The organism is Nocardioides sp. NPDC127514 (assembly GCF_040302125.1).
GTDB lineage: Bacteria > Actinomycetota > Actinomycetes > Propionibacteriales > Nocardioidaceae > Nocardioides.
Genome location: NZ_JBEORF010000012.1, coordinates 1 through 56232, shown reverse-complemented (window position 1 = coordinate 56232; position 56232 = coordinate 1). Strand labels below are relative to the sequence as shown.

Sequence of the window (56232 nt, the reverse complement as noted above, 5' to 3'; positions counted from 1 at the left end):
GCCTCCGTCGAGGCCGCCGTCGCCGAGCTGGAGCGCTCCGCCGCACCCATCGGTGCTCTGGTCAACAACGCCGGCATCACCTCCCCGGTCCCGTTCCTCGAGGTCAGCGCCGCCGAGTGGGACCGCGTCTTCGCGGTCAACGTACGCGGTGCCTTCAACATCACGCAGCGGGTCGCCCCCGGCATGGTCGAGCGCGGCTTCGGCCGCGTCGTGTTCCTCTCCTCCGTCTCCGCCGAGCGTGGCGGCGGGGTCTTCGGCGGGGTGGCGTACTCCGCCGCGAAGGCCGGCCAGCTCGGCTTCGCCAAGGCGCTCGCTCGTGAGGTCGGCCCGCACGGGATCACCGTCAACTCGGTCGCTCCCGGCCTGATCGACACCGACATCACCGGCGGCGCCCTGAAGGGCGAGCGCAAGGCGAAACTGATCGAGGGGATCCCTGTCGGACGCAACGGCCGCGTCGAGGACGTCGCCGACCTGATCACCTTCCTGTGCCGACCGGAGTCGGGCTACATCACGGGCGTGACGTACGACGTCAACGGCGGGTCGCACATGCACTGACCGTGCCCGGCGCCGCCGGTCTCAGGAGGTCAGTCCTTCTGCAGGCGGCGCCAGCCACCGGCCCGGTTGTTGGCCACGATGGCGAGCAGCAGCTCGGTCAGCGCCGGACGGTCGATCGGGTCATCCCGGTAGATCTGGATGGCCCGCCCGGTGGCGTTGCCGAGACCCTGGTTGACGATCCCGGCCGGATCGGGAACGGTCGGGTCATAGACAAACACGTCGATGTGGTCCTTGGTGGCCAGCAACGCGACGTTGCCCTGCAGCACGAAGTAGGGCTGGCATGAAGACGAAGATGACGGTGGCATAGCAGACGGGCATGTCTTCCTGACGGATCCACCTACGCAGCGTCTCAGGCGACCCGATCCCCAACTTGCCCGCGATCGTGCGGATCGCCTCGAACTCCCTGGACTACTCACCCTGCTCCACCGGCTCCGTAACTGCCTAGACCGCGCGCTCACGTAGCTCCCGGGGGCGTTCAGTTGGTCGGATCGAGTTTACGGAAGTGGGCAATTGCCTACCCTCTACAGGCCAAGCTTCGGGATACGAAGCTGGCGGAACACGTTCGCCATCGGACTCTTGACGTGGATGAGCGGCCACACCGCGGAGGGGACTACGAAATCAAGCCCGGGGAGGTCCCGGCCGGTGTTTACTGCAACATCACAGGCAGCACCGAACTGCCCTAGAGATTGATCGCCGCGGACAGTTGTCAGGGCTGCGTCTTCGACTCGGGCACCGAGAGGTGGCGTTCGTGCGCTACGGCGGAATCAGGTTCGGGTCTAACCATCGATTCCGCAGAGATTCCGCAGGAGAGCCATCGACGCCCAACGGCCACCGCCATTCACCATAGGGCACATCGCCTCTGACCTGCACTTTCATGAGGAACCGGCATCAACCGCTTATCGCTCGGGCGTTCGAGCTCTACTACGACATCTGAGCCGGCGCTTTCCAGCGCCTTTCAGTAGTCAGCGAAAGCGCCGACTGAACTGCGGAGACTCATTTCAGTGTCTTCGAGCTTCGGTCGGCGCTTTCGGCATTTCGTGCCCATGGCGCGCACATGGTCGAGTACTCAGTCACTGTGGCCAAACCAGGGTCGGAATGAAGGTCGCCCTCGCGTCGCCTGAGCAGCAGAACCAAGGAAGGCACCATGTCTTTCGCATACGGCCCGGCAGGCCTGCGTACCCACGCGGCGCATAAGCCCTATGCAGGTCTGGTCTTGGACGCTGCTGCGTAACGGGCATCAGGGTGGATGGCAATCGGGCTGCGTTGGATGGCCTGCGGCGCTCTGGAGGAGTTCCATGATGTCTACCCGTTTCGGTGCACCAGGCTTGTGCGCGGCCCTCGTCGCAGCCTGCATCACGCTCGTGCCGTCGAGCTCCCTGGCCGCCGTGGCGGGAACGCCTGTGCCCGGCGACCCCTTGACCGGCGACGGCGCGGTGGTGCGCTCCGTGCTGACCGTCGGCGATCTCGCCTCTGCGGCACCGACGGCAACAGTGGCCGATAGCGCCTTCGCCCTCCCCGCAAAGGCGGCGCCTCCGTCTCACGAGTTCCAAGGATCGCTGACGCTCAACGGCCTCGCCACCGCTGGAGGCATCTCGGTGATCCGCGACCCGTACCGATACAGGTCGATCGCGACCGCGCGGCACCTGCCGGAGATGACACTGTCCTTCGTCCAGAACGGCAGTCACTTGATCCCAGCGAAGCGCGGCCTTCAGATAACCGGCAATCCGAGCTGGAACTACATCGTGAGCCCCGGACGAGCCTGGGACGAGAATGGTGACGGCGGTAAGACGCGAGCCGCATTCCCGTTCGCCCTGGTGGAGCGGAACGCGAACTGCGTGCACAACGGGGTGATGACCTTCCTCTTCGACGGCTCGACGAACTCGCAGGTCCGCTATCAGATCACGCAGGAGACCTGCGAGTACTTCAAGTTCGACATGTGGGGCCAGGTGGGCGCAACCTACGACCGTACGCCGGTCGCCGACGCGGCTGGCATCGCCGGCCGTTACGCGACCGAGGTCGGCGACCGCATCCCGGTCAAGCCGATCGCCGCGCTTGCGACCGACTACCCGAACGCCGGCATCGATGTCAGCAAGTTCGGCTCCGGCGTCACTGCGGCGCACATGAGCACGTACGGGTTCTACTTCGGCGGCACCAACTACGTCGCATCCTGCGGCACCCGAAAAGGCACGTATCCGTTCTGCGGTCAGATGGTTCTGCCGTCGTACTCGACCGCGAAGACGATGCTCGGGACTGTGGCGATGGCACGGCTCGCACAGCGCTATGGGACCGGAGTCCCGAACGAGAGAATCTCGAGCCACGTCGCGGAAGCAGCAGGGCAGTCCTGGAGGGGCGTCACGTTCGACAATGCCGCCGACATGGCGACCGGCAACTACATCCGGGCCGGCTACGAGCTCGACGAGGGCAGCGCGACGATGGCGGACTTCTTCGCGGCCGAGCAGTACTCCGAGAAGATGGACATCGCCGCGAACGGATACCTGCGCAAGGCCACGCCGGGGACCAAGTGGGTCTACCACACGTCTGACACCTTCCTGCTCGGGCGCGCGCAACAGCAGTACCTGAATGCTCAGGACGGGGCCACGGCCGACATCTTCAACATGGTCCGCGACGATGTCCTCAAGCCGATCAAGACCTCGCCGGAGACATGGACAAGCGTCCGAACGGACAACTCTTCGACGGGCCAAGCGTTCGGCGGATACGGGATGTTCTGGACACAGGACAACATCGCCAAGGTGGCGCGTCTGCTCAACAACGACGGCGGAAAGTCGCCGGCAGGTACTCAGCTGCTGGCATCGTCAGTCCTGGCCTCGAGCATGCAGCAGGACTCTTCGGATCGTGGGCTCCCGACCGGAACCGGACTCACGTACAACAACAACGTCTGGGCCAAGCAGTTCACCGCCTCGGACGACCCGAGCTACATCTCGCCGTTCTACGTGCCGTTCATGTCCGGGTTCGGCGGCATCACCGTCGCGATGATGCCGAACGGTGGGACGTACTACTACTTCAGCGACGGCAACGAGTTCGCATGGAGCGCGGCCGTGAAGGAATCCAGCAAACTGGCGCCCATGGCCGACTAGCCCGAGAGACGGTGACCGTCGCTCTGCGCCACTGTTCGTCACCTCAGGTATCTGATGCGAGCGGGGCTCGGTCCTCATCCGAGCCCCGTCCGTACCGGCGGGCAGCGAACTGCCGAAGGGAGCGGACGGTCGCGTCGATCTCGCTGGCCGCATAGTGATCCTGATCCCACACGGCATACAGGGTGACGGTCAGCGGATCGCCGTTGACCAAGACCTGGGCTCCGGACAGACCGTAACGTGGGTCGTCCGAGGTCACACACACGCCCCGGCCGGCCGCTGCCAATGCCTGGCCCAGCCGTGGGATGTGGGTCTGGGAGACCGCGTTATAGCTCAGTCCGAGCCGTGCGGCCGCCGCGTCGAAGGTGCGACGGACCGCGTGCCCCACGTGCAGGTGGACCAGAGGCATCTCGACCAGATCGACGATGTCGATCGCGGACTCGTCGAAGAGTTCATGGCCGGCCGGCACCTGTGCCCAGACGTCGACCTCGATCAAGACGTCGGCGTGGAGCCGGTGTGTAGGCACCGAACTACCCAGGCCGAAGTCGGCGTCGCCACGCATGACCGCGTCGTAGACGTCTGCCGGTGCGCTCTCGACAACGTCTGCGACCGAGACATGGCCCCCTGATGCGATGAACGGCGCGACGATGTCGTTGATCGTCGTCGCCGGAGCAGCCACGACGAGATCTGGGTCGGTGCCCGTCGCGATGGCACCGGCCATCGTCTCTGCCTGTGCTGCCCGAGCGACCAGATCGCGGGCGATCGGCACGAACTCACGCCCAGCCGCGGTGAGCGCGAGCCGTCGATCGATCCGGCTGAACAGGGTCAGGTTCAGATCGGTCTCGAGACGACGTAACTGTCGCGACAGCGCCGGTTGCGCAACGAACAGGACCTTTGACGCCGCGGTGACAGACCCCATGTCCACGATCGCGAGGAAGTACCTCAGCAGTCGAAGATCCATCATGCCTCCCAGGCATATCAAATGAGCTTTTCAAGTATTGGACTGTATGTGACGAGGCTCTCAGAATGGCGGTTACCAAAGTCCTGCACAAGTGCACAAGGGAGTTAACGTGAAACACCGTCGAATCGCCGCCTCTGTGATGGCCGCGGCGAGCTTGATCTTTGTGGCCGCATGCTCTGGCGGAGGGTCGGCCGCCAACGGTGGCGACGCAAGCACGGATGTCCTCACCGTCGCCTCGTCGGCCTCCGTCACGACTTGGGACCCGGTCAAGTCCTTCTCGACCGAGGCCACCTACATGGGCAACATGTACGAGCCGCTGATCTGGAAGAACCCGGCCGGAAGCGACGAGGAGTACACCCCGGCACTCGCGACCGAGTGGAGCTCGTCCGAAGACGGGCTCACCTGGACCTTCAAGATCCGCGACGGTGTCAAGTTCCACACCGGCGAGGCCGTCGACGCCGCGGCGGTGAAGGCGAGCCTCGATGCTGCCCGTGATCACGCTGGGGCGTCGTTCATCTGGACCCCGGTCAAGCAGATCCTGGCTCCGAGCGAGGACGAGGTCGTCATCAAGCTCAGCTACGCCGCGCCTGTGGACCTGATCGTGTCGTCTACCTACGGTGCCTGGATCGTCGCCCCGTCAGCACTCGATGCCGTCGAGAAGGACGAGAAGTACTACGAGTCCGGGGTCGACGCCGGCACGGGCCCGTACACCCTGGACTCCTACAAGCCGGGTGAGAGGGTCGTCCTCAAGAGGTTTGAGGACTACTGGAACACCCAGGACGCTGCCACCTACGAGACCGTCGACGTCGCGATCACGTCCGATGCGGTGACAGCCCAGCAGATGCTCACCGCCGGCGAGGTGCAGTACTCCACGCAGATCCCGCTGGAGAACGTCGACACGTTCGAGAACGATCCGGCCTTCAACGTCGAGGTGTCGAAGTCGCCGTTCAACTTCTTGGCGTTCTTCAACACCACCCGGCCGCCGCTCGATGACCCGAAGGTCCGCCAGGCCCTGTCCTACGCGATCCCCTACGACGACATCATCGAGGTCGGCGCCAAGGGATACGGGTCGCAGAGCCGTGGCCCGGTCCCGGACGGCATCTTCCCCTTCTCCAGCGACGTACCGCAGTACAAGCAGGACATCGCCAAGGCACAGGCCCTGCTGGCCGAGGCCGGCCACCCCGACGGGTTCGACCTCACTTTGACCTTTGCCTCCGAGAACGCCGCCGAGAAGAGGTTCGTCCCACTGATCAAGGACGCGTTCGCGAAGGTCGGCGTCGAACTCGAGGTCAAGAGCCAGCTCTTCAACCAGCAATGGGAGGACGCCAAGGCGAACCCCGCCGAAGCGCAGGACATCTTCGTTCTCTATTACTGGCCGACTTACAGCGACGCGGGCTCGGACAACCTCTACTCGCTGTTCCGCTCGTCGAAGGATCCGTACTTCAACCTGAGCTACTGGAAGAACACCGAGTACGACAAGCTGATCGACGACGCCGCGAAGCTCACCGCAACGGATCGCGAGAAGGCACAGGCGATGTACGAGGACGCGATGGGCGTGCTCTACGAACAGGCGCCAGGCGTGTTCCTCTACGACGCTCAGACCGTGTCGGTCGTTCCCAAGGGCCTGGATGCCCCGGTCGCGAACGAGAACTACCCGTTCACGACCTTCTTCGCGAAGTTCAAGCCGGCGAGCTGAGCGCGAGACACACACCATGCCACTCTTCATCGCGAAACGGCTGCTTGCCGCCGGCGCTGTGATGCTCACCATCACGTGCCTCACCTTCGTTCTCGCTCGCGTCGTGCCGTCCAACCCGGCCGTCGTGTACGCGGGGCCGAAGGCCACGTCCGAGACCCTCGATCAGATCAGGACACGGCTCGGGCTCGACGATCCGCTGCCCGTGCAGTTCATCGACTTTCTCGGGCGCGTCATCACCGGTGACTTCGGCAACTCACTGGCGACCAAGCAGCCGGTCCTGCCCGACCTCGCCTCACGACTCCCAGCGACGCTCGAACTGATCGCCGCAGCAATGTCCATCGCAACGGTCCTAGGGATCGCGCTCGGCGTCCTGGCCGCCCGTCGTCAGAGCGGGGTGCTTGACGGGATCATCCGCTTCCTGTCGATCGGCGGCGTGTCGATGCCGGCGTTCTGGCTGGGCCTGTTGCTGCAGGTCGTCTTCGTCGGACGACTGGGGATCCTTCCGGCCACCGGCCAGTTCAGTACGACGATGGCGTACTCGAACCCCGTTGATCCGATCACCCACTTCGCGCTGATCGACTGTGTGCTCACCGGCAACTGGGCGGCCCTCCAAGACGGCCTTGCCCACCTGATCCTCCCGGCGATCACCCTCGCCGCGTACCCGCTCGGCCTGATCGCGCGGATGACGCGGGCATCGATGCTGGAAGCGCTTGACCAGGACTACACGCTGACCGCTCGGGCTTACGGGCTGAGTCGACGCAGCATCGTCTGGAAGCTCACGTTGAAGAACGCACTGTCCTCCCCACTGACGGTCATCGGACTCTCGATCGCCTACATGCTGACAGGCACCTTCTTCGTCGAGGTGGTCTTCAACTGGCCCGGCATCGGTCAGTACGCCACACAGGCGATGTTGGCCGTCGACTACCCGGTGATCATGGCGGTCACGCTCCTCGGAGCCGCCGGCTATCTGATCTCCAACCTCGTCGTCGACCTGTTACAGGCCGAGATCGACCCCAGAACGCGGAGCTGACCATGACAGAGATCCTCATCGAACCGGCGACCGCCCTGGCCGAACCGCCACCCACCAGGCAGTCCCTTGTACGCACCCTCACCCGCGATCGCCTCGCGCTGGTCGGCCTGATCTTGGTCGTCGGCCTCATCCTGATCGCCATCCTCGCGCCATGGCTCGCGCCCTACCCGGACCAAGGACGGGGTGCTGCCAACGTCGTGGACGCGAACCTCGCTCCCAGCCTGACCCACCCGTTCGGCACCGACGACCTCGGGCGCGACATGCTCAGCCGCATCCTGATGGGGGCACGACCGGCACTGCTCATCTCGGTCTCCGTCGTCGCCGCCGCGGCTGCGATCGGAGTGCCGCTCGGCGCCATCGCCGGATACCGCGGAGGATGGCTCGACAGCGTACTCATGCGCGTCACCGAGATCTTCCAGTCCTTTCCTCCGCTGCTGCTGGCAATGGTCGTCGTCGCCCTTCTGGGACCGGACCTCAAGAACGCCGCCCTGGCGCTGGTGGTGTCGTGGTGGCCTTGGTACGCACGACTGGTGCGGGCAGAGGCGAAGTCTCTACGTGAACGTCCTTTCGTCGCGGCGGCAGAGGCGATCGGAGTGCCGACCTGGACCATCCTGCGACGGCACATCATGAAGAACTCCCTGACACCGGTGCTGGTCCAAGCCACGGTCGACGTCGGGACGGTTGTCCTCGCAGCCGGCTCATTGGCGTTCATCGGCCTCGGAGCGCAACCACCGGCGCCCGACTGGGGCCTGATGGTCGCCGAGGGACGTAGCCAGATCTTCACGTCGTGGTGGGTCTCCACCTTCGCCGGACTGGCGATCTTCGTGACCGTGCTCGCGTTCAACCTCCTCGGGGACTCGCTGCGTGACATTCTCGACCCACGGAGGCACAGCCGATGAGCACCGCCCTGCTTCATGTCCGAGACCTGTCGATCGAGTTCGTCGAACGCAGACGCGTCACCAATCGCCCCGTCCGCGGCGCCGAGTTCGAGATCGGACGCGGAGAGGTGCTCGGCATCGTTGGCGAGACCGGCTGCGGGAAGTCGATCACGGCCCATGCCATTCTCGGAACCCTGCCACCCCAGGCCCGTACGTCGGGTCAGGTGTTCTTCGACGGGGAAGACCAGCTCACCCTGACGGAGAAGAAGCGCGCGCTCGCGCGTGGCGACGTCATCTCCATCGTGTTCCAGAACCCCGGGACCGCGTTCAATCCCGTGTTCAAACTGGGCCACCAGCTCCGCATGGTGCTGAAGAGGCACCGAGGGATCACGGGTGAGGAGGCGGCGGAGGCAATCATCGAACGACTCCGCGATGTGGGCCTGACTGACACCGACCGGGTGATGAAGTCCTACCCGCACGAGCTCTCCGGCGGGATGCTCCAGCGGGTCATGATCGCGATGGCGCTGTTGTGCGAACCCAAGCTACTGATCTTGGACGAACCTACGACGGCGCTGGATGTCACAGTCGCCCGGCAGATCCTGCTGCTGATCCTCGAGCTGCAGCGAAGCATCGGATTCAGCGTCCTGCTGATCACGCACGACCTTGGCGTCGTCAAGGCCACCTGCGACCGCATCGCCGTCTTCTACGCCGGGCGCGTGGCCGAGACTGGGCCGACCGACATCGTGCTCAAGGAGCCGAAGCATCCCTACACCCAGGGCCTTATCGGAGCGCTTCCACGTCGCTCGGAGCATCGGCTCGTGTCGATTCCCGGACAGGTTCCGGCGAACCTTCTGAGCGTTCAAGGTTGCGCGTTCGCCGACCGATGCTTCGCCGTCATCGACGAGTGCCGCGCCTGCGATCCCGACCTGCGTCCGATCTCGCCAGAGCACGAGGTGGCCTGCCACCGTGGAGGTGAACTATGAGTCCGCTCGTCTCAACCGATGACCTCGTCTGTCGGTTCACGTCCCGACGCTCATCATTTCTTGCACTGGACCACGTCTCGGTGACCGTCGAACAGGGGACGTCGTTGGGCGTGGTCGGAGAGTCCGGCGCCGGCAAGACCACGCTGATCAGGTGTCTGCTCGGGCTCCAGCAACCAAGCGAGGGCACGGTCACCTTCGATGGATCCGACATCGGCGCGATGACGGCCAAGCAACGACGCGCAATGCGGCGCCGCGTCGGCATGGTGTTCCAGAACCCGGTGATGGCGTTGAACCCGCGTATGACCGTCGAGGAGTCAGTGGCCGAACCCCTGCGGCTGCACACCAGGCTTCGCGGCGTCGACCTGCGCAAGCGCGTCGGGACCGCGTTGGAATCCGTCGGACTCGCTGAGGCGCACCGCTCCCGGTTGCCGCACCAGATCTCCGGCGGACAGTGCCAGCGCGTCGGGATAGCCCGGGCACTCGTCACCGATCCGGAACTGGTGATTCTCGATGAACCGACCTCCGCGCTGGACGTCTCGGTACAGGCGCAGATCCTCAACCTGCTCACCGACCTGAAGGCCGAGCACGACCTGACCTTCGTCATGGTCTCGCACTCGATCGACGTGGTGCGCTACCTGTCCGATCGAGTGGTCGTCATGCTTCAGGGCCGCGTCGTCGAGGAGGGCCTCGCCGGCGAGGTCCTCACGGAGCCCCGGCACGAGTACACCCGCAACCTGGTCGCAGCCAGCCCAACCATCGAGAGCGACAGCCTTCGCATCGCGCTCTCGAGCCGAGAGGAAGTAGTCAGTTGAGCACCCCATCCGGATCCGATCTGGACCGTACGCCAGGCCCCGGCGAGGTCAACCTCAGCAATTGGCAGGACCCGCCGTGGAACAGGTGGGGCTTCGGCCATCTCAGCGAGATCGTCCCAACTGCGGTGGTCTCGCGGGTGGCGCCGGCCGACCAGGTACCCGCGAGGCCCCTCGCAGCCGCCAGCGAGGCGGCATTCCAGGAGGCTGTGAGGACGACGGCCGCCCAGTCCGTAGTCGTGCTTCACCGCGGAGCCCTCGTCGGGGAGTGGTATGGCCCCGGTATGGCGCCGACATCGCGGCACGCACTGATGTCAGTGTCGAAGAGCCTGTGCGGACTGGTGGTCGGCCAGCTGATCGACGAAGGTCTTGTCGAAGAGCAGTCGGAGATCGGACGGGTGGTGCCGCGCCTGAAGCGATCCGCGTACGGTAGCGCAACCATCAGGGAGGCCTTGGACATGCAGGTCGCCGTCGAGTACGACGAGACGTACCACGACCCGACCGCGCATGTCGCCCAACAGGACCGCGTCGCCGGGTGGCGCCCCGCGCGCCCAGACGACCCGGCCGACACCTACGAGTTCCTGACGTCGCTACGGTCGGCAGGTCACCACGGCGAGCGCCTCCAGTACTGCTCGGCGACGACCGACGTCCTGGCATGGGTGGCCGAGGCGGTCACCGGCGAGCGCTACCACGACGTGCTCTCCACCCGACTGTGGTCGCGGTTGCCGACCCAGGACGACGCAGGGATCACCGTCGACCGTGGAGGCTTCGCGTTCGCCAACGGAGGATTCGTATGCACGACTCGCGACCTGGCACGGCTCGGCCAACTCGTCCTCGACCGGGGAGCCGTGAACGGCCAACAGGTCGTACCACGTTCATTCGTCGAGGACATCCTGGCCGGCGGGGACACCAAGGCCGCCAATGGCTCGCATTTCCATACCGTGTACCCCCGCGGCAGCTACCGCAGCCAGTGGTGGATCACAGGCGACGACCACGGCACCATCTACGGTGCCGGGATCCACGGACAGTACCTCTGGATCGACCCCACGGACGAGGTCGTCGTCGCCAAGTTCGGCGCCCACCCGCGGGCTCTTTCGGCCGACGCCCTATCCGCCAACAGCGCCTTCATGCGCTGGCTGGTCGCCCGGCACCGATAACAGAGCACGCGAGGTCGTTGCACCCGCGGCGGGCACGGCATGCGATTGATCGGGCGCTTCCAGCGTCTGTCAGCGTCTGCTGAAAGCGGTGGCTGACCTGAGAGAACGCCTTTCGACGTCCTTTCAGCTTCAGCCACCGCTTTCGTTGTCCTGTGGGTCTGGACCGCCCGGCCGCACCACCCGCGTCCGCGTCGTCTGGTCAACAACCGGGCAACAGCGCCCGCCTGGAGGGCGGATCTCGCGTAATCTCGCCCGGTGCCAATCTTCGCGAACCTGGCCGGCGCATCTCGGGCACGCCGCTCCGCCCTCGTCCTCGTTCTCCCTCTCGTCGCCGCTGTTGCGCTGGCGGCGGCCGCCGTGGTGGTGGTCAGCCCCGGCAACGCCGCCACCGCCACGACGATCAAGCGGTGGGAGACCCGGCTGGCCGGCCTCGGCTGCAACGTCGGCCGCGTCGACGGCCGCGTCGACGCCCACACCCGCACGGCCGTCGTACGATTCCAGACCCGCCACCGCCTGAGCCCGAGCGGTCAGTTCACGACCACCACGCGGACACGGCTGATGGCGGCGACGGCGAAGCGGTGCGACGTACGGCCGGTGCCGGCGAGCACTGGGTCCGGACGCCGCATCGTGATCAGCCAGCGACAGGACTGGGTCTGGCTGGTGCGCGCCGACGGGTCCATCCGCGCGCAGGGCGGGATGATCGACGCGGAATGGCTGGACAAGCAGTGGTACACCACCGGCTCCTACTGCGGCCGACCGGCGCGCGGCAACCCACGTACGAACTACAGCGGCACGCAGTGGCTCTACCACTTCGTCCGGTTCGCGCCCTGCGGCGTCGCCTTCCACCGGGTGCCGGTGAGCATGCGAACGGGTCGTCAGATCCACCCGAACTGGTATCTCGGCACCGACGAGAAGACCTCCGACGGCTGCATCCGCCTCAGCGCCACGATGGCGGCTGAGGTCTGGGACTTCACCAAGGTCAAGACCCGCGTACGCGTGGTGTGAGCTCGACTGACGCTCCGACCCGGAACCTGTCCCGCGCCGCACCGGCTCAGGGTGCAACACATGTTCCCGTTGGCGCGTCATGAAGGCACATATCGCCCGGACTCGGAGGGTTCACATGAAGAAGCTCGTCGTCTTCCTTCTCATCGGCGCGCTCGCACCCGTGTTGGGGCCGGTCCTCAGCGCCCAGGCGCTGCCGCCCGACCTCGTCTGCGACGGCGGCTACCACCACCGGACGTTCCGTCATGTAGTCGTCCCTGACGGCGCCCGCTGCGTGATCACCAGTTCCAGGATCACCGGCAACGTCCGCACCACCGGTGCACCGAGGGTGGTCAGCATCACCGACACGCATGTCGGCCGGAACATCCACGTCCGAAACGTCGTCGAACGCGTCACCATCGGAGCCGCCGGGTGCCGCGTGGACCCGGTCGCCGGACGAAACCTCATGGTCCGCAACTCCCGCAACGTGGCGATCTGCGAGATGTCGATCGCCAACAATCTCGTGGTACGCGACAATCGGGGAACCTTGATGGTCCGGGACAACAAGGCGTGCAACAACCTCCGCGTCGTCGGCAATCAGGTGCGTTCCCTGCGTGTCCTCAGGAACTCCTACGCCGGCAACTTCTCGGTGGCTCGCAACAGCTGGGTGGACCGCAAGATCGTGAGGGACAACGTGGACCTGCACCAGAACCCTGCCGCGTGCCGTCGGAAGTGATTCCCCGCCACCGTCACGACCTCCACGAACGCGATTCCGGGTCCGAGTGTCCTCGCACGTCGGATCAAAATAGGCAAGAACCGCTACCGGCACCCGCTCGACAGCAGCGACAAGGCGATCACCCCGGCGAGCACCTCCGCGACGCCGAACAGGGTGCCGGCGTGCATGGTCCCGAGGTGGTTGGCGTTTCCGTCCATGCCGACCTCGGCCACCACATGGCCCGGTACGGCCCGGGTGATCGTGATCCCCATCTCGCCCATGCGCGGCACCAAGGCGCCGAGTCGGATACCCGGTTCGGGCCGGCCGATCATCTCCGGTAGGAGAGGACGGTCATCATGCCGGCCTCGGCGTGGTAGACGTTGTGGCAGTGCAGGGCCCACTGGCCGGGATTGTCGGCGACGAGGTCGACCTCGAGCGACTGCATGGGCCGTACGATCACGGTGTCCTTGCGAGCGCCACCGTCCACGAGACCGAAGGTGTGTCCGTGGAGGTGCATGGGGTGGAACATCATCGACCGGTTGCGCAGACGCAGCCGCACCCGTTCCCCGCTCGCTACGTCCAGCGGCTCGTGATCGGGGAACGGCGCCCCGTTGATCGTCCACCGATAGCGCATCATCCCACCCGCGATCACCGCGTCGAGACGTCTGTCGACGGGGGCGGGGTCCAGGCGTACGGCCGGATCGGCCGTGAGGTCGCTGCCGAGGACCAACCGGCGGGAGAGCTCGGGAATCGCGGCACCACCGAGCGTCCCCCGGCCGGTGCGGACCACCGCCAGCGCGATGCCCGTCTTGCCCTCGGCCGAGGCCATGAGCGGGAACACCCCGTCTGCGAGGTCGACGGTCACGTCGTACCGCTCGCCCATGCCGATCAGCAGCGCGTCGGTCGTGGTCGGTACGACCGGGAACCCGTCGCTGTGGGTGACGGTGAGGCGGTGGCCGGCGAGCGCGAGCCGGAAGGCGGTGTCGGACCCGGCGTTGACGATCCGCAGCCGGGCCCGCTGTCCCGGCCTGCCCGTCAGCGTGACGGGCGCGTCCGGCGTACGGCCGTTGAGGAGGTAGGTCGGGTAGTCGACGTCCCCGGCGCCACCGAGCACCGGGGAGCGCATCGACCCTCCCATCATCCCGCCGTGGCCCATCCCTGTCGTCGACATCAGGTCGGCGAGGACCTCGTCGGGGGTCCGGCCGGTCCCGTCGACCCAGTCGTCGAGGACGACGACCCACTCCTGGTCGTAGTCGCCGGGGTCCGCGGGATCGTCGACCACGAGCACCCCGTAGAGACCGCGGTCGAGCTGTACGCCGCTGTGCGGGTGGAAGAAGTAGGTGCCGGGATCCGAGGTGGTGAACTCGTAGGTGAAGGGAGCGCCCGGGCGGATCGCCTTCTGGGTGATCCCGGGTACGCCGTCCATGTCGTTGCGCAGCGCCAGACCGTGCCAGTGGACGCTGGTCTCCGCCGGCAGCCGGTTGGTCACCTCGACCCGGAGCAGGTCACCGGCCCTCGTCCGCAGCAGCGGCCCGGGCACCGACTCACCGTAGGACCAGGTCTGGACGGTCCGAGAGCCGAGATCGATGGTGGCGGGCCGAGCGGTCAGGCGCTCGGTGTGCACCCGCTGCCCGGGTGATCGCCGCCGCAGCTCGGCCGCGCGGACCTCGTCCGAGCCCGGACCGATCACCTGGGCAGCCGATGGTCCGCCGCGCTCGTCGGCGCAGGCGGCCAGTGCCCCTCCGGTCATGGCGAGAACCGAGCCCACCAGGACCGCGCGCCGACCGACGGGGCGCGGCGTCATCAGGTGCCGCCTGCCCGGTCGCTGCTGCGATCCCACCACATGACGGGCTCCCTTCGATCCCACGTCCTCCGCCATCCTCCCCCGCCTGACGCGGACCGGCAGGAGCCGTTGGGATGCGCACGGAGGTCCGAAGGTCCCGAGCCCGAAGGACCTTTCGCCGACTTCTCCGATACCCCGCGGGGGTAGCGTTGTCACCGTGACCGAGTGGACCTGCCCGATGCACCCCGAGATCCGCCGCCCCGGACCCGGGGCGTGCCCCATCTGCGGGATGGCGCTGGAGCCGGTGACCCTCACGGCGGGCGAGGCGCCGAGTCCCGAGCTCCTCGCGATGAGCCGCCGGTTCTGGATCGGGCTGGTGCTCACTATCCCGGTGGTGGCTCTGGAGATGGGAAGCCACTTCATCGACCGGGTCGGGGAGGCGATCCCACAGTCGACCTCGAACTGGTTGCAGCTCGTCCTGGCCACCCCGGTGGTGCTGTGGGCCGGATGGCCCTTCTTCCAGCGTGGGTGGGTCTCGTTGCGCACCCGCAACCTCAACATGTTCACCTTGATCGCGATGGGAACCGGGGTCGCCTGGCTCTACAGCGTGGTCGCCACCATCGCGCCAGGGATCTTCCCGGAGTCCTTCCGGTCCGCGTCCGAGATGGGCATGGGGACGGGTGCCGTAGACGTGTACTTCGAGGCGGCGGCCGTCATCACGGTGCTCGTCCTGCTCGGCCAGGTGCTCGAGCTGCGTGCACGAGAGCAGACATCGGGAGCGATCCGAGCCCTCCTCGACCTCACCCCGACGACCGCGCGCCGCCTGCGCCCGGACGGGACCGACGAGGAGATCGGTCTCGACCAGGTGCGGATCGACGACACGCTCCGAGTGCGGCCAGGTGAGAAGGTCCCGGTGGACGGCCAAGTCCTCGACGGCCGGTCCAGCGTGGACGAGTCACTTGTCACCGGCGAGTCGATGCCGGTGCCCAAGACGACCGGCGACGCGGTGATCGGCGGCACCATCAACACCACCGGCGCTCTGGTCATCCGGGCGGACCGGATCGGCCACGACACCGTGCTCGCGCGGATCGTCACCTTGGTCGCCGAGGCCCAACGGTCCCGCGCCCCGATCCAGCGGATGGCCGACCGGGTCGCCGGCTACTTCGTCCCGGCGGTGATCGCGATCGCGGTCATCGCCTTCGTGATCTGGGCGATGGTCGGCCCCGACCCGCGGGTCGTCCACGGCCTGCTCGCCGCGGTCGCGGTCCTGATCATCGCCTGCCCATGTGCGCTCGGACTGGCGACACCGATCAGCATCAAGGTGGGCGTCGGCCGTGGCGCCACCCACGGCGTGCTGATCAAGAACGCCGAAGCGCTGGAACGGATGGAGCGGGTCGACACCGTTGTCGTCGACAAGACCGGGACGCTGACCGAGGGGCGCCCGGCGGTCACCGACATCGTGCTCTCCGACCCAGCCGGGGACGCGGACGAGCTGGTGCGGCTGGCCGCGGGCGCCGAGCGAGCCTCCGAGCACCCGCTCGCCCGCGCCATCGTCGAGGCCGCCACCACTCGTGGGTTGGCGGTCCCGGACGTGACCGGCTTCGACTCCCCTGTCGGACGTGGCGTGCTCGGCACCGTCGACGGTCACCGGGTGGCGCTGGGCAGCGCCGACTTCCTGAACTCGCAAAGAATCGACCCCGCCGCACTGAGACCCGAGAGCGACCGGCTGCGCGGCACCGGGGCCACGGTCATACTGGTTGGCATGGACCAGCGGCTCGCCGGTGCCCTCGCCATCGCCGATCCGATCAAGGAGACCACCCCGGCCGCTCTCGCCGACCTCCGATCCCAGGGAGTTCGGGTCGTCATGCTCACCGGCGACAACCCGGTCACCGCCCGGGCAGTGGCCGCCTCGCTTGGCATCGACCGGGTTGAGGCCGGCGTGCTGCCGGACCGTAAGGCAGACGTCGTCCATCAGCTCCGCGCCGAAGGAAGCGTGGTCGCGATGGCCGGGGACGGCGTCAACGACGCCCCCGCTCTCGCCGCAGCAGACGTCGGCCTGGCCATGAGCTCGGGCACCGACGTGGCCATGGAGTCCGCCGGCATCACACTTCTCCACGGGGATCTCACCGGCATCGCCAACGCCCGCCGCCTCTCGGCGGCGACCATGCGCAACATCCGGCAGAACCTGGTCTTCGCCTTCGTCTACAACGTGGCCGGCATCCCGGTGGCCGCCGGCGTGCTCTACCCGTTCACCGGACTTCTGCTCTCCCCGATCATCGCTGCCGCGGCCATGGCACTCTCCTCGGTCAGCGTGATCGCCAACGCCCTGCGGTTGCGCACCGCACGACTGGGCTGATCAGGTCACTCCCCTGCCGGATACGGCGACTCCGCCAGCAGCCCGGCGAGGTGGGCGATGTTGCGGGCCATGGTCCTGGTCGTGCCCGCGGTCTTCTCCGGGGTCGGGTTCTTGTCCTTGTAGTCCACGCCCTGCATGGCCTCGCCGACCCAGTAGGTCGAGCCGTTGGCGGGGATGGTGAAGCCGACGTCGCTGAGGGCTTGGCAGAGCTCGGCGGTGACGTGGTGGGCGCCGTCCTCGTTGCCGACGACACCGATGCCGGCGACCTTGTCGTACGTCAGCATCCGGCCGTCCTCGTCGGTCTCGCTGAGCTCGGCATCGAGGCGCTCGAGCACCATCTTGCACACCGAGGACGGCTGGCCCAGCCAGATCGGGGTGACCAGCACGAGCGCGTCGGCGGCGAGCATCCGCTCGCGCAGCTGCGGCCACGCGTCGCCATCCCCCTCGTCGGTGGACACTCCGAAGCGGACGTCGTGGTCGACGACCCGGACCATCTCGCCCTTCACCTCGTAGTCCGCGAGCGCCGAGAGGATCTGGGACCCGAGCAGCTCTGAGCTGGACTCGTCGGGTGAACGTTTGAGAGTGCAGTTCAGGATCAGACAAGTCGTTGACGTCATGCCACCTGGTAACCGGCGGGCTCTGCCGTCATGCGCCGATGACCGTACGTCCCACCCGCAGGTGCAGGTCCTCGAGCCGGGCGATCTGGTCGTCGGCGCGGCGGATGAGCTCGTCCAGCTGCAGCGGGTCGATACGTGCGTCGTCCTCGGTGGCAGCACGCAGCAGCTGCCATCCGGCCCGCTTGGCGGTCACCGCGTCACGCAGTGCCTCCAGCTCGAACAGGTCCGAGAGCGGCGAGCGCCGCACCAGCCGCCCGTTCGGCTTGAACCGGCCGGCGAACTCCATCGCGCGCCCCGTCGTGGCGGCGATGCGCGACGGGGTGGCCCCGGTCGCGATGATGATCTGCCGCAGCTGCTCCCGGTCCTCGTCGATCTCGGTCGCCAGCTGACGTACTCGGGCGGCCACGTCGGTGTCGGAGTGCGAGCGGCCGACTCGCTCGAACAGCGCGGCTCCGGCGCTTGACCCTGCCCAGTGGTGCTGCAGGTAGGCGTGCAACATGTCGTCGTTCATGGCTGCTCCTTGTCCGGACGTCAGGGTCGTAACGGCGGGAGCTCGCTGCCCGCCTTCTGCGGGATCCCGGACAGGACGGCCTCGAGCGCGTCCATGGCCGAGTGGCGCGGCTGCCAACCGAGCTCCAGCTCGGCGCGGGTGGTCGACATCAGCGGCAGCTGCATGACCGCGTCCAGGAGGCTGCCCGGGACCGGCGCGAGCCGGGCATACCAGGCACCGTCCAGGCCATGACGCGCGAGACGCGGCGGGACCTCGACCGTTCGAGCGTCCATCAGCTCGCCGAGCTCGTCGCGGCCGATGACGCCGTCCCCGGCCAGGTTGTACGCGCCCGTCACGTCGGTGGTCGCTGCCGTGGCGAGGGCCCGGCCGACATCTCCGGCGTGCACGGCCTGGAACCGCAGTCCGGCAGGCACCGGCACCACCGGGATGCGCCGCCGATCCAGGAGCTCCGGCCGGGCAAGCGCGCCGCCGAAGATGCGGCGTTGCTCGCTGGCGGCCGAGCGCTGGAAGACGAATGCGGGCCGGACCCTGACCAGGCGGACCTCGGGGTGGGCGCAGGCGAAGGCGTCCAGGGCCCGTTCGACGTACGCCTTCTCCCGGCAGTACGCAGCAGAGGAGGCCCCGTCGGTCTCCCAGGTCTCGTCGACCAGATCGTCGTGATCGACCGGCGAGTAGGCCGCCACCGACGAGGCGCACACGAGAGCCGGGACGCCTGCCCGGGCCACCGCCTCGAGGACCCTGCGCGTACCGACGGCGTTGGTGGCCCAGGTCTCCTCGGGCCGGTGTGTCGGCTGGAACTTCCAGGCGAGGTGCACGACTGCGTCGGCACCTTCCACCACCGGCTCCAGGTTGGCCGTCGACACGTCGGCCACCCGCCACTCGACGGAGGCATGCTCGTGGGTTCGAGGCCCGTCCGGAGCCCGTCGCGCGACGGCGACGACCTCGGCGGCCCCGTCGGCGGTGAGTGCCCGGATGGTGGCGCTGCCGAGGTTTCCCGACGCGCCGATGACGACCACCTTCATGTTGTCCACGCCCTCCCTGCGGCCGGTCTGCTGGGTGAGCCTCACCGGTACCCATCGCGACCGGGTTCAGCACTGCCGCTCGCCGGGCTTGAATCGCCGGATCCGGGTACCGCAGGGGTGACTCGATCCGTAGGAGGCACATCCATGAAGGCAGTCACCTGGCAAGGACGGCGCGACATCCGAGTGGACGACGTCCCTGATCCGCACATCATCGAGAACGACGACATCATCGTCGAGGTGACCTCGACGGGACTGTGTGGTTCCGACCTACATCTCTACGAGGTGCTCACCGGGTTCATGACACCGGGCGACGTCGTCGGGCACGAGCCGATGGGGATCGTGGCCGAGGTCGGCCCCGAGGTTCGCGAGGTGAGCGTCGGCGACCGCGTCGTGGTGCCGTTCAACATCAGCTGCGGCACCTGCTGGATGTGCCGGCACCACCTGCACTCACAGTGCGAGACCACCCAGAACCGCGACCAGGGCACCGGCGCCAGCCTCTTCGGCTACAGCAAGCTCTACGGCCAGATCCCGGGCGGACAGGCCGAGTACCTGCGCGTTCCCTTCGGCAACCAGCTGCCGATCAAGGTCCCGCACGGTCCGTCCGACGACCGCTTCCTCTTCCTCTCCGACGTCCTGCCGACCGCCTGGCAGGCACTGCAGTACGCAGACCCCGACCCGGAGAGCACGGTGCTGGTCCTCGGCGCCGGTCCCATCGGTGACATGGTGAGCCGCTTCGCGCTCGACGCCGGCCACCGGGTCATCACCGTGGACCGCGAGCCCGAGCGGCTCGCCAGGGTGCGGCAGCGCGGGGCCGAGACGATCGAGCTCGATTCCGGCAACGTCGCCGAGAGGGTACGCGACCTCACCGATGGACGCGGAGCCGACGCCGTCGTCGACGCCGTCGGGATGGAGGCCCACGGCTCGCCCATCGTCGAGGGGATGACCAAGCTGCTGGCCACGATGCCGGGAGCCGTGAACCGCCCGGTGATGCAGGCTGCCGGCGTCGACCGGATGGCCGCGCTCCACACCGCTTTCGACGCCGTACGCCGCGGGGGCACCGTCTCGATCGCCGGGGTCTACGGAGGCGCTATGGACCCGTTCCCGATGATGCAGCTCTTCGACAAGCAGGTCAGCATCCGCATGGGCCAGGCCAACGTACGCGCCTGGACCGATGACCTGATGCCGTTCCTCGAGAACGACGAGGACCCGCTCGGCGTGGACTCGTTCGCCACCCACCACCTCCCCCTGAGCGAGGCTCCGGAGGCGTACAAGTCCTTCCAGGAGAAGTCCGACGGGATGGTGAAGGTCGTCTTCAAACCGTGAGCCGAGCACGGCGCCGGCTGCCGTTGACCAGGTCGTTGAAGCGGTCCACGGCCCAGATCGCTCTGAGTCCGGCGCGGCTCATCATCATCGGGCGCGGGAAGCTGGGCTTCTCCTTCCACACCGTCTGCAGGTCCTCGTGCCGCTCGCCGTCGACGATCGCGTCGGCGATGAGCGTCCCGATATAGGGTGCCTGGGCCAGGCCGTGACCGTTGCAGGCGATCGAGTAGTAGATGTCGTCGCCGACCTGGCCGGCAAGAGGGAGCCAGGACGAGGTGATCGCGATCCAGCCACCCCAGGCGCGGTTGATCGCCACGTCGGACAGCGATGGAAAGCGCGTGGCGAAGGCTCCGGCCAGCTCCTCGACCAGCCCGGGGTCGGGCACCTTCTCCGGGAGCGGATAGCTCGTGCCCCGCTCGAGGCGGCGTACGCCGAACACGATGGTGTTGCGCGGCGTCAGGCGGTAGTTCTCCATGATCGCGTGCTGGGTGACCAGACCCATGCGGCTGGTCCAGCCCAGCGCGGCCAGACGGTCAGGTGCGATCGGCTCGGTCTCCACCTCGATGACGTAGATCGGCACGGAGAGGTGCTTCGGGGTGATGTCCCACTCCCCCGCGTACGCGTTCGTGGCCAGCACGACCTTGTCCGCCCGAACCCGGCCGTGCGGGGTGGTCAGCACGACCTGGCCGCCGTTGCGCCTGACGTCGGTGACCTTCGTCTGCTCGAAGACCCGCGCGGAGGAGTCGAGCAGGACCCGGCGCATGCCGAGGCTGAACTTGCCAGGGTTCATCCGCCCGCCGACGACCTCGCGCATCCCGCCGACGAGCCCTCGCGGGATCCCGAGCTCCGCAGCTGTGCCGACCTCGACCTGCCCACCGGCGCGGGTCACGATCTTGGCCACCCGGCGTACGCGGCCCATCTGACCGCGCGAGACCGCGGCGAACGCGTTGCCGGTCGCTTCGTAGTCACAGTCGATGTCGTGCTTCGCGATGAAGTCCTCGACGTGGTGGGCGGCGTGCTCGGCCAGCCGCATCATGCCCGGCATCTTCTTGCGCGAGAGCAGGTCGAGCAGCTGGAGGTCGCCGCCGGGTGCGCCGGCCAGCTGGCCCGCGTTGCGCGAGCTGGCACCGTGGCCGCAGAACTCGGCCTCCAGCAGCACGACGTCCTGACCACGCTCGACGAGCCGCAGCGCGGTCGACATCCCGTTGATGCCTCCGCCGATGACGACGACCTCGCAGTCGAGGTCTCCGTCGAGGGCTCCCCGGACGTCGGCCGGTGGGTCGACCCACCCGGTGAAGGCGGTGTAGGTGACGTGGTCAGTGTTCATGCGCGGACCACCTTTCGGTCATCGCCGGCCGGTTCGAGGCCTGTGGCGACGTTGTTGTCATGCAATGCGCCGTAGGCGCGGTAGTAGACGAACATCTGCACTCCCCAGGTGGTCAGCGCCAGCACGTAGAACACCGTGCGGTGCGCGTCGTCGGGGAACGGGAAGAAGTCGTACATGAGGGCGATCGCCGTCGCCGCGGCGCTCGCCATCCCGGCGGCGACCGCGTGGCCCCTGGCTCCGATGGTCCACAGACGCCACGAGAAGTAGGCGAGGAACGCGGTGGTGAGCAGGTTGGCCACGAGGTAGTACGACGCAGGTCCCACGTGCAGCTCGTGGCCGCGGAACTGCTGCAGGTAGAGACCGGCGGCGATCGCGAGCCCGAAGACGCCGACCTCGACCGGCACGCTGGGCTTGTAGCGGTGCGTGACACGCATCAGGCCGAGGACGGCGATCAATGTGATGCCCACCGACCGCGAGAACGCGTCGAAGAAGTAGGCGATGTCGTACAGGAGGTGGCCCTCGTCGCCGCTGATGAGCGACCAGAGCAGGAAGTTCGAGCCCGACGTCGCGACGACCATCCACTCCAGGCCGAGCAGGTAGTTGTCGTAGCGCCGGATGAACTTCCATCCGTAGGTGAAGCCGACGACGATCATCCACAGATCGGCCAGCAGGAAGAGCAGCTCTTTCATGTCAGATTTCCTTCAGGTGAGATGGAGGGAGCGGATCAGGCGGCGAGCCGGCTGGTACGCCGGCGCGCGCGGGCACGGGAGACCAGCACGGTCACCACGACGAGCAGCGCAAGAACTCCGGAGATCCAGTAGCCGGTGCCGTAGAGACCCTCCGCGGCCACCTCGAGCGTCGTCCCGGGGACGGGAACCAGCGAGGCGCTGAGGTCGGCGCTGACGAGCGCCGTGCCGAAGGCGAAGCCGACGGCCATGAAGGTGCCGGCGACGCCGGCCGCCATCCCGGCCTTCTCCTCGGGCACGGCTGCCTGCACCAGGGTGAAGCCGGCGGCGTACCCGATGCTGCAGCCCAGGCCCATGACGGCGGCGCCGACCAGGTAGTGCCACTGCTGGTCGTGGAACATCGCCAGCCAGGCCAGGCCGGCCGCGCTGATGAGGGCGCCCACGACGAACACGGGTACGCCGCGTCCGTTGGCGACGGGACGGTCGACCACCGCGCCGCCGACCAGGAACGTCACCGCGAAGGGCACCATCAGCCAGCCGGTCTCCAGCGCGGTGAGCCCGAGGCCGTACGCGTCGACCGGGCGAAGCGCCTCGGGAATGACCTGTGCGTAGGTGCTGAGCAGGAGCAGGAACGCCGAGTTCACCGCCGCGAACAGGGCGATGGACAGGCAGGAGGCGGTGACCAGCGGCGTACGCATCAGGGCCACGTCGAAGACGGCCGTCGACGACCGGCGCTGGGCGCGAATCCAGGCGACGCCGCCGACGATGCCGATCACCAGCGGGATCAGGGCCGCGTTGCCCCAGACGAGACCCTGCGTCAGGGTCAGCAGGATCGCCGCGACCCAGCCGATCATCCAGACCGTGCCGACCACGCCGATCCGGCCGGCGCGCTCGGCCGGCGGGGCGTGCGGGACCAGGACGTACGTCGCGAGGGTGGTCGCCGCGCAGGCGGCGGTGAGGATGACGAAGAAGCTGCGCAGCGACAGGGTCTCGACGATCAGGCCGCCGCCGATCATGCCGGCGACGATGCCGGCGCCCGTGGCGATCACCAGGACGGCGACACCGATGGTGATGCCGGACTCGCCGAGGTTGCGTCGCAGGAATCCCAGCGGCAGCAGCTGCGCAGCGCAGCCGAAGCCCATCAGGGTGCACCCGGCGAGGAGCGTCGGGTAGGAGTCGCCGATGGCCGGGACTGCCGCGCCGACGGTGAGGAACGCGGACGCGGCAACGGATGCGTTCCGGTCGCCGTACAGGTCGGCGAGGCGAGGCAGGAGGATGAATCCCGCTCCCCCACCGAGCGTCAGGGCCGTGTAGAGCCAGGTCGTCTCGGCCACCGTGGCGAGCCCGTACTGCGCCTGGATCACCGGCAGCAGCGGCGGAAGGATGAAGATGACGGCGTTGGTCAGCACGACCATCAGCGCGCCGATGCCGATGAGCCGACCCTTGTCAGGCCTGTGCCCTGTCGTCGCCCGGCGGCGTGCTGCCGCTTCTTCGTTGATCTGCGCCATGGGTTGTCTCCGATCCGAGGAGGTGTGATCCGGCTCATACGCTACGACTTAGTTAGTCAGATGATCAAGATTTATGACTAAGATGTTTGACTAAGTTTTCCCTGGCGGGGATTCCGATGGCGGCACTGTTATAGTCGGATTGACTTAATCAAGCGCCCAACTCGGTCGCACGAACACCCTCGGAGGACCTGATGGCACGCATCCCCGTCGCGCAGCGGCGTCGCGACTTCATCGAGGCCGCCGTCGAGGTCATCGCCGCCCACGGGATCGACGGCGCGACGACGCGCCGGATCGCCGAGCAGGCCAAGGCCAACGTGGCGATGCTGCACTACTGCTACGACTCGAAGGAGGACCTCTTCGCGGACGTCTACACCTTCGTGGCCGGCAAGTACCGTGAGGTCATCGAGGGCAGCGACCCGCACACGACGCTGCCCGACGCGGCCCGCCAGATTCTGCGCGGCGTGATGGAGTGCTACCTCGACTCCCCCAGCTTCACCGCCGCGACCTTCGAGCTCGTCAACTGGGCTCGGCGTCAGCACGGCGACCGCGGCATCGCCGTCTACGACCAGGCCTTCGAGACGGTACGCAAGGCACTCCAGGAGGCCTCCGCCGGTGACCCGGTCGCGCCGGAGGTCATCGACGAGGTCACGTACGTCCTGGCCACCCTCGCCGACGGGTTCGGCGTCAACTGGCTGACCTACGGCGACGCCTCTGTCGCCCGGGCGCAGATGGACCTCAACTGCTCCGTGCTGGAAACCTGGCTCACGACCCGGCTCGCGGCGGTGCCGGCCAAGGCCTGAGGCACCGCCGCGCCGGCTCTCACAGCGGCAGGTCCGGGGAGTCCACGCCGACGACCCGGTCGCCGCAGAAGACGCGTACGGACTCGGCCGGCCCGTGGCCACCGATGCCGGCCGGCCCCCAGAAGCTCTGGGCCGAGTCGTCGCCGAGGTCGGCGACCTTCGCGCCGTTGATCCGGACCTCGCCGGCGACGATGCAAGCACCGACGTAGATCGCGCGGTCGGTGTCGGTGCCGAACACGTAGGCGTCCAGGCCGGAGGGATGGGCGTTCGCGATCCGCAGGGCCTCCTCGTCGGAGTCCACGGGGTGCAGCGAGACGAGCGGACCGAACAGCTCGGCCGTCGCCCGCCGCGGATCGGCACCGGAGGCGACGGTGGGCGAGAGGAAGAAGCCGCCGAGCTCGGGGAGCGCGGCGGGCTGGTGGATCGTCGCTCCGAGCTCGCGCAATCCGTCGATCCGGCTCTGGAGGGTCTGGAAGTGCGGCTTGTTGGAGATCGGTCCGACCTGCGTGTCCTCGTCCAGGGAGTGACCGACGGTGAGCTTGGCGATCCTCTCTGTCAGTGCTTCCAGCAGAGGGTCGACCAGGCTGCGGTGGGCGAGGATCTTGCCGGGCCCCTCGCACCACTGACCGTTGAGCTTGGTCATGCCGTCGAGGATCCCGTCGGCGGTGACGTCGAGGTCGGCGTCGTCGAGCACCAGCACCGGATTGTTGCCGCCGAGCTCGAGCTGCAGCACCTTGAAGTCCTCCGCGCCTGCGCGGGCGATGGCACGCCCAGCCGACGGTCCGCCGGTGAACGAGACGACCTTGATCCGAGGGTCGGCCGTGAGTCGCGCGCCCACCTCACCCCTACCGTGGACCAGCTGCAGCGCACCCGACGGGAGGCCCGCCTCCACGAAGCACTCGACCACGATCTGGGCGCTGCCCGGCGCATGCTCCGAGGGCTTGAGGATCACCGGACATCCGGCCGCGACGGCGCTGACGACCTTGGCGGCCGGGATGAAGCTCGGGCCGTTCCACGGGGTGAGGATCGCCGCCGGTCCCCACGGGACCTTGTAGAGCCGTACGTCACGACCACCGGCGGCAAGGGCGGTGACCCGTGGGATCTCCCGCAGGTCCGCGGCCGTCGCCCGGATGCGGAAGGGCAGGAAGGACGCCACCGTGCGGGTGGCGCTGATGGGCGTGCCGCTGGTGAGCGCGTCCGTGCGCGCGATCTCCTCCGTCCTGCTCTCGAGGATCGCGGCGACGCGCTCGAGCATCTCCGCCCGCTCGTGCCGGGCCTCCTCGTCCCAGCGGCCGACGTCGTACGTCCGTTCCGCATGTCGTAGGGCGCGCTCGACATCGTCGAGCGGCGTGGTGACGGTCCGGTGGACCGGCTCGAGCGTGTTGGGGTCGAGGTTCCACGCGTCGTCGACCGTGGTGCACTCGCTCCACTCGTCGACGATGTAGTTGACCGGCTGGGCGATCGCGATCTCGTTGCTGGACATCAGGGTTCCTCTGCGGGTCTCGGGGTCAGGACTGGAGGTCGACGACGATGCGCGTGACGTCACCGGACTTCATCGCCTCGAAGCCCTCGTTGATCTCGGCGAAGGGGACGACCCGGGTCACCATCTCGTCGAGCAGGAGGCGTCCCTGCTGGTAGAGCCGGGCGAACTGGGCGATGTCCTCGCGCGCCTGGCCCGATCCCATGTAGGAGCCGATGAGCTTCTTCTCCTCGAAGAAGAAGTCCAGTGCGGGCACGCTGATCTCGGTGCCGGCGGGCGCGATGCCGACCAGGCACGCGGTGCCGGTCGGCCGCAGGAGCGCCAGTGCGGTCTGCGCGGTCCGGGCGGAGCCGACCGCCTCGAACGAGTAGTCGACACCGTCGCCGAACTGGCGGCGGAGCTCGGCGACCGTGTCGCCGTCGCCGCCGTTGATGACGTGGGTGGCGCCGTACGTCCGGGCCGCCTTGAGCCGGTCGTCGTCGAGGTCGATGGCGACGATCGCCGACGCACCGGCGAGGCGGGCGCCCTGGATGATCGCCGACCCGACGCCGCCACAGCCGACGACCGCGACGGTGCTGCCCGGGCGTACCTGAGCGCCGCGGAAGACGGCGCCGACGCCGGTGACGATGCAGCAGGACAGCAGGCAGCCGACGTGCAGGGGGACGTCGTCGGGCAGTCGTACGAGCGCTCTCTCCCGCAGCAGGATGTGCTGGGAGAACGCTCCGATGGCGGCGAGCCGGTCGATCGGCCGGCCGTCGACGGACTCGAACGCGGAGCGTTGCCGGCGGCGTACGTCATCGAGCCGCAGGCACTGGGTGGAGCGTCCGGCGTCGCAGTTCACGCACCCGCCGCAGGAGGGGGTCAGGGCGCCGGTGACCCGGTCGCCAGGACGCAGCGAGGTCACAGCCGAGCCGACCGACTCGACCACGCCGGCCACCTCGTGTCCGACGACGACCGGGACGTCCGTCGGCACGGTCCCCGTCATGTAGTGGAGGTCGCTGTGGCACAGCCCGGCGTAACTGACCGAGACCCGGACCTCGTGCGGCTCGGGGTCGTCGACGCGGATGTCGGTGAGCTCCAGCGGTGCGCCGATCTCGTTCAGCACGGCGGCTCGGGTGGTGATCATGCGGTGGTCTCCCTCGTGTTCCAGAAGCCGGCGACGCCGGCAGTGAGCAGTCCGCTCGCCCAGGCCTCGTGGGCGGCGTGGTCCTCGCGCTCGAAGGCGGCCTCGACCTCAGCGGCCAGGGGCCGCAGCAGCGCGAGGTGGAGCGCCGTGGTGTTCCCCTCGGGGGTCCAGGCGTGCACGGTGTCGACGGCGCGCTCGATGAGCTGGTCGGGCTCGACCACCTCGTCGAGCAGACCGATCCGCAGCGCCTCCGCCGACGGGACCCGCGGGGTCCCGAGGACCATGCGCATCGCGTGGTTGCCGACCAGGCGCCGGAGCAGCAGGCTGGTCGCGTTGGAGATGGTGAGGCCGCGGGCGTTCTCGGGCTGGAAGTACTCGGTCACCGGAGTGCCGATCCGGGCATCGCAGCACAGGGTGATCTCGGAGGCACCACCGACGGCGAGGCCGTTGACCGCCGCGACCACGGGGACCCGGGTCTGCAGGATCGCGCGGGTGACGTCGTGGAAGCTCTCGAAGGCATCGTGGACCTCGGCCTCCGTGGTCGGCGCGTGCTGCAGGTCCTCACCGGCGGAGAAGGCACGGCCACGGCCGGTGAGAACGATGCCACGGACGGTCTCGCCGGTTCCGTGCTCACGCACCAGCGCCGCCAGGCGACGCCGCATGTCGACGGTGAGGGCGTTGAGCTTCTCGGCGCGGTCGAGCGTGAGCACCGCGACGTCGCGTACGACGGCGACGTCGAGGTGATCCTCCTCGGTTGCAGGGCCGGTAGCAGGGATGGTCATGGTCAGCTCCTCGGTCGGGCGAAGTCGTAGGTGGTGCCGGGCTCGGCGGCGGCCCTGGCTTTGAGCGCGGGCTTCGAGACCCGCTCGGATGGGGTACGCGGGAGGTCGGCGACGAACTCGACGTAACGCGGCACTTTGAACCGCGCGAGCTGGGCACTCGCGCGCTCGAGGAGCTCGTGCGCCGTGGCCCGGTCGCCCGGTAGCCCTTCCCTGAGCTGGACGAAGGCCTTGACCTCCTCGCCGAGTACCTCGTCGGGTACGGCGACGACGGCCGCCGCGACGATCGACTCGTCCCTCTCGAGGGCGGCCTCGACCTCGGCACAGGCGACGTTCTCGCCACCGCGCCGCACCATGTCCTTGAGCCGTCCGACCAGCTGGATGCCGCCGTCGGGACGGCGGACGACGAGGTCGCCCGTGTGCAGCCAACCGTCATGCAGCACGTTCGCGGTGGCCTCGGGGCGGTTCCAGTAGCCGCCCATCATCGGCTGCCCCGAGATGACGAGCTCGCCCGGCTCACCGGGCGGGACCTCCTCCCCCGGCTCGACCGGATCCTCGATGCGCACCTGCTTGGTCGGCACCGGCCGCCCCAGGCTGCCGCTGCCCACGGCAGCGGCGTCGTCGAACGAGCTGACCAGGTCGATCCCCGACTCGGTCATCCCGTAGACCTCGCGCCACGGCGCACCCCACCGCTCCTCGAGCTGGGTGTGGAGGGCGACCGGGATGCCCGAGCAGAGCACCATCCGGAGGTCGTTCTCCCGGTCCTCGGCCGCGAGCGGCTGCTTGAACAGCAGGGTGGGCATCGAGCCGAGGACGTAGAAGAAGGTCGCCCGGTGACGGCGTACGTCGGCCATGAACGTCGAGGCCGAGAACCGCGGCAGCACGACCAGCGGGGCACCGAGCGTCAGGGCGAGCGCGGTGTTCCACTGCGGGTCCATGTAGGAGAACGGCTGCGAGGTGAGGAGTACGTCATCGGCCCCGAGCCCGGTGGCTCCGGCGCAGATCCAGCCCAGACGAACCCAGTAGTCGTGGCTGAGCATGCATGCCTTCGGGAACCCGGTCGTGCCCGAGGTGTACTGCAGGTTCGCGAGCGTCTCGGCTGCGACCGGCACCTCGGGCGCCCTGACCGGGAAGCGCTCGGACCCGTCGTCGGGGACCTCGACGACACGAACTCCGGCCAGCTCGGGCTCCTCGATCAGCACCTCGATGACCAGGCCGGAGCGCTCGGCATCGGTGAAGACGACCCCGGCACCCGAGTCCTTCAGGACGAAGGCGAGGTCGGAGCGCTGGTAGCCGCAGTTGACCGGCACTGCGACCGCGCCGGCCTTCAGCACGGCCAGCCATGCCACCGGCCAGTGCACGACGTTCGGGAGCATGATCGCGACCCGGTCGCCCGGGCGTACGTCGTCGACCTCGATCAGCCGGTGGGCGAGCCGGGAGGTCCAGGCGTCGATCTCGGCGAAGCTCCACGACCACTCACCGAAACGCAGGAACTCCCGATCTCCGCAGTCCTGTGCGCGCTGTGCCAGCAGCTGGCTCAGCGTCGGGACGGCGGGGTCGTCACTCATCCGTTCGGCCGCGACGGCAGGTCCGGCCGTGACGTGTGCGTTCACTGGGGGCTCCTCTGCTCTCGCCCGGCGGGTTCGTGGTTCGCGAGCCGCTCCATCGCCTGCTCGACGACCCACGTCAGCGCCGGGTCGTTGCTCTTCATCCACTCCGGGTGCCACTGGACGCCGAGGACCGGCCGTCCCGGCACCTCGATCGACTCGACCACGCCGTCATCGGTCCGACCGGTCACGATGACCCCGGCGCCGCAGCTGTCGACGGCCTGGTGGTGCCAGGAGTTGGTGATCGTGTCCTTGCCGAACAGGCCGGCGGCGATCGAGCCCTGTGTGAAGCTCACGACGTGGTCGACGGTGCCGTCCGTGGGCGCGATCTCGGCTGAGAGATGGCTCACCGGACCGTCCGGAAGATGCGGCACGAGGGTGCCGCCGAGGGCGACATTGAGCACCTGCAGGCCACGGCACACGCCGAGCACCGGGATCCCCCGGTCGATCGCCACGCGGACGAGCGCGATCTCGTACGTGTCTCGCGCGGCGTCGTGAACCATCGGGTTCGTGCGGGGGTCGATGTCGCGCACCACCGAGGTGTCTCCGCCCCAGCACGACGGATGTACGTCCTGGCCCCCGGTGATGACGACGCCGGAGAGCCAGTCGCAGACCGCCGCCGCATCGGTGTCGTAGGACAGATGCACCGGCAGCCCGCCGGCCTCGGCGATCCGGGTCGCGAAGTCCGACATGGAGGTGTCGATGCAGCGGTCGCCGTAGCGCGGGTCGGCTCCGTTGAGCACGGACAGCTGGAACCGGCGTCCGGTGATGCCGATCAGCGGCCGCAGCACCCCGGCCTCGTCGCGCGCGCTCACGGGAACTCGAAGTATCGCTGGGACTCCCACGCGGAGAGCTCGGCGAACGGGTCGCCGCCCTTGGTGTGGAACTCCATCCACTCCCATCGGCGGGAGGCGACCCAGAAGTCCACGAACTCGTCGCCGAGGTACTCGCGAAGCAGCGGATCGGCGTCCAGCGCCGCGCCGGCCTTCGACATCGTGTCCGGGATCCGCCTCACCCCAGCGCTCTCGGGGAGGCACCAGGCCATGTCCGTGACCTGCTCGGGCGGCTCGATCCGCCGCTCGATCCCGGCCAGCACCCCAGCCAGCACACCCGCCAGCGCCAGGTAGGGGTTCACGTCGGCGCCCGGGAGCCGGTACTCGAGGCGCGAGTACTTGGGGTGGCCGGTGATGGCCCGCACCGCGGCGGTCTTGTTGTTGACTCCCCAGCAGACCGTCGTCGGCGGCCCGGTCAGGTCGACCAGCCGTCGGTACGAGGTGATCTGCGGCAACGCGATCGAGGTGTTGCCCTCCATCGTGGCAAGCAGCCCGCCGACCGCATGCCGCATGAGCTCCGACGGACCGTCCTCGGCGAAGAATCGGTTCACGCCGTCGCTCTGGAGCGAGAGGTTGATGTGCGCTCCCTGACCGAATCCGGCGGTCGGTTTGGCCATGAACGACACCGTGTGGCCCCGCTCGAAAGCGACCTCGCGCATCACCTGGCGGGTACGCGCCCAGCTGTCGCCCAGCCCGACCGGGTCGGTCGGCGCGAGGTTGAGCTCGGTCTGGCCGGGTGCAGCCTCGTCGGTCCAGGCCTCCCACGCGATGCCGACGCTGTCGAGCCGCTCGACGACCGCCTCCATGTAGTCGACCCAGTCCTTGGACCGGGCGAGGTGGTACGTCGCCCCGGTGCTGCCGCCCAGCGGAGTGAGGTCGCGATAACCGCGGGCCCTGGCCTCCTGGACGGACTCCTCGAACAAGGTGGCCTCGATCTCGACGGCCACGGTGGCGGCGTACCCGTTGTCGGCGAGGCCGGCGACTAGCTTCCGCACGAGGTTGCGCGGACAGATCGGGACCGGATTGCCGTCCTTGAGCCAGTAGTCACCGATCACCGAGTCGAGACCGGGCTTCCACTCCACCAGGGTCGACATGTCCGGGATCATCTGGATGTCGTAGAGGTTGCCTCGCCACTCCGGGAAGGCGTCGCCGAGGACGATCTCGTTGTTGAGGTCGATGGCGAACAGGATGTCGGCGAAGGCGAAGCCGGTGTCCTTTCCGGACGCGAACTTCTGCGGCGAGACGTTCTTGCCGAGGAGGCTGCCCTCGTGGTTGGTGGCCTCGAGGCGTACGGCCCCTCGGGCTTGTGCGAGCTCAGACATCGAACCGGACCTTCCAGGATGCGGCCGTCATGACGGACAGCTGGGACAAGGTGCCCTGGACCTGCACACCTGCGTCCAGGGAGGCGAGGAAGTCGTCGGCGCCGCTGAAGACACCCGCGAGCAGATCGGCGGGACCGGCGATCAGGTACGCCGTCGTCCCCTCCCCGAACCGGCCCCGCTCGGTGCCGTCCGGCCCAGCAGCCTCCACGAGGAGGACGTCGGGGATTCCGGCGATGTCGCAGGTCAACTCCCAGAACCGCACGGCCGCGTCGCGCCAGTGCGGCAACGGTGGGCGCAGTGCGCGCAGGACGCGCGCTGCGATGTCGGCGTCGCCGGCCGGCTCCTGGGTCGGCGCGAACCGGGCGTGGAGGTCGACCAGGAGTGTCGCGTCAGGCTCGACGAAGACTCCGCTGGTCACCTCCACGGCACCGTCGCCGAGCACGATGGTCGCCGTCTGCGGGGTGTCGTGGGATCGGATCGCGACGGTGCCGGCGACGCCGGCGGTCAGATCCTCGGCGGGGCGCCCCGGTCCCGAGGCCCGGCTCAGGGTGCGCCCGATCAGGCGGACCAGCGGCGTCGCGTCGTCCTCGATCGCGACGCGTATCGCGTCGAAGCGCTCGCTCGGCGCCTCGATCGTCGTGCTCTCGGTCATCTCTCGGTCCTCCTGGCTGATCGGCCGACATCGTTCTTAGTCACATGACTCAATCGATTGGCTAAGATCGTGGACCCGAAGAACTCCCTTGTCAACCGCCTGGGCGAGATTGACCGATCGGCGACCAACGCCATCCGAACCCTTGACGCACCGTGATCCCTGACACACACTTAGTCATACGACATAATCAAATGACTAACTTTGCGTCGACAGAAGGGATCAGGACATGACGACCAGCAGCGCGTCTCCCGGCGGGCCGGTCGCACCGGAGGACAGGCCTCCCGCCGACGGCCTCGACCGGGGCCATCTCAGCCGCAACCAGCTCGTCGCGCTGGCGCTTGCGTCGTACGTCCCGCCCGTCGGGCTGGCCTCGGTCCCGGCCCTCGTGCTGGTCACGGCCGGCAACGGCAGCTGGCTGGGCGCCCTGATCGCCGCGGTCGCCACGAGCCTCGTCGGGCTCTCGGTCATCGCCTTCGCCCGACGGTACGTCGTCACCGGATCGATCTACTCCTACCTGCCGCATGTCTTCGGCCCGTGGGCTCGGATCCTGGCCGGCGCCGCGCTCTTCCTCGGCTACGTCGCACAGATCGGCGCGATCGCCTTCCTGGTCGGCCTCTTCTCCGGCAGCTTCCTGCTCTCCCTCGGGTTCGAGGCGAGCTTCGACGTCGGCGTGCAGATGCTGATCTACAGCGCTGCCGTGCTGATCGCCGGAACGATCGCCTACCGAGGGCTGGACACCTCCGTGCGTACGGCGGTCACACTGGCCGTCGTCTCCGTGCCGCTGATGCTGGTCATCACCGTGGCCGCCGCCGCGAGCGCAGGGCTCGATCTCGGTGCCCAACTGTCCCTTGAGGGAGCCACACCGAGCGGCATCTTCCAGGGGGTCGCCGCCGGCGCGGTCTTCCTCGTCGGCTTCGAGAGCAGCACGGCGCTCGCCGCCGAGACCCGCGACGCGCGACGATCCGTACCCCTCGCCGTCATGTGCGTGCCGGTCGCTCTGGGCGCGCTGTACGTGGTAGCCACCCTGCTTCAGGTGCCCGCCCTCGTCGCCGCGAGCGACGCACTTGCTGCCGGCACCTCCCCCGCCGCCGCGCTCGCCACCGAAGGCGGGCTCGGGAGCAAGGTGGCGAGCGCGACCGACCTGGTGCTCGCGGTCGCGACCTTCGCTGCCCTCATCGGGTTCGTCAACTACGGCTCACGCTTCGTCGCGACCCTCGCTGCCGACGGCCTGCTGCCCGCCCGCGCCGGCCGGATCCACCCGCGCCACCACAGCCCCGCGGTCGCCGTCGTCACGATCTGCGCCCTCGGACTGGGAGCGATCCTGGTCATGGTCGCGCTCAACCCCGACGACATCGTCGGCGTCTACAACTCGGTCGCGACGCTCATCGTCTACTTCTGGGTCGTCCCCTACCTGCTCGTCTGTGCCGGCGCCCTGCGACTGCTCAGCCGCGAGAGGCGGCTCAGCCCGCTCGCCGTCGTCGGCGCCGGCCTCGGCGCCGCCGCGATGGCGTGGATGTACCTCAACGGCCTCGTCAACCCACCCGCCCCGCCACTGGACGCGATGTCGTACGTCGCGGTCGTGGCAGTGGCAGGAGTGTTCGTGACGTTCCTCGCCGTCGACCGCCTCGCCCGCGCCCGTCGTACCGCCAGTCACCAGACCCACCACTGAGAAGGAAGTGCAGCAATGAACCAGACCATCGCGACGGAGTACGCCGACATCGTCGTCATCGGCGCCGGCCTCTCCGGCATCGGCGTGTCGAAGCACCTGACGGAGGCGTTCCCTGAGAAGAAGTTCCTCCTGCTCGAGGCCCGCGCCTCGGTCGGCGGCACCTGGGACTTGTTCCGCTACCCGGGCATCCGCTCCGACGACTCGGTGCACACCTACGGCTACGACTTCAAGCCGTGGCTGCACAAGGAGGCGATCGCTGGCGGCGACCTGATCCGCGGGTACATCCGGGAAACCGTCGACGAGTTCGGGCTGGACAAGAGCCTTCGCCTGGGTCACAAGGTCACTGCTGCCGACTGGTCCAGCGAGGACGCGGAATGGACCCTGCACGTCACCGTGACCGACGAGGCGGGCAACGAGTCCGAGAAGGTCGTCCGGGCCAGGTTCGTCTTCAGCGGCACCGGCTACTACAACCATGACGAGGGCTTCGAGCCGCGGTTCGAGGGCCGCGAGGAATTCCAGGGCGACATCCTCCACCCGCAGCACTGGCCCGAGGACTACGACTACAGCGGCAAGCGCGTGGTCATCATCGGCAGCGGTGCGACCGCCGTGACGATGCTCCCCGCGATGCTGACCGGCGAGGGTGCAGCCAGCCACGTCACCATGCTCCAGCGCACCCCGAGCTACGTCGCGTCGATGCCCCAGGTGGACAAGATCGCCCAGTTCCTGCTGAAGGTCTTCGGCAAGAAGCTCGGGTACCGCCTCACGCGGTTCAAGAACATCTGGCGCGACCACTTCCTCGTGTCGGTGCTGGTGAAGTTCCCGAGCTTCGGGCGCAAGCTCCTGCGCAGCATGACCGCCAAGGAGCTCCCGAAGGGGTTCGACGTCGACACCCACTTCGCGCCGCCGTACAACCCGTGGCAGCAGCGCCTCTGTGCGACTCCCGACGGCGACTTCTTCGAGGCGATCCGCGACGGGAGCGCCGACGTCGTGACCGACCAGATCGAGCGGTTCATCCCCGAGGGCATCCTGCTCGAGTCCGGCAAGAAGCTCGAGGCCGACATCATCGTCACCGCGACCGGCCTGGTCATGCAGATGCTGGGCGGCATCCAGCCGACCGTGGACGGCGCCCCCGTCAAGATCGCAGACCAGGTGCTGTACCGCGGCTCCCTGATCTCCGGCGTACCCAACTGGGCGATGATGCTCGGCTTCACCAAGGCGACCTGGACGCTCCGCATCCGCAACGTCGCCCGCCTCGCCATCGAGCTGATCCGCGAGATGGACAGGAAGGGTTACGACATCGCCCTGCCCGTCGCGCCGGAGGGCATGCCCAAGCAGGACCTCTTCGACCTCTCGGCCGGCTACATGCAGCGCGCCCGGGCGGAGCTCCCGCGCCAGGGCACCGGCCTGCCCTGGCAGATGCACACGACCTTCGTCAAGGACAACCGACTCTTCAAGGGGAAGCTGCTCGGCCAGGACATCCAGTTCTCCGAGAAGCGCTCGGCCCCGCACCTGGCCAGCGTCGAGGTTGCGTCATGAGCGGGGAACACTTCACGTTGAGCCAGAGCTTCCAGCGAGCCCTCCTCGTCTTCCTGAGCCGTCTGCCCGCGAGCCTGCAGCGGATGCTGGCGCGTCCCGCGACCAACACGGCCGGCGACACCATGGCGCCTGACGTCGCCCTGCTCATGAAGCTGGGCGAGTCCGGTCCGGACTACAGCGACCTTCCGCCCGCTGAGGCCCGCGCGACCACGGAGCGGGATCTGATCCTCTTCGCGTCCCGCGTCGAGCCGTGCGTCGTCGAGGAGGAGATCGAGATCTCGGACGAGGTCCAGCTCACCCGCTACAGCAACGGCACCCAGTCGCGAGGTCTGATCCTCTTCTTCCACGGTGGAGGCTTCGTGATCGGCAGCCGCGCCAGCTACACCGCCCCGGCGCGCATGTTCGCGCACGGCACCGGAGCAGACGTCGTGTCGGTCGAGTATCGCCTGGCGCCGGACGCCCCCTTTCCGGCAGCACAGGACGATGCGGTCGCCGCCTGGCGGTACGTCGTCGAGCACGCTGCGGACTGGGGCGTGGACCCGCACCGCATCGTCGTCGCCGGAGAGAGCGCCGGCGGCAACATCGCGGCCGTCCTGTGCCAGCAGGTGCGAGACGAGGCGGTGCAGCCGATGCTCCAAGTGCTGATCCAGCCGGTGACCGACCTCGTCGAGCACCGCCCCTCGCAGGACGAGTTCGCGGGATCGCCCGCGCTGTCGGCCAAGCAGGTCGCCTGGTTCGTCAAGAACTACCTGCCGGAGGGGACCAACCCGGCGGACCCGCGCGTCTCCCCGTACCGGGCCTCCAGCCTGGCCGGACTTCCGCCCGCGATCGTCAACCTGGCCGGGTTCGACCCGCTCCACGACGACGGGCTCGCGTACGCGACCGCGCTTCTGGAGGCCGGCGTCACCGCACAGGTGGACCGCGAGCCTGGCCAGGTCCACGGCTACATCTCCTACACCGCGGTCAGCCCGAGCTGCAAGCAGGCGACCGAGCGTCTCGTCGCCTCGATCTCCGCGGCGCTCGGCCGCACCGAACACACCGCTACGAAGGCGAGCTGACGACGTGGACACATCACCCAAGCTCCGCGACGAGACCCACGAGGTCGTCGTGATCGGCGCCGGCATCGCGGGCCTGATGGCAGCGACCACGCTGGCCGACCGAGACGTCGTCGTGCTCGAGGCGACCGACCGCGCCGGCGGCCGCGTCGACACCGTCCGAAAGGGCGACTACTGGATCAACGTCGGCACCCAGTTCACCGAGGGCACCGGCCCCCTGATCGAGGCGCTCCACCGTCACCGTGTCCCGCTCGGGACCCTGGAGGGCAAGTCAGTCGCGCTGCACCTGGGCGGCAAGCAGGTCGACACCTCCAACCCCTTCGCCCTGATGTTCCGGTCGAAGATGACCTGGCGCGACCGATTCGGCCTCGCCGTGGTCGGCGCTCGCATCCTGGCGAACGTGCCGTTCCTCGAGATGAGTGAGACGAACCGGTGGGCCAACCGCGTCCGCGCCAAGCTCGACCGCAGGCGGGCGGACTTCGTGCTGCGGGGCGTCTCATCCGACCTCACGCGCGAGATGGTGCGGTCATGGTCCGGGCAGTGGATGGGCTGCGAGCCCGAGGAGACCGCCGCGCGGCAGTTCGTCTTCTCGATGGGCATCCTGCTCACCGATCCGGAGAAGGTGCCGAACCTGACGCTGCCACAGGGCGGCAACCAGACGCTGACCGACATTCTGGCCGAGGATCTCGGCGACAGGATCCGGCTCAGCTCACCGGTGAGCTCCGTGGAGTGGACCGCTGACGGCGTGGTCGTCGACTACCAGGACGCTGACGGGCCCGCCCGTCTGAGGGCGCGCCGGGCGATCGTGGCGGTGCCCGCAGACGTCGCGGTCAAGATCATGCCCGGCCTGCCGACGGCCTACCGGGCGGCCTTCGAGTCGATCCACTATGGCCGCTACGTGGTGGTGGGCTTCTTCACCCACGAGGAGGGCAAGCCCCAGCGCTGGGATGACTTCCTCGCGGTGTCGACCCCGGGCCGATCGTTCCAGGCGATCTTCAACCACGCGGCCGCCGTACGCCGTGGGAACGTCCGCAAGCCCGGCGGTGCGCTGGCCTGCTTCGCGGGAGGCGCAGAGGCCGACAAGCTCTTCGAGCTCACCGACGAGGAGATCGTCGCGCGGTTCACCTCGGACCTTCTCGAGGTCTATCCGGAGCTCGAGGGCAAGGTCGACGCGGGCATCCTCCGTCGACACCCGCGGGTCGTGCCGTTCTGGGGACCCGGCGGCCGGGCATCGCTCGAGACGCTCAAGCAGAATCTCGGGCCGGTCCATCTGGCGGGCGACTATGCCCTCGACATGCCGTCGCTGGCCGACGCCGCCGCGTCGGGCGAGCAAGCCGCGCACAAGGTGCTGGCGAGCCTGTCCCGGTCGTGATGGTCGTCGACCCCGGAGCCACCGAGGCTGAGATTCAGCCCGCCGCCGAGCGCAGCGAGTCGAGCAGAGGCCCGGCCGCCTCGGCCAGGAACTGGTCATTCGTCGACCCGTCGACCTGGACGAGGGCGACATCGGTGAACCCGGCCTTCCAGAAGGGCCGAACCCCCTCGGTGATCGCACCGAGGTCGGGACCGCACGGGATCGATGAGGCGACATCCTCGTGGCGTACGAACTGCGAGGCCGCGGCGAAGCTCGCCGTGGTCGGGAGCTCGCTGTTGACGGCCCAGCCACCGCCGAACCAGCGGAACTCGCGGTGCGCACGTCGTACCGCCGCGTCGGCGTCATCGGGATCCCAGCTGATCGGGATCTGGCCGATGGCCCGGGTTCCCCCGGACCCGACTCTCGGCGCGTCCGGCACACCGTTCCACGCCTCCACCAGAGCCGGGTCGGGCTCGACGGCGATCAGGTGGTCGGCCAGGGCAGCGCAACGCTCGGACACCTCCGGCCCACCGACCGCAAGTCCGACGGGCACGCGGGTGCTGGGCAGGTCCCAGAGCCGGGCAGCATCGACCTCGAAGTGCTCACCTCGGTAGTCGACGAGCTCGCCGTCGAAGAGTGCGGAGATGATCTCCATCGCCTCGGCAAGCATCTCGTGCCTGGTCTGCACGGCCGGCCAGCCGGCGCCGACGACGTGCTCGTTGAGGTTCTCTCCGCTACCGAGGCCGAGCGTGAACCGGCCCTCGGAGAGCAACTGCATCGTGGCGGCCTTCTGAGCGACCACGGCGGGGTGGTAGCGCATCGTCGGGCAGGTCACGTAGGTCATCAACGGGATCCGCTGCGTGGCCTGCGCGACGGCGCCCAGCACGCTCCAGGCGTACGGCGCGTGCCCCTGCTCGACCAGCCATGGCGAGTAGTGGTCACTCATCACCAGGAAGTCGAAGCCCGCCTCCTCGGCCGCGACTGCGTGGCGCACGAGGTCAGTCGGGCCTGCCTGTTCGGTCATCAGGGTGTATCCGAATGCAACCATGCCGAAAGCGGTACCCGGCACGGCGACGAGCAATTCCCAGCAAACCTTCTTTGTGCCCGGACCTATTCGCTGGCGGCGAGATAGTCGCGCAGGCTCAGGGGCCCGCGTCCGGTGAGGGTGGCTACGGCGCTGCTGACCCCGTCGAGCTCACCCGCGGCGATCGCGGTGTAGGTGGAGACCCAGGCGTCGTACTGCCAGTCGGGCGCCTCCCAGCGACGACGCGACGCGTACGCCTCCTCGATCGTCTCGTCGTGATAGCGCACCTCATGCCCACGGTGCTCGGCGAGGATGTCGGCGACCTCGCTCATGGTGAGCGCCTCGGGTCCGGTGAGGTCGTACGTGCGTCCTCGGTGGTCCTGCGGCGTCGTGAGCGCCGCGACGGCGGAGCGCGCCACGTCGGTCCGCGCGACCGCCGCGAAGCGCCCGTTGCCGGCCGGGCCACGGATGACGCCGTCCTCACCGACCAAGGAGGGGAGGAAGTCGAGGTAGAAGTTGTCGCGCAGCAGGGTGTAACCCATCCCGCTCGCCTTGATCCGCTCCTCGGTCGCGAAGTGGTCGCGCGCGAGCGTGAAGACGGCATCCGGCGCGGCACCGAAGAAGGAGGTGTAGACGATGTGCTCGACCCCGGCCGCTGCGGCGGCGTCGACGAAGGTGAAGTGTTGTTCCAGGCGGTCCGCCGACTCGGCTGCCGAGACCATGAGCACGGTCTGAACGCCCTCGAGGGCCCTCACCGCGGCCTCTCGGTCGCCGTAGCTCACCGCAAACGCGTCGGCTCCGGGGATCTCGGGAGCCCTGGAGGTGTCACGTACGAGAAGGCGGAGAGCGGCGTCCGAGCCGCCCAGCGCACGGGCGACGGCACCGCCGACGAAGCCGGTGGCGCCGGTGACGGCGATGGTGGTGGTCATTCCACGTCGTCCCTGAGCGCGGCGAGGGCCTCGTCGGCGTGGATCTCCGCCTTGAGCATCCCCTCGACGACGGCCTTGATCAGGCCGTCGGTGCCGATGGCGAAGGTCGTACGCTGCAGCGGCCCGAGCTTGCCGAGGAGGCTGGGCTTCACGCCGTAGAGCTCGGCCACCGACCCCGCGGGATCGGAGAGGACGGGATAGTCGAGGTCGTGGTTGGCAGCGAACCCGGCCTGCTTCTCCACGCTGTCCTTGCTGATCCCGAGCCGGTGGGCGCCGATCGCCTCGAACTCACCGGCGAGGTCACGGAAGTGGCAGGCCTCCTTGGTGCACACCGCCGTCTCGGCAGCCGGGTAGAAGAAGAGCACCACGGGGCCCTTCTCGGTCAGTGACGAGAGGGTGACGGACGTACCGTCCTGGGCGGGAAGCGTGAAGTCGGGCGCGACGGCACCGGTCTCGAGCGGCATGGCGCCAACCTACTCGGCACCTCCACGACCAGAGGCCGCCGCTCCCGTCACGCTGTGGGCGGCTGCTCTCACGCGGGTGGGCCGAAAGGCGGTGGACCGACGATCTCCACTCCGTACGGCGTGACGAGCTCGACGAGCTTGCCCACCTCGTCCGGCGAGAGCGGGCCTGGCACCGGCAACGCGCCCTCGAACGGCCGGTCGACCAGGACACCGGAGTCCCGGAAGAAGCTCTCGAAACCCGACGGAGTGATCAGGGTGTAGAAGTGCGCGGAGCTCGATGCGATCCGGAATGCATGCTGCTTCCCGGCGGGCAGGTGGATCATCGAGCCGGCCTCCACGAGAGCGCTGGACCCCTCGCACCAGCCCTCCAGGGCACCGTCGAGGACGATGAACGTCTCCGCCTCGCACGAGTGCACGTGTCTTGGCGTCATCGCGCCGAGCGCCGCGCGCTCCTCGACCATCGCGAAGGAGCCGCCGGTGTCCTCGCCGGCCAGAACGATCCGGCAGAGCATGTGGACATGGTCGTACACGGCGCCGTCACCCGAAACCGGCGCGACGCCCTGCCTCGAGAGCTGGGTCATCCCCTCAGCGTGCAACCGACCGCCGCCGAATCCATCGCCGGAACAGGGGATCCTGGGACCAGAACGCCCCGGAGCGCTGGCGTATCAAGCGAAATCAGCCGCTTCCCTGACGCCGAGGGCTCGGCCACGGCACTATGACGGGCATGCCCGCCCAGACCCTCCCGCTCGGCGTACGGATCGGCTATGGCTCCGGCTCCGTGGCGACCGGCACCTTCGGCACGATCCCGGGCCTGATGCTGCTCCCCTACCTGACCGACAGCCTCGGCATCGCGGCGCTGGCGGCGGGGCTCATCGTGTTCGCGCCGAAGGCGTGGGATGTCGTGCTGAACCCGATCGCGGGCCGGATCAGCGACCGGACGGTGGATCCACGGGGACCGCGGCGGCCGTGGCTGCGCCGGGCCGGGATCGGGTTGGCGGTGACGTTCGCGCTGCTGTTCGCGGCGCCGTCGATGGCGACCGGGCTCGAGGCGCTGTGGGTGCTGGTCCTGTTCCTGGCCTGCGCGACGGCGTACGCGTTCTTCCAGGTGCCCTATGTCGCCATGCCCGCCGAGCTGACCGAGTCCTATGACGAGCGCACCCGGCTGATGACCTGGCGGGTCGCGATCCTGGCGCTCACCATCCTGCTCGCCGGTGCGACCGCGCCGATGATCCGCGACGCCGTCGGTAGCCGCGACGGCTACCGGGTGATGGGCGTGGTGATGGCGGTGCTCATCCTGGCCGGAGTCTTCAGTGCGTACGTCGGCACCCGCCGGGCGCCCGTCCACACCGTCCAGCCGGGGCCGGGCAGCCTGCGCGACCAGCTGAAGATCGTCGCGGCGGCGCCCGACTTCCGCCGGCTGCTCATCACGTTCGTGATCCAGGCCGTCGCGTTCGGGGCGATGCTGGCCGGCGTCGACTATCTCGCCGGCGACGTGATCGGCCGCGACGGCGCGGCGACGATCCTGTTCGTCTGCTTCGTCGGCCCCGCGCTGCTGCTCACCCCCGCGTGGGCGGCGCTCGGCGCCAGGATCGGCAAGAAGAACGGGTACGTCGCCGCCTCGGTCGTCCTCGCCGCCGGTGCGCTGCTCGCCGCGACCGCGCAGACCGCACCGGTGGCCCTGGTCTACGCCGCGGTGGTGCTCGTCGGGACCGGGTACGCCGGGTGCCAGGTGTTCCCGATGGCGATGCTTCCCGACGCGGCCGCCGTCGACGCGCGGCGCAGCGGGTCGAGCCGGATCGGCGTCTACACCGGCGTGTGGACCGCCGGCGAGACCCTCGGGCTCGCGCTCGGGCCCGGCGTCTACGCCGCGGTGCTCGCGCTCGGCGGCTACCGCTCCTCGACCGGGAGCGACGTCGCCCAGCCGGACTCGGCACTGACCGCGATCACGCTCGGTTTCTCGGTGCTGCCGGCCTGCCTGGCTCTCCTCAGCCTGCTCTGGCTGCGGCGCTACTCGCTCACCGCCGACGACGTCGACGGCGACAAGGATGGGACCGTGACCGTATGACCGACGCCCTGACCCAGCTCCGCGAGATGCAGTCCGCCGACCTGCCGGTGCACGGTGGCCGCACGCTGGCCTACGTCTACGACTCCGGCCTGCCCGACATCGACCGGATCGGCCGCGAGGCGGTCGCGGCCTACGCCGGCTCGAACGGCCTGGACCCGACGGCCTTCCCGAGCCTGCTCCGGATGGAGACCGAGGTGGTCGGCATGGCCGCCGATCTGCTCGACGCTCCCGAGACCGTGGTCGGCACGGTCACCTCCGGTGGCACCGAGTCGGTGCTTCTCGCGGTGCAGGCTGCGCGCGACGCCCATCCGAAGATCGAGCGGCCGCGGATGGTGCTCCCGGCGACCGCGCACGCCGCCTTCCACAAGGCGGCGCACTACTTCGGCGTCGAGCCGGTGCTGGTGCCGGTCGGGCCCGACTTCCGGGCGGATCCGGCCGCGATGGCCGCGGCGATGGACGAGCGCACCGTGCTGGTCGTCGCCTCGGCACCGTCCTACGCGCACGGCGTCGTCGACCCGGTCACCGCGATCGCGGCCGCTGCGGCCGAACGCGGGATCCGCTGCCACGTCGACGCGTGCATCGGCGGCTGGGTCCTGCCCTATGCGACGCGGCTGGGGCGGGACGTACCAGCCTGGACGTTCGCGGTCGAGGGCGTCACCTCGATCTCGGTCGACCTGCACAAGTACGCTTACGCCCCCAAGGGCACCTCGTTGCTGCTGCACCGCACCCCGGAGCTGAGGCGGCCGCAGTTCTTCGCCTCGGCCGCCTGGCCGGGCTACACGATGCTCAACTCCACGATGCAGTCCACGAAGTCGGGCGGACCGCTGGCCGGTGCCTGGGCGGTGCTGCGCTCATTGGGCGATGAGGGGTACGAGCGGCTCGCCCGCGACGTCTTCGAGGCGGTGGACCGGATCCGCGACGGGGTCGGCGAGATGCCCGAGCTCGCCGTGGTCAGCACCCCCGACTCGACGCTTCTCGCGCTCACCACCGACGGCAGCTGCGACCCGTTCACGGTCTGCGACGAGATGGCGGCGCGCGGCTGGTACGTCCAGCCACAGATGTCCTTCGCCGGCTCCCCCGCCACGATCCACCTGTCGGTGAGCGCGGCGACGCTCTCCCACGTACCGGAGCTTCTCGCCGCTCTCGGCGAGGCGGTCGAGGCCGCCGTGGCGGCAGGCCCGGTCACCGTCGACCCGGCCGTCGCCGCGTTCATCGGCGACCTCGACCCGTTCTCCTTGTCCGAGGAGGACTTCGACGGCCTGCTGCTCGCCGCGGGACTCGTCGGCGCCGACAGCGCCGACGGCGCAGAGAGCGCCGACGGCGCAGAGAGCGGCCTCGCGCTGCCGCAGCGGATGGCCGAGGTCAACGCGATGCTCGACCTGGCCTCCGCCGCGATGCGCGAGGCGCTGCTGGTGGCCTTTCTCGACCGGCTGACCCGGCCTACTCGGCGGAGTCGCTGAGCCGGCGCTTCCTCCGGGCCAGCATCAGGATCAGGCTGAGCACGATCGCAGCGACGATGCCGCTCCGGATCTGTACGTCTCGAGACCTGGCAGCCACCTGCGCACGCTGCTTGACCTCGTGAGCCTTCTCCTTCCCCCGCGTCTTCACGTCCAGCCGGGCGGCGAGCTCGTCGAGGGTGTCGGCCATCTCGTGCCGGGTGGTGTCCAGCTCGGCCTCGACCGCGGCGATGCTGTCGTCGCCGGCCTCGACGGGCCGGCGCACATGGTCCTGCGTCATGACGTACTCCTCGGGGTGTGGTCCTCGGCGTGACGGTGCTTGACGGTCTCCACGTCCCGCTTGAAGCCCTCGGTGGCGCGTTCGGGCTTCATCGGGGTCCCCTCCGAGACCTGCTTCTTCCCGAACAGGGCGATCCCGCCGGCGATGATCAGGAGTACGACTCCGACCAGCACCGCGGCCAGCCAGGCGTCCATGACCAGCGCGAGGGCGAGGATCGCCGCGGCGATCAGGACCCCGACGCCATAGAGCGCCACCAGGCCGGCGGCGCCGAACGCCCCGGCCCCCTTGCCGGTGTGCTTGGCCTTCTCGGTCAGCTCGAGGCGGGCGAGCTCGAGCTCGCCTCGCATGAGGCTGGACATCTCCGTGGATAGTCGCGAGACCAGCTCACCCATCGACGCGTCGGTCTGATGATGAAGCGTCACGACTCCCACCCCCGCGGCATGTCGGTCACCGGGTCAGTCGAGGTGGTGTGGGGACGCGGAGTGCTCGGCGTCGTCTGGGGAGTCGGAGCTGCCGGCGGCGGCGTGGAGTCGCCGGGCATCTTGTCCCGGACGGTGTGCTTGGCCAGGTCTGCCTTCTCCTCGGCCACGACCCGAGCGCGGTGCGCCTTCTCCTGGACACGCGGGTCGTGCCACAGGTCCTGTGCCTTGGCCACCATCGCGTCGTACCGCTCACGTCCAGCGCGAGCGCCGAGGACGTAGCCGATACCGAAGGCAGCCAGCCATCCTGGTTTCTTGAACATGTTGTTCCTCCTCATCGCTGTACACCTGGTCGGTACCCAGGTGACGAGGAGATACGCGGGTGACCTAAGTCGGAGGGTCCGCGGTGAGCAGGACGAGCGCGAGGTCGGCCAGCTGGGTCTCGAGCGCCTGGCGGCTCGAGCGCGGCTGATGCAGCGCCCAGTCGTAGACGATCGCGGTCACCGCGCCCACCAGAGCCAGCGCGGCGAAGCGCCAGTCACGATCGCGGATCTCGCCCCGAGCCACGGAGGCGGTGCACTCGGTGCCCACGATCTCGACCAGGGTCTCGCGGTAGTCGAGCCGAAGCTTCTCGATACGCGGGCTCGCGCCCATGATCTCCACGAACGCGATCCGGGCGACGCGCGGGTCCTTGAGCATCGGGTCGAGATAGGCCAGCACCGCTGCAGGCACCCGCTCGGAGATCGGCTCCCCGGCGGTCGCCGTCAACGACGCGGCCACTCGGGCGTAGGAGTCGGCGGTGATCCGGTCGTAGAGGTCGACGAAGAGATCCTCCTTGCCGGGGTAGATCTCGTAGAAGTGCCGGGTCGACACCTTCGAGGCAGCGCAGACACCCGGGATCGTGGTCGCCGCGTAACCCTGGGTGCCGATGATCTCCTTGGCGGTCTCCAGCAGCCGCTGGCGGCGCTGGGCGTCACGCTCCTCGCGGGTCAGCCCGCCGTACGAACGGCCCTGCTGCGCCATCAGCCTGGCGACCCGACCGAGCAGACGAAGGGGGCGGCATCGGCCGGGTCGAGCGCGTTCTTCACCAGGTGCCAGACGTTGGTGTCGTACGCCTCGCCGATGTGGCCGACCGGGTCGTGCGGGCAGACGTCCTGCACATAGGTGTTGGTGACGCCCGGCTCGCGCACGAACGCGGTCTCGGTGGGCGTGACGAGCTCGTCGTACCTCGACTGGATGATCGTGTACGTCACGCCGGGCTGCGCGATCGGACCGCTCGTCAAGGTGCGTACGGCACTGCCGTCGGTGACCAGCTGGGTGCAGGCGATGCAGCCGAAGGTGGTGAGGACCTGTCCGGCCAGCTCGTCCGCGCCCAGGGCCATGCCGAGCCGGTAGAGGCCGGCGAACGTGGTGCCGTGGGTCGGCGGCGCGATGGCGACGACCTTGTCGATCCGGTCGGAGATGCCCTGCGTCTTGGTGACGTAGAGCGTCTGGAACCCTCCCTCGGAGTGGCCGACCAGATCAGCCTTCGCGGCGCCGGTCTGCGCCAGCACCCCCTGGACGAAGGTCTTGATCTGAGCCGCCGACCTGCCGATGTCCCCCACCCCGCCGACGAACGGGCCGTAGGCGCCGGTGCCGTAGGTCAGGCTGTAGGTGCAGTAGCCCTGCGCCGCCACGTCGGCCTGGAGGAAGTTGAGGTCCTCGTCCTTGTTGGCTCCCAGCCCGTGCAGGAAGACGACCGGGTTGGGGTGGTCGGCCGATGGCCGGCAGGCGGCGTCGTTGACGCCTCCCGCCGCCTGCGCCGGTGGGGCGATCAGCAGGGTCGATGCCGCGAGCAGCACCACGACGGCACGGATGACAGCAGAGCGCTTGACCATGACAGACCACTTCTCTCCAGGCGGACCGGACAAGCCGACCCTAAGCCGACCCGGAGAATTTGACAATGCTCATTTTCAGATGGATCGGGTGTCACAGACGGCGACCCTGCCCGGTCGACTGGGTGTGCACACTTCGACATCTCGACGCCGGGCCTGGTCGTCGACCATCACGCTGAAGCTCGTCATGGCCATCAGCGGCCTGCTGTTCATCACGTTCGTTCTCGGTCACGTCTACGGCAACCTGAAGGCGTTCAGCGGCCACGATGCGTACAACGAGTACGCCGAGCACCTGCGCACGCTGGGCGAGCCGATCTTCCCCCGCTCCGGGCTGCTCTGGATCATGCGCGTCGGGCTGATCGCCGCGCTGGTGGCGCATGTCTCCAGCGCGATCGTCCTCGCCCGACGCGCACGACGCGCGAGGGGCCGCTACGCCGCCCGGCCGCCGCGGCGTGCCTCCTCGCTCGCCTCCCGCACGATGCTCACCGGTGGCCTGGGGCTCTTCCTCTTCCTCGGGTGGCACCTGGTCAACTTCACGATCGGCAAGGTCAACGTACGCGGCGGCCCGACGAACGACCCGTTCAACCTGGTGGTCGACACGTTCAGCGTCTGGTGGTCCACCGCCCTCTACCTCGCCGCGATGCTCGTCCTCGGGATGCACCTGTGGCACGGCACCTGGAGCTCCCTGCAGACCCTCGGCTGGACGCTGACCGCGAAGCGGCGTCAGGCAGCGAAGGCGACCGCCATGGCCGTCGCCGTCCTCGTCGCCGGCGGCTTCTCGCTCTCCCCCATCGCCATCCAGCTCGGCCTCATCGGGCCGTGAACCTCCCCCCGACCCTCGGCCCGCTCTCCGTGCCGCCTTTCAGACAGAGCGCTACAGGGCATCCAGAGCGTCCGCCCGGCCGGAGTCGACCGACGTCTCTCGACCTGCGAGTCGATCGGTCCACTCCCGCATCACCGCGGGGTCGGTCGGGCGGGTGAGCAGGCTGACCAGGACGTACGCCACAGCGCTTATGGCGAGGCCCGCGTAGACCGGCTCGTTGGCGAGGACGTCGCCGACGACCACCATCGTCGCCAGCGTCGCGGTGGTGCCGGCGGCCATCGCCACCACCGCCGCGGCGCCGGTCGCCCGGCGCCACACGAAGCCGCCCAGGATCGGCACCAGCAGACCGCCGACGAGGATGTCGTAGGCGATCGTCAGAGCCGAGACGACGTCATCGAGCAGCGAGGCGATCACGACGACGACGGCGCCGATCGCGACGACGTAGATCCGGTTGGCCAGCACGTCGTGCTCGGGGTTCTCCGCCTCGTCCTGGACACGCGCGGGGGTGCGTCCGATCAGCCGGGCCAGGAGCGGCTGCACATCGGCGCGGGCCACCGTCGCGGTCGCGATCAGGGCACCCGAGGCGGTCGACATCATCGCGGCCACCGCGGCGGCGAGCACCAGGCCGGTGACGCCGACCGGAAGGATCGACTCGGCGATCGTGGCGTAGACGTCGTTGCGGTCCTCGACCGTGACGAACGTGGAGGCCGCGGTGCCGATCAGCGCGCCGGCCACACCGTAGAGCAGGCAGTAGACACCGGCCGCGGTCCCGCCCCAGCGCGCGACCTGCGGCGACCTGGCGGTGAAGACGCGCTGCCAGATGTCCTGCCCGATCAGCATCCCGAAGGTGTAGACGACGACGTAGGTGATCACGGTGCCGGTGCCGATCGCGCCGAGGTCGAACATGGAGTCCGTCGCCCGGGACTTGATCCCGTCGAGACCGCCGGCGTGGTTCCAGGTGAAGGGCAGCAGGAGTACGAAGATGCCGACGGTCTGCAGCACGAACTGCACCATGTCCGTCAGGGTGATCGACCACATCCCGCCGATGGTGGAGTAGATCACCACGATGACGCCGCCGATCAGCACGGAGACGACCCGGTCTGTCCCGAAGAGGACGTTGAACACGGTCGCGTACGCCATCGTGGAGGTGACCGCCAGCATCAGCGTGTAGGCCACCATGACCACGCCCGAGGCCGCGGTCGCGCCGACCCCGTAGCGCAGTGCCAGCATCTGGGCCACGGTGAAGATCCGCAGCCGCTGGATCTTCCCGGCGAAGAACAGGCTGAGCGCCAGGACGCCGAGGGCGATCGCCGCCACCAGCCACGCCCCGGAGAGGCCGTACTCGTAGCCGAGAGCGACCCCGCCGACGGTAGAGGCTCCGCCGAGGACGAGCGCGGACAGGGTCCCGGTGTAGAGCACCGGTCCGAGCCGGCGGCCGGCGACGAGGAAGTCGGAGCTGTCCTTGGTCCGGGACTTGCCCCACCAGCCGAAGGCGACCATGGCGGCGAGGTAGATGACGATGATGGCGAGATCCATGTGGGGGCTCCAGATCGAGGTGGCGGTCAGGTGGCGGCGAACATGCGGAAGGTCGTCGGAAGAACCACGACGGCGGGGCCGCCGGTCGTGAAGGTGCCGGCGACGATCTCGCCGACGGTCTCGGGGGTCGCGGCGTGGACGGGGATACCGAACGCCTGGGCGAGGAGGACGAAGTCGGGACGGGCGAGCTCGGTGGCGGTGGCAGCGCCGAAGGCCCCGGTCATGTACTCGCGCAGGATCCCGTAGCCGCCGTCGTCGATGATCAGCCAGGTGACCTCGGCGTCGTGCTGGCGGGCGGTGGCGAGCTCGGCGATGGAGTACATCGCGCCGCCGTCGCCGGTGACCGCGAACGTACGCCGTCCGGTCCCGACGGCTGCGCCGATCGCGGAGGGAAACGCCGGTCCGAGGCCGCCCGACGCCTGCGCGGTGTGGAAGCCGCCGGAGCGTGGGTCCCAGGCCGACCAGGCCCAGTACGCCGCGATGGTCATGTCCCAGAAGGTGTCGGTGTCGTCGGGCACGGCCACGCGCAGGTCGGCGAGCAGCCGCTGCTCGGCGGCGAGGTCCTGGGCGTCGAGCCGGCCCTGGACCCGGGTACGCAGCTCCTGGGCGACCCGGGCACCGGAACGCCTCGAGCCCGGTCCGGAACCGGCGCCGGGAAGCGCCGCGGCCAGGTCGGTGAGAGCCGCAGCGGCATCGGCATGGACGCCGAGCACGTCGTGGTTCGAGCCGAGCACACGGGCTTCGGCGTCCACCTGGATCACCCGGCCACGCGGGGCGAAGGTGCCGTAGTTGCTGGTCACCTCGCCGAAGGAGGTGCCGACCGCGAGCAGGACGTCCGCATCGTCGAGCAGGTCGGTGGTGAACCGGTCCTCGATCCAGGCGCCCGCGCTCAGCGGGTGCGCGAGGGGGATCGAGCCGTTGCCCCCGGCGGTGGAGACCACCGGCGCGTCCAGGGACTCGGCGAGGGCGACCAGCGCCTGCGGCGCGCCCGCGGAGCGGCGTACGCCTCCCCCGGCGAGGATCACCGGGCGCTCGGCCGCGGCCAGCAGGCGGGCGGCCTCGGCAGCGATCTCCGGACGAGGCCGGCGCGGCGCGCGCACCGCCGCCGTCAGACCGGTCACCGGCGGCACCGTGACGTCCTCGAGGAGGACGTCCTGCGGGATCTCGACCCACACCGGCCCCGCCGGCGTCTCCTGGGCGGTGGCCCAGGCATCGGCGAGCACGCCCGGAATGGCGGCCGCGTCCCGGACGACGGCCGTGGTCTTGGTGACGTTGCGGGCGCTGGCCTGCTGGTCGTCGAGCTGGTGCAGGTAGCCCTTACGGGCGCCCCCGAGCCCGTCACGCGGGATCTGGCTGGTGATCATCAGGATCGGGACACAGGCGGCGTACGCCTCCTGGAGCGCACCCAACGCGGTGAGCGCTCCCGGTCCGGTGGAGCAGAACACCACCCCGACCTGGCCGGTCGTCCGGGCGTAGCCGTCGGCCGCGAAGACCGAGTTGTTCTCCACCCGGGAGGAGACGAAGGTCAGGTCGCTGCGGCGGATGGCGTCGAAGAGACCCAGCGCGTGCTGGCCCGGGATGCCGAACACGTGGGTCGCTCCGAGAGCGGTCAGGCTCTCGACGGTGACGTCACCGCCGTTGCGTCTCGTCATGCCTGACCCGCTGTACTAGATGCCTTGGGCTCCGCGTCGGCCTTACGCATCGCGAGCAGCGAGACCAGGTCGTAGGCCACGTGCGAGGCCGCGACGCCGGTCAGCTCGGCATGGTCGTACGCCGGTGCCACCTCGACCACGTCGGCGCCGATCAGGTTCAGGCCGGCGAAACCGCGCAGGATCTCGAGCAGCTCACGGGAGGTGAGCCCGCCGGCCTCGGGGGTGCCGGTGCCGGGGGCGTGCGCGGGGTCGAGTACGTCGATGTCGACCGAGACGTAGACGGGCCGGCTGCCGACCCGCTGCTTGATCTTCTCGACGACCTCGTCGACACCCTGACGGAAGACGTCGGAGGAGGTGACGATCCCGAAGCCGAAGCGGCGGTCGTCCTCGAGGTCCTTCTTGCCGTAGAGCGGGCCGCGGGTCCCGACGTGGCACAGCGCCTCGGTGTCGAGGATGCCCTCCTCCACCGCCCGCCGGAACGGGGTGCCGTGGGTGTACTCAGCCCCGAAGTAGGTGTCCCAGGTGTCCAGGTGGGCGTCGAAGTGCACCAGCGCGACCGGGCCGTGCCGCTCGGCGGCTGCCCGCAGCAGCGGCAGTGCGATGGTGTGGTCGCCGCCGATCGTCACCAGCCTGGTGCCGCCGGCGGTGAGCTCGAGCGCGGAGGCCTGAACCGTGTCGAGCGCCTCCTCGATGTGGAAGGGGTTGGCCGCGATGTCGCCCGCGTCGACCACCTGGGCCGAGGCGAACGGCGAGACGTCCAGCGCCGGGTTGTAGGGGCGCAGCAGCCGCGAGGACTCCCGTACGTGCGCCGGGCCGAAGCGGGCGCCCGGACGGTAGGAGACGCCGGTGTCGAACGGCACTCCGACGACCGCTATGTCGGCCCGCTCCACCTGATCGAGGCGGGGCAGCCGCGCGAACGTCGCGAAGCCGGCATAGCGGGGGTTCTTGGAGGCGTCGACGGGCTCGATGGGCATGGGTGGTTCTCCTTGCGTGGTGCGAGTGTTGCGGGGTGGTTCGGCTCAGCCGACGACGGAGGCGGCGGGCGCCGGCCCGTCGTCGACCGAGATGACCGGTGTGTTCGCGGGCGGTCCGGTGGGCACCAACCGGGCTCCCTCGGGGCCGTAGGCGTCCCGCGGCTCGGGGAAGGCGAAGAGCAGACCGAGGTAGAGCAGCGCACCGAGACCCATGCCGAGCGGGATGGAGATGTCGACCCCGCCGGGGATCAGGGGTGCGGCCGGCCCGACGAACTGGCCGGGCAGGTTCACGAAGGTCAGCGCGACGGCGGCCGCGATCAGCCAGGCGGCCAGGCCGCGCCAGTTCCAGCCGTGGGCGAACCAGTAGCGGCCCCCGCGCTGACGGCGGTTGAAGACCTGCAGCGAGTCGGAGTCGTACCAGCCGCGCCGGACGTACCAGCCGATCATCATCACCATCATCCACGGGACGGTGCAGCTGATGATGAGGACGGCGAAGGCGGAGATGCTGGAGACCACGTCGAAGACGAAGCGGCCGATGAAGATGACACCGATCGCGAAGACCCCGATCAGCACCGTGGACTGGACGCGGTTGAAGCGCGGGAAGACGCTGGAGAAGTCCAGTCCGGTGCCGTAGAGCGCGGTGGTGCCGGTCGACAGACCGCCGATCAGTGCGATCAGAGCGACCGGCGCGAAGTACCAGCCCGGCGCGATCGCGAGCAGGCCGGAGGCGTACGCACCGGAGGCGAAGATCTCCGGCTCGCGGGTGGCGATGATCGTCATCGTGACCAGTCCGAAGCAGAACGGTACGAGGGTGGCGACCTGCGCCAGGAACGCGGCAGCCATCGAGGAGCGTCCGGGGGTCTCGCGCGGGATGTAGCGGGCCCAGTCACCGAGGAAGGCGCCGAAGCTGACCGGGTTGGACATCACGATCAGCGCCGACCCGACGAAGGCCGCCCAGAAGCCGGGCTCGCCGAACGCCTCCGAGCCGGAGCCGAACGCGCCGGCGTAGCCGGGGTCGAAGTCGCCGGCGAACGCGACGATGCCGAGCAGGAAGAGCAGCGTCGCGGCGATCACGGCGACCTTGTTGACCAGCAGCATGAACCGGAAGCCGTAGATGCACACGACCAGGACCAGCACGGCGAAGAGGCCGTACGCCAGCGCCAGGGTCAGGTCGTTCTCCGGCAGCCCGACCGCGCGGTTGGCGCCCCCGATGAGCACGTCGCCCGAGCTCCACACCGAGATCGAGAAGAACGCGAGCGCGGTGAGAAGGGAGAGGAACGAGCCGACGATCCGGCCGTGCACGCCGAGGTGGGCCGAGGAGCTGACCGAGTTGCTGGTGCCGTTGCGCGGGCCGAACAGCGCCATCGGGGCGAGGACGACGGCGCCGAGCAGCAGCCCGAGCAGCGTGGCCAGCAGACCGTGGGCGAAGGAGAGCCCGAAGAGGATCGGGAAGCTGCCGAGCACCACGGTGGCGATCGTGTTGGCACCACCGAAGGTGAGCCGGAACAGGTCCAGCGGGCGGGCGCTGCGCTCGGGGTCGGGGATCGGTTCGACGCCGTGCTGCTCGACCTCGGTGACCTTCGGCGGGGTCGGCGTGGCTGAGGGGATGGTGATCGGTTCCGTGGACACCGAGGCCTCCTGGGTCTGTGGGTCGGCCGAGATCTGCGTCACTGTAGGAGCACCCGGAACGCCGCCGCAATCGTTTCGTTCTTAACCTGGCCGTAATACCTGTCGATATGCCGGTCAGGCTCGGAAGATCCGTCATAATGGCATCAGATCGACCGCCCGGAGGATCGATCCGACCTTGGAGACGCTCCCAAAAAATGTCGAACGAAATCACGCCCGGGGTCCTCGACAGCACCGATGAGTCGATCCTCGTCCTGCTCGAGGAGGACGGTCGCCTCACCCACCGTGAGATCGCCGCCCAGGTCGGCCTCTCCCGATCAGCCGCGGCCACCCGGGTCCAGCGGCTGCTGACCGAGGGTCACATCGACGTCCGCGGCGTCGTCCACCCGGCCGTTCTCGGCCATGATGTGCTCGCCCACGTCTCGGTCACGGTGGACGGCTCCGCGACAGAGGTCGCGCGGGCCGCCGCGGCGCGCGAGGACACCACCCTGGTCTCGATGACCAGCGGCCAGCACGCCCTGGTCCTGGAGCTCCGGGCGAAGGACATCGGCCGGATCGACGACGCCCTCGCCGAGGTGCGCGCGATCGACGGCATCGTCACCACCGAGACCCTGCTCTACACCGAGGTCGTCCGCGACGTGGCCGCCCCGGTCGGGCCCGCACCCGCCGCCGGGACGCTCGACGAGACCGACTACGCCCTGCTGCGCGCGCTGCAGGCCAACGGCCGCGCCTCCTTCGTCGACCTGGCCGCGAGCGTCGGCCTCTCCCCCGCCGGCACCCGGCGCCGCGTGGTCCGGCTGCTCGACGGCAACGTCGTCCGGGTCGGCGCCGTCGTGCGTCACTCGGGTCAGGAGCGGCGTACGGCGACCGGCATCGGCCTCCGTCTCGACGGCGCCGCCCACCGTCCGATCGCCGAACAGCTCGCCCGGCTCCCCTCGGTCACCTTCGTGGCCCGGACCCTGGGGCGCTACGACGCCCTGCTCACGGTCCACACCGCCACCTCCGGCGACCTCGTCGGGGTCCTCGACCACATCCGCGAGCTCGACGGCGTCCGGGAGGTCCAGACCTGGAGCCACCTCCGCTTCGTCAAGGAGACCTACGCCTCCCTGCACCTCGGCGGCGCCTGAGCGACCGCCGAGGCATCGTCCTCCCAGGCGCTTAGTCGCCCTCGGAGACCTGGCGCAGGGTGGCGACGATCTTGCACTCCGGCCAGTACGTCGCGTGCAGCTGCGCGAACTCCCGCTGCGCGGCGATCGCCTCCTCGAGCGTGTCGTAGCGCGTGAGCGCCCAGCCGCCGACGACCTCCTTGGCCTCCGCGTACGGACCGTCGACCCGGGTGACCTCGCCCTTGTCCACCACGAAGTTGACCGCGTCCTCGCTGCCGAAGAGACCGCCGCCGTCGAGGAAGTGCCCGGCCGCCGCCAGCTCGCCGACGTAGTCGTCCATCGCCTTGTAGAGGGCCTCAGGCGCCGGGCCGTTTCCCTCTTCCATCTTCACGAAACCCATGAAACGCGGCATGACGTACTCCTCAGTTCGGGGCCACCGCTTCTGGTGGCCGACACCTGTGCGTCGAACCACATCGTTCTCCTTCGACATCGACATCGGAAGAACTTCCCACCGGCCACGGGGTCGCCGGCATGTCGACGCTCAGGCGTTGGCGGCCTCGGACTCGGGCGTCGGCTCCTGCGCCGGGGCGATCTTGCCGCCGGCCTTGCGCACCGCGATGGCGACGATGACGGCGGCGACGGCGAAGAGCAGGCCGTAGGCGCCGACCGACTCGGCGTCGAAGTTGCGCAGCAGCGTACGTCCGTTGGTGATCAGGATGATGCTGCCGACGAGACCGCCCAGGACCGGCAGCGAGAGGTGCTTGACGAGGTAGGCGGCGAACGGAGCGGCGATCACGCCGCCGATGAGGAGGCCGGCGATGACGCGCCAGTCGAGCGCCTCTCCGGCCAGTCCGACGAGGAACCCGACACTCGCGGAGAGCGTCGTGACGAACTCGGCGGTGGAGACCGAGCCGATCACCTTGCGCGGGTGCAGGGTGCCGCTGGAGATCAGGGTCGGCGTGGTCACCGGGCCCCAGCCGCCGCCACCGGTGGCGTCGATGAAGCCGCCGAAGAGACCCAGCGGCGCGAGCAGACCGAGCCCCGGGCGACGTCCCGGGATGAAGACCGGAGGCTTGCCGAAGACGAACCGGGCGATGATGTAGACGCCCAGGACGAGCAGGAGACCAGCCACCCAGGGCGTGGCGCTCTCGGTGGAAAGGCTCGACAGGACGGTCGCGCCCGCGAAGGCGCCGATGCCGCCCGGAATCGCGATCTTGGCCACGACCTTCCAGTCGACGTTGCCGAGCCGCCAGTGCGAGACACCCGAGACGAACGTGGTGCCGACCTCGGCCAGGTGCACCGATGCCGAGGCGACCGCCGGCGCGACGCCGGTCGCGACCAACAGGGTGCTCGAGGTGACGCCGTACGCCATGCCGAGGGAACCGTCGACAGCCTGGGCCGCGAGACCGACCAGAGCGAAGATGAGAAGCCGCTCCACGCGGACCTCCTAGGGATGGGATCAAACTACGATAGTCACGTAATTTAGTAGACTCTAGACCGCCTCGCCAAAGCCCGACGGGCCATCTCACGACCTGGGCGCGAGCGCCGAGAACTTTCCTTCGACCGGCGCTTGACCTTGACGCAGCGTCAGGGCTGCACGCTTCTTCCATCGCCCGAACACGGGATCCGAAACCATCGAAGAAGGAGCACCACCATGAACAACATCCTCAGCCGCCTCGTGGGTGACAAGAAGGACTGGAAGCGCATGGAGGCCCGCGCTGCCGCACTGCCCGCCGACTACCGCACCGTCTATGGGGAGATGAAGAGCTACATGTGGCGCTTCACCGCCGGCGACGGCATGGACAT

At 69.0% G+C, this 56232-nt stretch carries 54 protein-coding genes (1 of these 54 only partly in view); 22 read left to right on the top strand and 32 right to left on the bottom strand.

The features are described 5' to 3' along the window. Nucleotides 1-555, top strand: partial view of an SDR family NAD(P)-dependent oxidoreductase gene (locus tag ABTX24_RS11440; protein ID WP_350839640.1) — the 3' portion only. It extends 198 nt beyond the left edge of the window; only the last 555 of its 753 coding nucleotides appear in the window; the start codon falls outside the window, past its left edge; its stop codon occupies nt 553-555. Nucleotides 556-584: 29 nt separating this feature from the next. Here ABTX24_RS11440 and ABTX24_RS11435 read toward each other — a convergent pair whose 3' ends face one another. Beyond that, a complete protein-coding gene (locus ABTX24_RS11435) occupies nt 585-821 on the bottom strand; it encodes a DUF1801 domain-containing protein (protein WP_350839638.1) in 237 nt (78 codons plus the stop codon). 933 nt (nt 822-1754) lie between these two features. Between ABTX24_RS11435 and ABTX24_RS11430 the strand changes: the two genes are divergently transcribed. Beyond that, entirely contained in the window at nt 1755-3650 is a 1896-nt protein-coding gene (locus ABTX24_RS11430) for a serine hydrolase family protein (protein ID WP_350839636.1), read from the top strand. 43 nt (nt 3651-3693) lie between these two features. Here the strand turns inward: ABTX24_RS11430 and ABTX24_RS11425 are convergent, their stop codons facing one another. Continuing rightward, nucleotides 3694-4608 (bottom strand): LysR family transcriptional regulator, encoded by a 915-nt coding sequence (locus tag ABTX24_RS11425; RefSeq protein WP_350839634.1) that lies wholly within the window; start codon nt 4606-4608, stop codon nt 3694-3696. Between the two features lie 163 nt (nt 4609-4771). On the opposite strand from ABTX24_RS11425, the gene ABTX24_RS11420 reads away from it, so the two are divergent. From ABTX24_RS11420 to ABTX24_RS11385, 8 genes are all read left to right on the top strand, one after another. Next, the gene (locus tag ABTX24_RS11420; protein WP_350839632.1) at nt 4772-6304 is read left to right on the top strand and encodes an ABC transporter substrate-binding protein; all 1533 of its coding nucleotides are present in this window, start codon (nt 4772-4774) and stop codon (nt 6302-6304) included. A 16-nt stretch (nt 6305-6320) separates the two neighbouring features. After that, nucleotides 6321-7334 (top strand): ABC transporter permease, encoded by a 1014-nt coding sequence (locus ABTX24_RS11415; protein ID WP_350839630.1) that lies wholly within the window; start codon nt 6321-6323, stop codon nt 7332-7334. Between the two features lie 2 nt (nt 7335-7336). Further along, the gene (locus tag ABTX24_RS11410) at nt 7337-8233 is read left to right on the top strand and encodes an ABC transporter permease (protein ID WP_350839628.1); all 897 of its coding nucleotides are present in this window, start codon (nt 7337-7339) and stop codon (nt 8231-8233) included. Next, the gene (locus ABTX24_RS11405; protein WP_350839626.1) at nt 8230-9195 is read left to right on the top strand and encodes an ABC transporter ATP-binding protein; all 966 of its coding nucleotides are present in this window, start codon (nt 8230-8232) and stop codon (nt 9193-9195) included. Before ABTX24_RS11410 ends, ABTX24_RS11405 begins: the two co-directional genes overlap by 4 nt. Beyond that, complete coding sequence (locus tag ABTX24_RS11400; RefSeq protein ID WP_350839624.1) at nt 9192-10007, top strand: ABC transporter ATP-binding protein; 816 nt, start codon at nt 9192-9194, stop codon at nt 10005-10007. Before ABTX24_RS11405 ends, ABTX24_RS11400 begins: the two co-directional genes overlap by 4 nt. Nucleotides 10008-10132: 125 nt before the next feature. Then, a complete protein-coding gene (locus ABTX24_RS11395) occupies nt 10133-11161 on the top strand; it encodes a serine hydrolase domain-containing protein (protein WP_350839787.1) in 1029 nt (342 codons plus the stop codon). A 255-nt stretch (nt 11162-11416) separates the two neighbouring features. After that, complete coding sequence (locus ABTX24_RS11390; protein WP_350839622.1) at nt 11417-12166, top strand: L,D-transpeptidase family protein; 750 nt, start codon at nt 11417-11419, stop codon at nt 12164-12166. A gap of 115 nt (nt 12167-12281) precedes the next feature. Further along, nucleotides 12282-12878: a hypothetical protein gene (locus tag ABTX24_RS11385; protein ID WP_350839620.1), complete on the top strand. Its 597-nt coding sequence runs from the start codon at nt 12282-12284 to the stop codon at nt 12876-12878. 83 nt (nt 12879-12961) lie between these two features. On the opposite strand, the gene ABTX24_RS11380 is transcribed toward ABTX24_RS11385, so the two are convergent. Both ABTX24_RS11380 and ABTX24_RS11375 read right to left on the bottom strand, forming a co-directional pair. Then, nucleotides 12962-13138, bottom strand: coding sequence for a DUF4442 domain-containing protein (locus tag ABTX24_RS11380; protein ID WP_350839618.1), 177 nt, complete (start codon nt 13136-13138; stop codon nt 12962-12964). Nucleotides 13139-13185: 47 nt separating this feature from the next. Beyond that, nucleotides 13186-14661 (bottom strand): multicopper oxidase family protein, encoded by a 1476-nt coding sequence (locus tag ABTX24_RS11375; RefSeq protein WP_350839617.1) that lies wholly within the window; start codon nt 14659-14661, stop codon nt 13186-13188. 196 nt (nt 14662-14857) lie between these two features. On the opposite strand from ABTX24_RS11375, the gene ABTX24_RS11370 reads away from it, so the two are divergent. Then, entirely contained in the window at nt 14858-16996 is a 2139-nt protein-coding gene (locus ABTX24_RS11370) for a copper-transporting P-type ATPase (RefSeq protein ID WP_502890785.1), read from the top strand. A 5-nt stretch (nt 16997-17001) separates the two neighbouring features. On the opposite strand, the gene ABTX24_RS11365 is transcribed toward ABTX24_RS11370, so the two are convergent. Genes ABTX24_RS11365 through ABTX24_RS11355 form a run of 3 tightly spaced genes read right to left on the bottom strand, consistent with a single transcriptional unit; the run spans nt 17002 to nt 19191 of the window. Beyond that, on the bottom strand, nt 17002-17613 hold the full coding sequence (locus tag ABTX24_RS11365; protein WP_350839615.1) for a flavodoxin family protein: 612 nt from the start codon (nt 17611-17613) through the stop codon (nt 17002-17004). Between the two features lie 28 nt (nt 17614-17641). Further along, on the bottom strand, nt 17642-18124 hold the full coding sequence (locus ABTX24_RS11360; protein WP_350839613.1) for a hypothetical protein: 483 nt from the start codon (nt 18122-18124) through the stop codon (nt 17642-17644). A 20-nt stretch (nt 18125-18144) separates the two neighbouring features. Then, on the bottom strand, nt 18145-19191 hold the full coding sequence (locus ABTX24_RS11355; protein WP_350839611.1) for an NAD-dependent epimerase/dehydratase family protein: 1047 nt from the start codon (nt 19189-19191) through the stop codon (nt 18145-18147). A gap of 99 nt (nt 19192-19290) precedes the next feature. On the opposite strand from ABTX24_RS11355, the gene ABTX24_RS11350 reads away from it, so the two are divergent. Then, complete coding sequence (locus tag ABTX24_RS11350; RefSeq protein ID WP_350839609.1) at nt 19291-20469, top strand: alcohol dehydrogenase catalytic domain-containing protein; 1179 nt, start codon at nt 19291-19293, stop codon at nt 20467-20469. Here ABTX24_RS11350 and ABTX24_RS11345 read toward each other — a convergent pair. Genes ABTX24_RS11345 through ABTX24_RS11335 form a run of 3 tightly spaced genes read right to left on the bottom strand, consistent with a single transcriptional unit; the run spans nt 20459 to nt 23987 of the window. After that, nucleotides 20459-21793: an NAD(P)/FAD-dependent oxidoreductase gene (locus ABTX24_RS11345; RefSeq protein ID WP_350839607.1), complete on the bottom strand. Its 1335-nt coding sequence runs from the start codon at nt 21791-21793 to the stop codon at nt 20459-20461. The genes ABTX24_RS11350 and ABTX24_RS11345 overlap by 11 nt on opposite strands. Next, the gene (locus ABTX24_RS11340) at nt 21790-22482 is read right to left on the bottom strand and encodes a hypothetical protein (protein WP_350839605.1); all 693 of its coding nucleotides are present in this window, start codon (nt 22480-22482) and stop codon (nt 21790-21792) included. The genes ABTX24_RS11345 and ABTX24_RS11340 overlap by 4 nt, the downstream gene beginning before the upstream one ends. 35 nt (nt 22483-22517) lie before the next feature. Beyond that, complete coding sequence (locus ABTX24_RS11335; protein WP_350839603.1) at nt 22518-23987, bottom strand: MFS transporter; 1470 nt, start codon at nt 23985-23987, stop codon at nt 22518-22520. Between the two features lie 191 nt (nt 23988-24178). Here ABTX24_RS11335 and ABTX24_RS11330 point away from each other — a divergent pair, with 191 nt between their 5' ends. Next, complete coding sequence (locus tag ABTX24_RS11330; RefSeq protein ID WP_350839602.1) at nt 24179-24787, top strand: TetR/AcrR family transcriptional regulator; 609 nt, start codon at nt 24179-24181, stop codon at nt 24785-24787. A gap of 19 nt (nt 24788-24806) precedes the next feature. Here the strand turns inward: ABTX24_RS11330 and ABTX24_RS11325 are convergent, their stop codons facing one another. From ABTX24_RS11325 to ABTX24_RS11295, 7 genes are read right to left on the bottom strand one after another with little or no spacing between them, the layout of a single operon-like run. Further along, a complete protein-coding gene (locus tag ABTX24_RS11325; protein ID WP_350839600.1) occupies nt 24807-26270 on the bottom strand; it encodes an aldehyde dehydrogenase family protein in 1464 nt (487 codons plus the stop codon). A gap of 25 nt (nt 26271-26295) precedes the next feature. Further along, a complete protein-coding gene (locus ABTX24_RS11320; protein WP_350839598.1) occupies nt 26296-27393 on the bottom strand; it encodes a zinc-binding dehydrogenase in 1098 nt (365 codons plus the stop codon). Continuing rightward, on the bottom strand, nt 27390-28175 hold the full coding sequence (locus tag ABTX24_RS11315; protein WP_350839596.1) for an enoyl-CoA hydratase/isomerase family protein: 786 nt from the start codon (nt 28173-28175) through the stop codon (nt 27390-27392). Before ABTX24_RS11315 ends, ABTX24_RS11320 begins: the two co-directional genes overlap by 4 nt. A gap of 2 nt (nt 28176-28177) precedes the next feature. Next, the gene (locus tag ABTX24_RS11310) at nt 28178-29785 is read right to left on the bottom strand and encodes a class I adenylate-forming enzyme family protein (RefSeq protein ID WP_350839594.1); all 1608 of its coding nucleotides are present in this window, start codon (nt 29783-29785) and stop codon (nt 28178-28180) included. Continuing rightward, nucleotides 29782-30594 (bottom strand): gamma-glutamyl-gamma-aminobutyrate hydrolase family protein, encoded by an 813-nt coding sequence (locus ABTX24_RS11305; RefSeq protein ID WP_350839592.1) that lies wholly within the window; start codon nt 30592-30594, stop codon nt 29782-29784. The genes ABTX24_RS11310 and ABTX24_RS11305 overlap by 4 nt, the downstream gene beginning before the upstream one ends. Beyond that, entirely contained in the window at nt 30591-31934 is a 1344-nt protein-coding gene (locus tag ABTX24_RS11300; RefSeq protein WP_350839590.1) for a glutamine synthetase family protein, read from the bottom strand. Before ABTX24_RS11300 ends, ABTX24_RS11305 begins: the two co-directional genes overlap by 4 nt. Next, complete coding sequence (locus tag ABTX24_RS11295) at nt 31927-32586, bottom strand: hypothetical protein (RefSeq protein WP_350839588.1); 660 nt, start codon at nt 32584-32586, stop codon at nt 31927-31929. The genes ABTX24_RS11300 and ABTX24_RS11295 overlap by 8 nt, the downstream gene beginning before the upstream one ends. A 226-nt stretch (nt 32587-32812) precedes the next feature. Here ABTX24_RS11295 and ABTX24_RS11290 point away from each other — a divergent pair, with 226 nt between their 5' ends. From ABTX24_RS11290 to ABTX24_RS11275, 4 genes are read left to right on the top strand one after another with little or no spacing between them, the layout of a single operon-like run. Continuing rightward, nucleotides 32813-34255, top strand: coding sequence for an APC family permease (locus ABTX24_RS11290; RefSeq protein WP_350839586.1), 1443 nt, complete (start codon nt 32813-32815; stop codon nt 34253-34255). A gap of 15 nt (nt 34256-34270) precedes the next feature. Then, nucleotides 34271-35791: a flavin-containing monooxygenase gene (locus ABTX24_RS11285; RefSeq protein WP_350839585.1), complete on the top strand. Its 1521-nt coding sequence runs from the start codon at nt 34271-34273 to the stop codon at nt 35789-35791. After that, nucleotides 35788-36849 (top strand): alpha/beta hydrolase, encoded by a 1062-nt coding sequence (locus ABTX24_RS11280; protein ID WP_350839583.1) that lies wholly within the window; start codon nt 35788-35790, stop codon nt 36847-36849. The genes ABTX24_RS11285 and ABTX24_RS11280 overlap by 4 nt, the downstream gene beginning before the upstream one ends. 4 nt (nt 36850-36853) lie before the next feature. Then, the gene (locus ABTX24_RS11275; RefSeq protein ID WP_350839581.1) at nt 36854-38218 is read left to right on the top strand and encodes a flavin monoamine oxidase family protein; all 1365 of its coding nucleotides are present in this window, start codon (nt 36854-36856) and stop codon (nt 38216-38218) included. A gap of 34 nt (nt 38219-38252) precedes the next feature. Here ABTX24_RS11275 and ABTX24_RS11270 read toward each other — a convergent pair whose 3' ends face one another. From ABTX24_RS11270 to ABTX24_RS11255, 4 genes are all read right to left on the bottom strand, one after another. After that, entirely contained in the window at nt 38253-39245 is a 993-nt protein-coding gene (locus ABTX24_RS11270) for a TIGR03557 family F420-dependent LLM class oxidoreductase (protein WP_350839579.1), read from the bottom strand. Nucleotides 39246-39307: 62 nt separating this feature from the next. Further along, on the bottom strand, nt 39308-40150 hold the full coding sequence (locus tag ABTX24_RS11265) for an SDR family oxidoreductase (protein WP_350839577.1): 843 nt from the start codon (nt 40148-40150) through the stop codon (nt 39308-39310). Beyond that, nucleotides 40147-40614 carry a peroxiredoxin gene (locus tag ABTX24_RS11260; RefSeq protein ID WP_350839575.1) on the bottom strand — a complete coding sequence of 156 codons (468 nt, stop codon included), beginning with the start codon at nt 40612-40614 and terminating at the stop codon, nt 40147-40149. The genes ABTX24_RS11265 and ABTX24_RS11260 overlap by 4 nt, the downstream gene beginning before the upstream one ends. A gap of 68 nt (nt 40615-40682) precedes the next feature. Then, the gene (locus ABTX24_RS11255; RefSeq protein WP_350839573.1) at nt 40683-41195 is read right to left on the bottom strand and encodes a cupin domain-containing protein; all 513 of its coding nucleotides are present in this window, start codon (nt 41193-41195) and stop codon (nt 40683-40685) included. Between the two features lie 143 nt (nt 41196-41338). On the opposite strand from ABTX24_RS11255, the gene ABTX24_RS11250 reads away from it, so the two are divergent. Together ABTX24_RS11250 and ABTX24_RS11245 are read left to right on the top strand one after the other, a co-directional pair. Continuing rightward, nucleotides 41339-42679 carry an MFS transporter gene (locus ABTX24_RS11250; protein WP_350839571.1) on the top strand — a complete coding sequence of 447 codons (1341 nt, stop codon included), beginning with the start codon at nt 41339-41341 and terminating at the stop codon, nt 42677-42679. Beyond that, a complete protein-coding gene (locus tag ABTX24_RS11245) occupies nt 42676-44139 on the top strand; it encodes a pyridoxal phosphate-dependent decarboxylase family protein (protein ID WP_350839569.1) in 1464 nt (487 codons plus the stop codon). The genes ABTX24_RS11250 and ABTX24_RS11245 overlap by 4 nt, the downstream gene beginning before the upstream one ends. Here ABTX24_RS11245 and ABTX24_RS11240 read toward each other — a convergent pair. The 5 genes from ABTX24_RS11240 to ABTX24_RS11220 all read right to left on the bottom strand — a co-directional run bounded on the left by ABTX24_RS11240 (nt 44120) and on the right by ABTX24_RS11220 (nt 46712). Continuing rightward, nucleotides 44120-44416, bottom strand: coding sequence for a DUF3618 domain-containing protein (locus tag ABTX24_RS11240; RefSeq protein WP_160022326.1), 297 nt, complete (start codon nt 44414-44416; stop codon nt 44120-44122). The genes ABTX24_RS11245 and ABTX24_RS11240 overlap by 20 nt on opposite strands. Then, nucleotides 44413-44838: a phage holin family protein gene (locus ABTX24_RS11235; RefSeq protein WP_350839567.1), complete on the bottom strand. Its 426-nt coding sequence runs from the start codon at nt 44836-44838 to the stop codon at nt 44413-44415. Before ABTX24_RS11235 ends, ABTX24_RS11240 begins: the two co-directional genes overlap by 4 nt. After that, nucleotides 44835-45158 (bottom strand): hypothetical protein, encoded by a 324-nt coding sequence (locus ABTX24_RS11230; protein WP_201450986.1) that lies wholly within the window; start codon nt 45156-45158, stop codon nt 44835-44837. Before ABTX24_RS11230 ends, ABTX24_RS11235 begins: the two co-directional genes overlap by 4 nt. A gap of 64 nt (nt 45159-45222) precedes the next feature. Then, complete coding sequence (locus ABTX24_RS11225; RefSeq protein ID WP_160022322.1) at nt 45223-45858, bottom strand: TetR/AcrR family transcriptional regulator; 636 nt, start codon at nt 45856-45858, stop codon at nt 45223-45225. Next, nucleotides 45858-46712: an esterase/lipase family protein gene (locus tag ABTX24_RS11220; RefSeq protein WP_350839565.1), complete on the bottom strand. Its 855-nt coding sequence runs from the start codon at nt 46710-46712 to the stop codon at nt 45858-45860. The genes ABTX24_RS11225 and ABTX24_RS11220 overlap by 1 nt, the downstream gene beginning before the upstream one ends. A gap of 88 nt (nt 46713-46800) precedes the next feature. Here ABTX24_RS11220 and ABTX24_RS11215 point away from each other — a divergent pair, with 88 nt between their 5' ends. Then, nucleotides 46801-47532: a succinate dehydrogenase cytochrome b subunit gene (locus ABTX24_RS11215; protein ID WP_350839563.1), complete on the top strand. Its 732-nt coding sequence runs from the start codon at nt 46801-46803 to the stop codon at nt 47530-47532. A 51-nt stretch (nt 47533-47583) separates the two neighbouring features. Here ABTX24_RS11215 and ABTX24_RS11210 read toward each other — a convergent pair whose 3' ends face one another. Genes ABTX24_RS11210 through ABTX24_RS11195 form a run of 4 tightly spaced genes read right to left on the bottom strand, consistent with a single transcriptional unit; the run spans nt 47584 to nt 53323 of the window. Continuing rightward, nucleotides 47584-49068 carry a sodium:solute symporter family protein gene (locus tag ABTX24_RS11210; RefSeq protein ID WP_160022316.1) on the bottom strand — a complete coding sequence of 495 codons (1485 nt, stop codon included), beginning with the start codon at nt 49066-49068 and terminating at the stop codon, nt 47584-47586. Nucleotides 49069-49094: 26 nt separating this feature from the next. Next, nucleotides 49095-50720 carry a thiamine pyrophosphate-binding protein gene (locus tag ABTX24_RS11205; RefSeq protein ID WP_350839561.1) on the bottom strand — a complete coding sequence of 542 codons (1626 nt, stop codon included), beginning with the start codon at nt 50718-50720 and terminating at the stop codon, nt 49095-49097. Then, nucleotides 50717-51694 carry an agmatinase gene (gene speB / locus ABTX24_RS11200; protein WP_350839559.1) on the bottom strand — a complete coding sequence of 326 codons (978 nt, stop codon included), beginning with the start codon at nt 51692-51694 and terminating at the stop codon, nt 50717-50719. The genes ABTX24_RS11205 and speB overlap by 4 nt, the downstream gene beginning before the upstream one ends. 45 nt (nt 51695-51739) lie before the next feature. Further along, the gene (locus tag ABTX24_RS11195) at nt 51740-53323 is read right to left on the bottom strand and encodes a purine-cytosine permease family protein (RefSeq protein WP_350839557.1); all 1584 of its coding nucleotides are present in this window, start codon (nt 53321-53323) and stop codon (nt 51740-51742) included. 194 nt (nt 53324-53517) lie between these two features. Between ABTX24_RS11195 and ABTX24_RS11190 the strand changes: the two genes are divergently transcribed. After that, the gene (locus tag ABTX24_RS11190) at nt 53518-54447 is read left to right on the top strand and encodes an Lrp/AsnC family transcriptional regulator (RefSeq protein WP_350839555.1); all 930 of its coding nucleotides are present in this window, start codon (nt 53518-53520) and stop codon (nt 54445-54447) included. A gap of 31 nt (nt 54448-54478) precedes the next feature. On the opposite strand, the gene ABTX24_RS11185 is transcribed toward ABTX24_RS11190, so the two are convergent. Then, a complete protein-coding gene (locus tag ABTX24_RS11185; RefSeq protein WP_350839553.1) occupies nt 54479-54838 on the bottom strand; it encodes a YciI family protein in 360 nt (119 codons plus the stop codon). A 129-nt stretch (nt 54839-54967) separates the two neighbouring features. Then, the gene (locus ABTX24_RS11180) at nt 54968-55864 is read right to left on the bottom strand and encodes a sulfite exporter TauE/SafE family protein (protein ID WP_160022306.1); all 897 of its coding nucleotides are present in this window, start codon (nt 55862-55864) and stop codon (nt 54968-54970) included. Between the two features lie 216 nt (nt 55865-56080). Here ABTX24_RS11180 and ABTX24_RS11175 point away from each other — a divergent pair. Beyond that, nucleotides 56081-56232: DUF1048 domain-containing protein (locus ABTX24_RS11175; RefSeq protein ID WP_350839783.1), on the top strand; the 152-nt coding region annotated here is incomplete at its 3' end.

Bases quoted from the DNA above. Each gene is read 5' to 3' on its own strand.
- ABTX24_RS11430 (WP_350839636.1), top strand. From the start codon at position 1,755: ATGCAGGTCTGGTCTTGGACGCTGCTGCGTAACGGGCATCAGGGTGGA.
- ABTX24_RS11425 (WP_350839634.1), bottom strand. From the start codon at position 4,608: ATGGATCTTCGACTGCTGAGGTACTTCCTCGCGATCGTGGACATGGGG.
- ABTX24_RS11415 (WP_350839630.1), top strand. From the start codon at position 6,321: ATGCCACTCTTCATCGCGAAACGGCTGCTTGCCGCCGGCGCTGTGATG.
- ABTX24_RS11410 (WP_350839628.1), top strand. From the start codon at position 7,337: ATGACAGAGATCCTCATCGAACCGGCGACCGCCCTGGCCGAACCGCCA.
- ABTX24_RS11405 (WP_350839626.1), top strand. From the start codon at position 8,230: ATGAGCACCGCCCTGCTTCATGTCCGAGACCTGTCGATCGAGTTCGTC.
- ABTX24_RS11400 (WP_350839624.1), top strand. From the start codon at position 9,192: ATGAGTCCGCTCGTCTCAACCGATGACCTCGTCTGTCGGTTCACGTCC.
- ABTX24_RS11385 (WP_350839620.1), top strand. From the start codon at position 12,282: ATGAAGAAGCTCGTCGTCTTCCTTCTCATCGGCGCGCTCGCACCCGTG.
- ABTX24_RS11380 (WP_350839618.1), bottom strand. From the start codon at position 13,138: ATGGGCGAGATGGGGATCACGATCACCCGGGCCGTACCGGGCCATGTG.
- ABTX24_RS11375 (WP_350839617.1), bottom strand. From the start codon at position 14,661: ATGACGCCGCGCCCCGTCGGTCGGCGCGCGGTCCTGGTGGGCTCGGTT.
- ABTX24_RS11365 (WP_350839615.1), bottom strand. From the start codon at position 17,613: ATGACGTCAACGACTTGTCTGATCCTGAACTGCACTCTCAAACGTTCA.
- ABTX24_RS11360 (WP_350839613.1), bottom strand. From the start codon at position 18,124: ATGAACGACGACATGTTGCACGCCTACCTGCAGCACCACTGGGCAGGG.
- ABTX24_RS11350 (WP_350839609.1), top strand. From the start codon at position 19,291: ATGAAGGCAGTCACCTGGCAAGGACGGCGCGACATCCGAGTGGACGAC.
- ABTX24_RS11345 (WP_350839607.1), bottom strand. From the start codon at position 21,793: ATGAACACTGACCACGTCACCTACACCGCCTTCACCGGGTGGGTCGAC.
- ABTX24_RS11340 (WP_350839605.1), bottom strand. From the start codon at position 22,482: ATGAAAGAGCTGCTCTTCCTGCTGGCCGATCTGTGGATGATCGTCGTC.
- ABTX24_RS11335 (WP_350839603.1), bottom strand. From the start codon at position 23,987: ATGGCGCAGATCAACGAAGAAGCGGCAGCACGCCGCCGGGCGACGACA.
- ABTX24_RS11330 (WP_350839602.1), top strand. From the start codon at position 24,179: ATGGCACGCATCCCCGTCGCGCAGCGGCGTCGCGACTTCATCGAGGCC.
- ABTX24_RS11325 (WP_350839600.1), bottom strand. From the start codon at position 26,270: ATGTCCAGCAACGAGATCGCGATCGCCCAGCCGGTCAACTACATCGTC.
- ABTX24_RS11320 (WP_350839598.1), bottom strand. From the start codon at position 27,393: ATGATCACCACCCGAGCCGCCGTGCTGAACGAGATCGGCGCACCGCTG.
- ABTX24_RS11315 (WP_350839596.1), bottom strand. From the start codon at position 28,175: ATGACCATCCCTGCTACCGGCCCTGCAACCGAGGAGGATCACCTCGAC.
- ABTX24_RS11300 (WP_350839590.1), bottom strand. From the start codon at position 31,934: ATGTCTGAGCTCGCACAAGCCCGAGGGGCCGTACGCCTCGAGGCCACC.
- ABTX24_RS11295 (WP_350839588.1), bottom strand. From the start codon at position 32,586: ATGACCGAGAGCACGACGATCGAGGCGCCGAGCGAGCGCTTCGACGCG.
- ABTX24_RS11290 (WP_350839586.1), top strand. From the start codon at position 32,813: ATGACGACCAGCAGCGCGTCTCCCGGCGGGCCGGTCGCACCGGAGGAC.
- ABTX24_RS11285 (WP_350839585.1), top strand. From the start codon at position 34,271: ATGAACCAGACCATCGCGACGGAGTACGCCGACATCGTCGTCATCGGC.
- ABTX24_RS11280 (WP_350839583.1), top strand. From the start codon at position 35,788: ATGAGCGGGGAACACTTCACGTTGAGCCAGAGCTTCCAGCGAGCCCTC.
- ABTX24_RS11270 (WP_350839579.1), bottom strand. From the start codon at position 39,245: ATGGTTGCATTCGGATACACCCTGATGACCGAACAGGCAGGCCCGACT.
- ABTX24_RS11265 (WP_350839577.1), bottom strand. From the start codon at position 40,150: ATGACCACCACCATCGCCGTCACCGGCGCCACCGGCTTCGTCGGCGGT.
- ABTX24_RS11260 (WP_350839575.1), bottom strand. From the start codon at position 40,614: ATGCCGCTCGAGACCGGTGCCGTCGCGCCCGACTTCACGCTTCCCGCC.
- ABTX24_RS11255 (WP_350839573.1), bottom strand. From the start codon at position 41,195: ATGACCCAGCTCTCGAGGCAGGGCGTCGCGCCGGTTTCGGGTGACGGC.
- ABTX24_RS11250 (WP_350839571.1), top strand. From the start codon at position 41,339: ATGCCCGCCCAGACCCTCCCGCTCGGCGTACGGATCGGCTATGGCTCC.
- ABTX24_RS11245 (WP_350839569.1), top strand. From the start codon at position 42,676: ATGACCGACGCCCTGACCCAGCTCCGCGAGATGCAGTCCGCCGACCTG.
- ABTX24_RS11240 (WP_160022326.1), bottom strand. From the start codon at position 44,416: ATGACGCAGGACCATGTGCGCCGGCCCGTCGAGGCCGGCGACGACAGC.
- ABTX24_RS11230 (WP_201450986.1), bottom strand. From the start codon at position 45,158: ATGTTCAAGAAACCAGGATGGCTGGCTGCCTTCGGTATCGGCTACGTC.
- ABTX24_RS11225 (WP_160022322.1), bottom strand. From the start codon at position 45,858: ATGGCGCAGCAGGGCCGTTCGTACGGCGGGCTGACCCGCGAGGAGCGT.
- ABTX24_RS11220 (WP_350839565.1), bottom strand. From the start codon at position 46,712: ATGGTCAAGCGCTCTGCTGTCATCCGTGCCGTCGTGGTGCTGCTCGCG.
- ABTX24_RS11210 (WP_160022316.1), bottom strand. From the start codon at position 49,068: ATGGATCTCGCCATCATCGTCATCTACCTCGCCGCCATGGTCGCCTTC.
- ABTX24_RS11205 (WP_350839561.1), bottom strand. From the start codon at position 50,720: ATGACGAGACGCAACGGCGGTGACGTCACCGTCGAGAGCCTGACCGCT.
- speB (WP_350839559.1), bottom strand. From the start codon at position 51,694: ATGCCCATCGAGCCCGTCGACGCCTCCAAGAACCCCCGCTATGCCGGC.
- ABTX24_RS11190 (WP_350839555.1), top strand. From the start codon at position 53,518: ATGTCGAACGAAATCACGCCCGGGGTCCTCGACAGCACCGATGAGTCG.
- ABTX24_RS11185 (WP_350839553.1), bottom strand. From the start codon at position 54,838: ATGCCGCGTTTCATGGGTTTCGTGAAGATGGAAGAGGGAAACGGCCCG.